Below are 57,671 nucleotides of genomic sequence, written 5' to 3' on the forward strand. Positions count from 1 at the left end.
ATCGCCGCCGTCAGCGTCGTCTTGCCGTGGTCAACGTGACCGATCGTGCCGATGTTCACGTGCGGTTTGCTGCGTTCAAACTTTTCCTTTGCCATGATGGCCTCCTTGTCTTGTCGGGAGCCGGGGAAAGACCCGGCCTACGGTGGGTGGGTAGGCCGGGCATCACGCCCGGCATCCCGTTATGCGTATTTCGCCTGGATCTCGTCCGAGATGTTCTGCGGAACCGGGTTGTAATGGTCGAACTGCATCGTGAACTGCGCGCGGCCCGAGGACATCGAGCGCAGCGTGTTGATGTAGCCGAACATGTTGGCCAGCGGCACGAAGGCGTTGATCGCAACGGCGTTGCCGCGCGCTTCCTGCCCCGACACCTGCCCGCGGCGGGAGGTAAGATCGCCGATGATGTTGCCGGTATATTCCTCCGGCGTGATCACCTCGACCTTCATCATCGGCTCCAGCAGCTTTGCGCCGGCCTTTCTCAGGCCTTCACGCATGCACATGCGGGCCGCGATCTCGAAGGCCAGAACGCTGGAGTCGACATCGTGGAACTTACCGTCGATCAGCGCGACCTTGAAGTCGATCACGGGGAAGCCCGCAAGCGGACCGCTGTCCATCACCGACTGGATGCCCTTTTCGACGCCCGGGATGTATTCCTTGGGCACGGCACCGCCGACGATGCGCGACTCGAAGGAATAGCCTTCGCCCGGCTCGGTCGGGGTGATGACCAGCTTGACCTCGGCGTACTGACCCGAACCACCCGACTGTTTCTTGTGGGTGTAGGTGTGCTCGATCTCGTGGCCGATGGTTTCACGATAGGCCACCTGCGGCGCACCGATATTCGCCTCGACCTTGAACTCGCGCTTCAGGCGGTCCACCAGGATGTCGAGGTGCAGTTCGCCCATACCCTTCATGATCGTCTGGCCGGACTCGAGGTCGGTTTCGACGCGGAAGGACGGGTCTTCGGCCGCCAGGCGGGCCAGACCGGCCGACATCTTTTCCTGGTCGCCCTTGGTCTTGGGCTCGACCGCGATCTCGATCACCGGATCGGGGAAGGTCATGGTTTCCAGGACCACCGGTTTCGCCGGATCGCACAGCGTGTCGCCCGTCGTGGTGTCTTTCAGGCCGGCCAGCGCGATGATGTCGCCGGCGAACGCCTCTTCGATCTCCTGACGTTCGATCGCGTGCATCAGCATCATCCGGCCGACACGCTCGCGCTTGCCCTTGGTCGAGTTCAGCATGCTGTCGCCCTTCTTGATCACGCCGGAATAGATCCGGGTGAAGGTCAGGGAGCCGACGAACGGGTCGTTCATGATCTTGAAGGCCAGCGCCGAGAAGGGTTCCTCGTCGGCGGCCTTGCGCGGGATGTTACGCTCTTCGTTCTCGTCGTCCGGCGAGAAGCCCATCAGCGTCGGAACGTCGAGCGGGCTCGGCAGGAAGTCGACCACGGCGTTCAGCAGCGGCTGCACACCCTTGTTCTTGAACGCGGACCCGGCCAGCATCGGGAAGAAGGACAGCGACAGCGTGCCCTTGCGGATCAGCTTGCGCAGCGTCGCCTCGTCGGGCTCTTCGCCTTCCAGGTACGCTTCCATCGCGTCGTCGTCCATTTCGACGGCAAGCTCGATCATCTTGTCACGCCATTCCTGCGCCAGATCCTGCAGGTCGTCGCGGACCGGGCGGCGCTCCCAGGATGCGCCGAGGTCTTCACCGACCCAGACCCATTCTTCCATCTTGATCAGGTCGACGATGCCTTCCAGCGTGTCCTCGGCCCCGATCGGCAGCGCGATCGGCATCGGGGTGCCGCCGGTGCGGTCCTTGACCATGCGCACGCAGTTGAAGAAATCGGCGCCGATCTTGTCCATCTTGTTGACGAAGACGAGGCGCGGAACCTGGTAGCGGTCGGCCTGGCGCCAGACGGTTTCGGTCTGCGGCTCCACGCCGGCATTCCCGTCGAGCAGCGCCACCGCACCGTCGAGCACGGCCAGCGAACGCTCCACCTCGATGGTGAAGTCGACGTGTCCGGGGGTGTCGATGATGTTGAACCGGGTCTTGGTGTCGGACGTGCCCTCGGGCGTCGGATCTTCCTGGCGCTGCCAGAAGGTCGTGGTCGCGGCCGAGGTGATGGTGATTCCACGTTCGGCTTCCTGCTCCATCCAGTCCATGGTGGAGGCGCCGTCATGGGTTTCGCCGATCTTGTGGTTCTTACCCGTGTAGAACAGAATCCGTTCGGTCATCGTCGTCTTGCCGGCGTCGATATGCGCCATGATGCCGAAGTTGCGGTAGCGTTCGAGGGGATATTCGCGTGCCATTTGGCCTGATCCTTACGGTCTGAATTACCAGCGGTAGTGGCTGAACGCCTTGTTGGCGTCGGCCATCTTGTGCGTGTCTTCGCGCTTTTTCACGGCAGACCCGCGCGACTGAACCGCGTCGAGCAGCTCGCCGGCAAGGCGTTCTTCCATCGTGTTTTCGTTGCGCGAGCGCGACGCCGAGATCAGCCAGCGGATGGCCAGGGCCTCGCGGCGTTCGGGGCGAACCTCGACCGGCACCTGGTAGGTGGCACCACCAACCCGGCGCGAGCGGACCTCGACCGACGGCTTGATGTTGTCGAGCGCCTCGTGGAACACCTCGACGGGGGCGCGCTTGATCTTTTGCTCGACGCGGTCGAGGGCACCGTAGACGATACGCTCGGCGACGGATTTCTTACCGTCGAGCATCAGGTTGTTCATGAACTTGGTCAGCACCCGGTCGCCATACTTGGCGTCGGGCAGGATTTCGCGTTTTTCAGCGGCGTGACGACGGGACATTCTGTAATCCTCTTACTTCGGACGCTTGGCGCCGTATTTCGAGCGGCGCTGCTTACGATCCTTGACGCCCTGGGTATCCAGAACACCGCGCAGGATGTGATAGCGCACACCGGGAAGGTCTTTCACACGGCCGCCACGGATCAGGACCACCGAGTGCTCCTGAAGGTTGTGGCTTTCGCCGGGGATGTAGCTGATGACCTCGTAGCCGTTGGTCAGGCGCACCTTGGCCACCTTCCGCATGGCCGAGTTCGGCTTTTTCGGCGTCGTGGTGTAGACGCGCGTGCAGACGCCGCGTTTCTGCGGGCACTGCTCAAGGTGCATCGACTTCGAACGTTTGACTTTGGGCTGCCGCGGCTTGCGGATCAGCTGCTGGATCGTTGGCATTGGGTCTCTTTCCCCGTCTATCAACACATGTGTCTGCGCGGGCATCCCCGCACGGTTTCCGTTTCAAACCGCCTTGTGCGTCCACAAAGCGAAAAAACCGCCATCGTTCCCATTCCGAGGTGAACGACGCGGTGGGTTTCCAGAGGATCGGAGCAGCATTAGCCCGGATCGTGTCCACTACAGTTCTGATATCGGCATAGGGGGCGACCCCGCACCGGATGACGGGCGTATAGGGGGAGTCGCAGGGGTTGTCAACAACACCCGGCGGCACATTGCCGGATCAGTCGCCGTGCAGCAATTTCAGCCACGCGGCGTTCAGCGTGTCATGCCCGATGCCGAACCGGTCGTGCAGGGTATCGGCCAGCGTGTCGGCCCGCTGCCAGGCCTCCTCGGCGTTGTGGGGGTTCGCCGATACGCTGCTGTCATTGCCGCCATGGGCGCCCCGCAAATACATCGGCACCTTGGGAAAGGTGATCGTCGGAATCCGCTTCCACAGCTGGGCATGGTTGAAATCCAGCAGGCTCCGGTCGCTTTGCGGACGCTGGTACAGCACCAGCCCCGGCGTCCAGTAACGCGTGGTCACCGGCTGGAACTGCACGCCTTCGGGCTCGGCCCGCAGGATGAAGCCGCGGTTGAAATCCAGCGCCAGCTTTCCGCCCGACCGGAACAGCGCCTTGGTGCGGGTAAAGACGTCGCGCGTGCGCGCCACGATATCCACCGCGGCGGCATCGTCGTCGTCGAACCGGATCTCCGCCACCGCCCGGACCGAGGGATCGCGGTGGGCCAGCATCACCTCGCGGCATATCTCCTGGTGGGGGCGGCCCTCGGGGGCGTAGACCGGCACGATCTGCGGTATGTCGGCGATCAGCGCCTCGATCCGGGCGCGCACCTCGCCGGGCAGTTGGTCCCCCATCAGCATCACGACGGTAAAATCCGGGTCGGTCTGCGCGCGCAGCGGCGGCAGCACCACATGTTCCAGGAAGAACAGCCGCAGCGCCATGCGCATCGGGTCGTAGAGCGCGGCGCGGATCGCGTCGGGCCCGCCCATGCTCTCGCGCCGGAACGCGCCGGGGGCCGAGGGGTAGCTCCACCGGCACAACCCCAGAACCTGCACCGGAACGCTCATGCGCCGACCGTCTTGCCGCCGCGGGAAAGCTGGCGTTCGCGGTAAAGCATGAAGATGCCGCTGCCCACTACGATCGCCGCGCCCATCATCGTGACCGGCGCGGGCCAGTCGCCGAAAACCGCCCAGCCCAGCACCAGCGCCCAGATCAGCCCGGTGTATCGGAACGGCGTCACAAAGGATATCTCGCCCACCCGCATCACCATGATCGAGAACAGATAGCCGCCGAACACCATCACCGAGGCCCCGACGATCTTGAGCGCCGCGCCGCCGTCCAGCGGCACCCAGCTGTCCACCACGCTGCCAAGGCCAAAGAACACCATGACCGCACCCGAGGTCAGGAACGTCACCAGCATCGAGGGCGTTTCGGGGCTGAGCCGGCGGGTGCACAGATCACGCATCGTCACGAAACCGACCGCGATCAGCGCGTAAACGGAATAGAGCGTGAACCCCTCGGTGCCCGGCCGCACGATCAGCAGGACACCGCACAGCCCGATCAGGATCGCGCTCAGCCGGCGCCAGCCCAGCGGTTCGGAAAACAGCAGTGCCGCGCTCAGCGTCACCACCAGCGGCAGCGATTGCAGGATCGCCGTCACATTGGCCAGCGGCATGTTGAACAACGCGGTCAGAAAGAAATAGGCCGCGCCGATTTCCGCCACCAGCCGCAGCCCGACCAGTTGCCAGTCGCGGCGCGGGATGCGGCGCGACAACGCCCCCAGCCGCCAGGCCAGCAGCCCCACAAGGGCCGTCGTCAGGATGCCCCGCAGGAACAGAAGCTGGAACAGCGGCAGCTCGCCCGAAAGCGCCTTGACGAACGTGTCGTTCAGGGTGAAGGCGGCCATGCTCGCCATCATCAGAAGCGCACCCTTGAAATTGTCGGTAAATGCGGCGGCGGTCATCCGTCCTGTCCCATGGATCGCGTTGCCCCGACGAAACACCGGATCGCCGCGAAAGGAAAGCCTGCCCGCCAAGGAAAAGGCCCCGCACGATGGCGGGGCCTTTCCGTATCATATGCCGTCAGGCGATCACTCGCGGCTTTCGGGCGTTTCGATCAGCGTATCGAAATCGTCGCCCCCCACCATGTCGTCGGCCTCGGGCGCGGCCAGGGCGGCAGCGGCTTCGGCCTCTTCGCGGCGGGCGTCGATCACCTTGTTGTCGCGGGTCTGCGCGATCTGGCGCACGCGCTGGGTTGCCCCGCCGGTGCCCGCCGGGATCAGCCGGCCCACGATCACGTTCTCTTTCAGGCCCACCAGCTTGTCCACCTTGCCCTGAACCGAGGCTTCGGTCAGCACGCGGGTGGTTTCCTGGAACGATGCCGCCGAGATGAAGCTGCGGGTCTGCAGCGACGCCTTGGTGATACCCAGCAGGATCGGTTCGCCCGATGCCGGGCGGCCGCCCTTGGCCTCGGCCTTGGCATTGGCCGCGTCCAGTTCCTGCTTGTCGACATGTTCGCCCTTCAGCAGCGTGGTATCGCCGCTGTCCGAGATTTCCCACTTCTGCAGCATCTGGCGCACGATCACCTCGACATGCTTGTCGTTGATCTTCACGCCCTGCAGGCGATAGACGTCCTGGACCTCGTCGATCATGTAGTTGGCCAGCGCCTCGACACCCATGATGGACAGGATGTCATGCGGCGCGGGGTTGCCGTCCATGATATAGTCGCCCTTCTGGACATAGTCGCCTTCCTGAACCGGAATGTGCTTGCCCTTGGGCACCATGTATTCGACCGGCGCCAGGCTGTCGTCGGCGGGTTCGATGGTGATGCGGCGCTTGTTCTTGTAGTCCTTGCCAAAGCGCACGTACCCGTCGATTTCCGCGATGATCGCGTGATCCTTCGGACGACGGGCCTCGAACAGTTCCGCCACGCGGGGAAGACCCCCGGTGATGTCCTTGGTCTTGGCGCCTTCGCGCGGGATACGCGCCACCACGTCGCCGGCCTGCACCTTCTGACCGTCCTCGACCGACAGGATCGCATCCACCGACATCGGGTAGGTCACCGGGTTGCCGGCCTCGTTGCGCACGGGCTCGCCATCTTCACCCACAAGGATGATTTCCGGCTTCAGCTCGTTGCCCTTGGGCGCCGCGCGCCAGTCCATGACGATCTTCTGCGTCATGCCGGTGGCGTCGTCGGTGTCCTCGCGCACGGCAATGCCGCTGACAAGGTCGACGAACCGGGCCGTGCCGGCCTTTTCGGCAAGGATCGGCAGGGTGTAGGGGTCCCATTCGAACAGCTTGGCGCCGCGGGCGATCTTTTCACCCTCCTTGACGAACAGCTTGGAGCCATAGCCGACCTTGTGGCTGGCGCGTTCCTGGCCGTTTTCGTCCTTGATGACCAGCTTCATGTTGCGGCCCATCACCAGGATCTCGCCCGAGGCGTTTTCCAGGGTCTGCGCGTTCTCGTATTCGATCACACCCTCCTGGCTTGCCTCGAGGAACGACTGCTGGCCACCCTGCGCCACGCCGCCGATGTGGAAGGTCCGCATCGTCAGCTGAGTGCCGGGTTCGCCGATCGACTGCGCCGCGATGATGCCCACGGCCTCGCCGGTGTTCACCATCGTGCCGCGTGCCAGGTCACGGCCATAGCACATGGCGCAGACGCCATCCTCGCTTTCGCAGGTCAGCGGCGACCGGATGCGCACCGACGGCAGCGCAGCCTCTTCCACCGCGTCGGCCAGACGTTCGTCGATCAGCGTGCCGACGGGCACGATCACCTCGTTGGTGCCGGGGTGCACGATATCCTCGGCCGCGACACGGCCCAGGATACGCTCGCCCAGCGACGCCACAACCTCACCGTCGTTGATCGCCGGCTCTGCCGTGATCGAATTGTCGGTGCCGCAGTCATGCTCGCGCACGATGCAATCCTGCGCAACGTCGACCAGACGACGGGTCAGGTAACCCGAGTTCGCGGTCTTGAGAGCGGTGTCCGACAGACCCTTTCGGGCCCCGTGGGTGGAGTTGAAATACTCCAGCACGGTCAGGCCTTCCTTGAAGTTCGAGATGATCGGCGTCTCGATGATGTCGCCGTTGGGCTTGGCCATCAGGCCGCGCATACCGCCCAGCTGCTTCATCTGCGTGACCGAGCCCCGCGCGCCCGAGTGGGCCATCATGTAGACCGAGTTCGGCTCCTGCACGGCGCCGTTTTCGTCGCGCTGCTCGGACGAGATGGTCGACATCATCGCATCGGTGACCTTGTCGTTGCATTTCGACCAGGCGTCCACGACCTTGTTGTACTTTTCGCCCTGGGTGATCAGGCCGTCCATGTACTGCTGTTCAAAGTCCTTCACCTGCTCGCGGGTCTCGTCCACGATGCTCCACTTGTTGTCGGGGATCACCATGTCGTCCTTGCCGAACGAGATGCCGGCGCGGAACGCCTCGCGGAAACCCATCCCCATGATCTGGTCGCAGAAGATGACCGACTCCTTCTGCCCGCAATAGCGGTAGACGGTGTCGATGGTCTGCTGCACCTCTTTCTTGCGCAGCAGGCGGTTCACCAGTTCGAACGGCGCCTTGGCGTTCAGCGGCAGAAGCGCGCCCAGCCGCACGCGGCCCGGCGTGGTTTCGTACCGTTTCCAGACCTCGTTGCCTTCCTCGTCGATCTGCTTGATCCGGCACTGGATCCTGGCGTGCAACTGCACCTCGCCCGCGTTCAGCGCATGTTCGACCTCTTCGATCGAGGCAAAGGTCATGCCCTCGCCCTTCATGCCCTCGCGTTCGATGGTGGTGTAGTAGAGACCAAGGATCATGTCCTGCGACGGCACGATGATCGGCGCGCCGTTGGCGGGCGACAGCACGTTGTTCGTGGACATCATCAGAACGCGCGCCTCAAGCTGCGCTTCCAGCGAAAGCGGCACGTGCACGGCCATCTGGTCGCCGTCGAAGTCGGCGTTGAAGGCCGAACAGACCAGCGGGTGAAGCTGGATCGCCTTGCCTTCGATCAGCGTAGGCTCGAACGCCTGGATGCCCAGGCGGTGCAGCGTCGGCGCACGGTTCAGAAGAACCGGATGCTCGCGGATCACCTCGTCCAGGATATCCCAGACCTCGGGGCGCTCTTTCTCGACCAGTTTCTTGGCCTGCTTGACGGTGCTCGACAGGCCCTTGGCTTCAAGCCGCGAGTAGATGAACGGCTTGAACAGTTCCAGCGCCATCTTCTTGGGCAACCCGCACTGGTGCAGCTTCAGCTCCGGGCCGGTCACGATGACCGAACGGCCGGAAAAGTCGACGCGCTTGCCCAGCAGGTTCTGGCGGAACCGGCCCTGCTTGCCTTTCAGCATGTCCGACAGCGATTTCAGCGGGCGCTTGTTGGCGCCGGTGATCACGCGGCCGCGGCGGCCGTTGTCGAACAGCGCATCGACCGCTTCCTGCAGCATCCGCTTTTCGTTGCGCACGATGATATCGGGCGCGCGCAGCTCGATCAGGCGCTTCAGGCGGTTGTTCCGGTTGATCACCCGGCGATACAGGTCGTTCAGGTCCGAGGTCGCAAAGCGGCCACCGTCCAGCGGCACCAGCGGGCGCAGTTCGGGCGGAATGACCGGGATCACGGTCATGATCATCCATTCCGGGCGATTGCCGGATTCCAGGAAGCTTTCCACGACCTTCAGGCGCTTGATGATCTTCTTGGGCTTCAGCTCGCCGGTGGCTTCGGCCAGGTCCGCGCGCAGCTGCTCGGCCTCGGCTTCGAGGTCGATATTGGCCAGCATCTCGCGGATCGCCTCGGCGCCGATATTGGCGGTGAAGGCGTCCATGCCATAGGCGTCCTGCGCGTCGAGGAATTCCTCTTCGGTCATCAGCTGACCGTATTGCAGGTCGGTCAGGCCGGGTTCGATCACCACGTAGTTTTCGAAATACAGGATACGCTCAAGATCGCGCAGCGTCATGTCCAGCATCAGGCCGATGCGGCTGGGCAGCGACTTGAGGAACCAGATATGCGCCACCGGCGCGGCCAGTTCGATATGGCCCATACGCTCGCGGCGGACCTTTTGCAGCGTCACCTCGACGCCGCATTTCTCGCAGACGACGCCGCGATATTTCATGCGCTTGTATTTGCCGCACAGGCATTCGTAATCCTTGATCGGGCCAAAGATACGCGCGCAGAACAGGCCGTCACGCTCGGGCTTGAACGTGCGGTAGTTGATGGTTTCCGGCTTCTTGATCTCGCCATAGGACCACGACAGGATACGCTCGGGCGATGCCAGCGAAACGCGGATCTCGTCGAACACCTTGGGCGGGGTCAGCGGGTTGAACGGGTTGTTCGTCAGTTCCTGGTTCATTTTCAATTCCTTGACAGAGGGCGAAGGGGGATGAGGACGGGGCGTTGCCCCGTCACTCGTCTTCCTCCGCATCCAGGAGTTCCATGTTCAGGCCGAGGCCGCGAACTTCCTTGACGAGCACGTTAAAGCTCTCGGGAACGCCCGCTTCGAAATTGTCCTCGCCCTTGACGATGCTTTCATAGACCTTGGTCCGGCCTGCCACGTCGTCCGACTTGACCGTCAGCATTTCCTGCAGCGTGTAGGCGGCGCCGTATGCCTCAAGCGCCCAGACCTCCATCTCACCGAAACGCTGGCCACCGAACTGCGCCTTACCGCCCAGCGGCTGCTGGGTCACAAGGCTGTACGGGCCGGTAGACCGCGCGTGGATCTTGTCGTCCACCAGGTGATGCAGTTTCAGCAGGTACTTGACGCCGACGGTGACCGGGCGGGCGAACTGCTCGCCGGTGCGGCCGTCGAACAGGACCGACTGGCCGCTTTCGTCGAAACCGGCACGGCGCAGCGCGTCGTTCACGTCGCCTTCCTTGGCGCCGTCGAAGACGGGCGTGGCGATCGGCACGCCGCGGGTCACGTTGGTGGCCGCCTCGATCAGCATCCCCTCGTCCATGTCGCTGATGCCCTCTTCATAGACATCCTCGCCATAGGCCAGGCGCATCGCCTCGCGCACCGGGGTCAGGTCGCCGGAGCGGCGATAATCCTGCAGTGCGTCGTCGATCCTGATCCCCAGGCCGCGCGCGGCCCAGCCCATGTGGGTTTCCAGGATCTGGCCGACGTTCATCCGGCTGGGCACGCCCAGCGGGTTGAGGCAGATATCGACCGGGGTGCCGTCCGACAGGAAGGGCATGTCCTCGATCGGGACGACCTTGGACACCACACCCTTGTTGCCGTGACGGCCGGCCATCTTGTCGCCCGGCTGCAGCTTGCGCTTCACCGCGACGAAGACTTTGACCATCTTCATCACGCCCGGCGGCAGGTCGTCGCCACGACGGACCTTTTCGACCTTGTCCTCGAACCGAGCATCGAGCGCGCGTTTCTGCGCCTCGTACTGCTCGTGCAGGGCTTCGACGATCTGCGCGTCGGCCTCTTCCTTGAGCGCCAGCTGCCACCACTGGCCGCGGGTCAGGCTGTCCAGCAGCTCCTCGGTGATGTCCGAGTTCGCCTTGACGCCCTTCGGCCCCTTCACGGCGACCTTGCCCAGGATCATCGACTTCAGGCGCGCATAGATGTTGCGATCCAGGATCGCCATCTCGTCGTCGCGGTCACGGGCCAGGCGTTCGACTTCCTCACGCTCGATCTGCAGCGCGCGTTCGTCCTTTTCCACGCCGTGGCGGTTGAAGACACGAACCTCGACCACGGTGCCGTAATCGCCCGGCTTCACCCGCAGCGAGGTGTCGCGCACGTCGCTTGCCTTTTCGCCGAAGATGGCGCGCAGCAGCTTTTCTTCCGGCGTCATCGGGCTTTCGCCCTTGGGCGTGATCTTGCCCACCAGGATGTCGCCCGGCTCTACGTCGGCACCGATATAGACGATGCCGGCCTCGTCGAGGTTGCGCAGCGCTTCTTCGCCCACGTTGGGGATGTCGCGGGTGATCTCTTCCGGGCCCAGCTTGGTGTCGCGGGCGGCGACCTCGAATTCCTCGATATGGATCGAGGTGAACACGTCGTCACGGACGATGCGCTCCGAGATCAGGATCGAGTCCTCGTAGTTGTAGCCGTTCCACGGCATGAATGCGACAACCACGTTCTTGCCGAGCGCCAGTTCGCCCAGGTCGGTCGACGGACCGTCGGCGATCACCTCGCCCTTCTGGACCGTGTCGCCCACCTTCACCAGCGGACGCTGGTTGATACAGGTGTTCTGGTTCGACCGCTGGAACTTGCGCATACGGTAGATGTCGACGCCCGCATCGCCCAGTTCCAGGTCTTCGGTCGCCCGGATCACGATCCGGCTGGCATCGACCTGGTCGACGATCCCGGTACGGCGCGCCTGGTGCGCGGCGCCCGAGTCGACGGCCACCTTGGCCTCGATGCCGGTGCCGACCAGCGGCGCCTCGGCCCGCAAAAGCGGAACCGCCTGACGCTGCATGTTCGACCCCATCAGCGCGCGGTTGGCGTCGTCGTTTTCCAGGAACGGAATAAGCGAGGCCGCAACCGACACCAGCTGCTTGGGCGACACGTCGATCAGATCGACGCTTTCGTTCGGCGCAAGCGTGTAGTCGCCCGACTGGCGGGTGTTGACCATCTCGTTGACGAACTTGCCCTTGTTATCGAGCGTGGCGTTCGCCTGCGCGATGGTGTGGCGCATTTCCTCGGTGGCGGACATGTAATGCACTTCATCCGTCACCTGCCCTTCCTTGACGACGCGGTAGGGCGTTTCGATAAAGCCGTACTTGTTCACCCGCGCAAAGGTCGCAAGGCTGTTGATCAGGCCGATATTCGGGCCTTCCGGCGTTTCGATCGGGCACATCCGGCCATAGTGGGTCGGGTGCACGTCGCGCACCTCGAAGCCCGCGCGCTCACGCGTCAGGCCGCCCGGGCCAAGCGCCGACAGGCGGCGTTTGTGCGTCACTTCCGACAGCGGGTTGGTCTGGTCCATGAACTGCGACAGCTGCGACGAGCCGAAGAATTCGCGCACCGCGGCCGCGGCCGGTTTCGCGTTGATCAGGTCCTGCGGCATCACCGTGTCGATCTCGACCGAGGACATGCGTTCCTTGATCGCGCGCTCCATGCGCAGAAGGCCGACGCGATACTGGTTCTCCATCAGCTCGCCGACCGAGCGCACCCGGCGGTTGCCCAGATGGTCGATATCGTCGATCTCGCCCTTGCCGTCGCGCAGTTCCACCAGCGCCTTGATGCAGGCCACGATATCCTCGCGGTCCAGCGTGCGCTGGGTGTCGGGTTTGTCCAGCGCAAGGCGCATGTTCATCTTCACCCGGCCCACGGCAGACAGGTCATACCGCTCGCCGTCGAAGAACAGCGTGTCGAACAGCGCCTCGGCGGCCTCGACGGTCGGCGGCTCGCCCGGACGCATGACGCGATAGATATCCATGAGTGCGCTTTCGCGGTTCATGTTCTTGTCCTGCGCCATGGTGTTGCGCATGTACGGGCCGACATTGACGTTGTCGATGTCGAGCACCGGAACCTCGGTGACCCCGGCGTCGATCAGTTCCTTGACCGAACCGCCGATCATCGCGCCGTCCTTGTCGTATTCGACGGTCAGCTCGTCACCGGCCTCGACATAGATCGCGCCGGTGTCCTCATTGATGATGTCGCGGGCCACGAACTTGCCGACGATATGCTCGAACGGCACCAGAAGGTCGGTAACCTTGCCGTCATCCTTGATCTGCTTGACCGCGCGCGGGGTGATCTTCTTGCCGGCCTCGGCGATCACCTCGCCGGTGGCGGCATCCACCAGGTCGAACGGCGGGCGCGTGCCGCGCACGCGGTCGGGGAAGAACTTGGTGGCCCAGCCCTTGCCCTTCTCCAGCGTATAGGTGACCTCGTCGTAATAGGCCTGCATGATGTCTTCCTGGTCCAGCCCGAGGGCATAGAGCAGGGTCGTCACCGGCAGCTTGCGGCGGCGGTCGATGCGGGAAAAGACGATATCCTTGGCGTCGAATTCGAAATCCAGCCACGAGCCGCGATAGGGAATGATGCGGCAGGCGAACAGCAGCTTGCCCGAGCTGTGGGTCTTGCCCTTATCATGGTCGAAGAACACGCCCGGCGAGCGGTGCATCTGGGAAACGATCACCCGCTCGGTGCCGTTGACGATGAAGGTGCCGTTGGGCGTCATCAGGGGCATGTCGCCCATGAACACGTCCTGTTCCTTGATGTCCTTCACCGACTTGGCGCCGGTGTCCTCGTCCACGTCGAACACGATCAGGCGCAGCGTCACCTTGAGCGGTGCGGAATAGGTCATGTCGCGCTGCTGGCATTCCTCGACGTCGTATTTCGGCTTTTCCAGCTCGTACTTCACGAATTCGAGCACGCTGGTTTCGTTGAAGTCCTTGATCGGAAAGACCGACTGGAACACGCCCATCAGACCCTCGCCATCGGTGGGCTGGGGCTGGTCGCCGGAATTCAGGAAAAGATCATACGAGGATTTCTGAACCTCGATAAGGTTCGGCATCTCCAGCACTTCGCGGATTTTGCCGAAATACTTGCGCAAACGTTTCTGGCCAAGGAAGGTCTGAGCCATATGTCTGGTCACCTTTCGTTTCTCATCAGACGACACGGCCGTCGGGCTCCGGCCATGCGCCCATCCGAAACAGGGGGTTCTGGATCAATTCCCGGGCGTTGTCCCACCAACGCCCTCCCGATCCGGCGAACCGCACCTTGGAAAACACCCCCGTTCCGGGGGCCCTTGCCAAGACAGGTTCGGCTGGGCCCGGGATTTGCCCGGACCCAGCCCATTCAAAAGTCTCCGGGTCGCCCCGGCGCTGATTACTTCAGCTCGACTTCGGCGCCAGCTGCTTCCAGCTTGGCTTTGATGTCTTCGGCTTCGGCCTTGTCGACGCCTTCCTTGACGGCTTTGCCGCCGGCTTCGACCAGGTCCTTGGCTTCTTTCAGGCCCAGGCCGGTGATGCCGCGCACTTCCTTGATCACGTTGATCTTGGATGCGCCTGCCGACTTCAGGATGACGTCGAACTCGGTCTGCTCTTCGGCAGCCGCGCCTGCGTCACCGCCAGCCGCCGGGCCAGCCATCATCACGGCGCCGCCAGCGGCGGGCTCGATGCCGTATTCATCCTTGAGGATGGTTTTCAGTTCCTGTGCTTCGAGAAGCGTCAGACCAACGATCTCTTCTGCGAGTTTTTTCAGATCAGCCATTTTACTGTTTCCGTCTATCTAGATGTGTTCCAACGTCAGGCAATCGCCACGACGCGGGGTTCTGGGTTGCTCAAGCCGCCTCGGCCTTCTCTTCGATGGTCGAGAGGATGCTTGCGATGTTCGAAGCAGGTGCGCCAATGGCCCCGGCAATGTTCGAAGCGGGTGCGCCGATGCAGCCGACGATCGAAGCGATAAGCTCCTCGCGCGACGGCATTTTCGACACGGCTTCGACACCGGCCCGGTCCAGAGCGTTCTCGCCCATTGCACCGCCAAGGATTTCGAACTTCTTGTTCTCCTTGGCGAATTCCTCGGCCACCTTGGCTGCTGCCACGGGGTCCTCGGAATAGGCTAGAACGGTCATGCCCGACAGAAAGTCCGCAATGCTTGCGCATGGCTTCCCCTCAAGGGCGATCTTGGCGAGCCTGTTCTTGGCAACGCGCACGGACCCGCCCGCATCACGCATACGCGCGCGCAGGTCCTGCATCTCGGCAACCGTGATCCCCGCGTAGTGTGCTACCACCACGACGCCAGAGCTTTCGAAGATCTGGCCGAGTTCGTCGACCACTTTCTCTTTCTGGGCTCTATCCACAGTTTCACTCCAAGTTTGGGGGTTGCCCCCCGGCTCATATTTGGCGGGTCGCCCCGCCGTTCGGGTCCAGTTTCAGGGTCCCGAGGCCAGATCGCCCGAGGGGCTCACACCCGACGGTCAATTGTCTCGATCCCCATCTCAGGAAGGAATTACAGGGCTCGCGCCCAACCCTCCGTCTCGGACAGGACAGGGCCGTTTCCGGCCCCGCCATTCAGCGGGTCGCCCCGCGGAATTCTTACTCGGTCGTGGCGTTGGCCACGTCGATCGACACGCCCGGCCCCATCGTGGAGCTGAGCGACACCTTCTTCATATAGGTGCCCTTGGCGCCGGCGGGCTTCGCACGGGCCACGGCCGCCACGAAGGCGCGGACGTTCTCGACCAGCTTGCCCTCGTCGAACGAGGCCTTGCCGACACCGGCATGCACGACACCGGCCTTTTCCACCTTGAACTGGACTTCGCCGCCCTTGGCGGCCTTGACCGCGTCGGCCACGTCCATGGTCACGGTGCCGACCTTGGGGTTCGGCATCAGGTTGCGCGGGCCCAGAACCTTGCCCAGGCGGCCGACGATCGGCATCATGTCCGGCGTGGCGATGCAGCGATCGAACTCGATCGTGCCGCCCTGGATGGTTTCCATCAGGTCCTCGGCGCCGACGATATCCGCGCCGGCTTCCTTGGCTTCATCCGCCTTGGGACCACGGGCGAAGACGGCGACGCGCACGTCCTTGCCGGTGCCGTTCGGCAGGCCGACCACACCCCGGACCATCTGGTCGGCGTGGCGCGGGTCGACGCCCAGGTTCACGGCGATCTCGATGGTCTCGTCGAATTTCGCGGTTGCGTTGCCCTTGATCAGGGCGACGGCATCCTCGACCGACAGGTTTTCCTTGCCGACAAAGGCTTCGCGGGCTGCACGGGTGCGTTTTCCGATTTTTGCCATCTTACTTCACCTCGATGCCCATGGACCGCGCCGAACCCAGAATGATCTGCATCGCGGCGTCGATATCGTTGGCGTTGAGGTCCTTCATCTTGGCCTCGGCGATTTCGCGCACCTGCGCGACGGTCACGCTGCCCACGGTTTCGCGGCCGGGGGTCTTGCCGCCGGATTTCAGCTTGGCGGCCTTCTTCAGGTAATACGACGCCGGCGGCGTCTTGATGTCCATCGTGAAGGACTTGTCCTGATAATACTGGATCACCGTCGGGCACGGGGCGCCCGGCTCCATATCCGCCGTCTTGGCGTTGAAGGCCTTGGTGAATTCCATGATGTTGATGCCGCGCTGACCCAGTGCAGGGCCCACGGGCGGCGAGGGGTTCGCCTGACCGGCGGGCACCTGAAGCTTCAGCGTGCCGACGAGTTTCTTGGCCATCTGGCCTCTCCTTCTTTCCAACAGCCCGCCGACGCGTCAGCCGGGCCTTTTCGTTGTCGTGGTCCGGTCCGGGCATCGCGATGCCCTCGCCTCCCACGGCTCGCCACTCAGATCACGACTGTTTCGTGACCTGCGTGAATTCCAGTTCGACCGGGGTTTCCCGGCCAAAAATCGACACCGACACCTTCAGGCGCTGGTTGTCTTCGTCCACTTCCTCGATCATGCCGTCGAAATCCTCGAACGGCCCGTCGTTGACCTTGACCTTCTCGCCCACCTCGAACCGGATGAGCGTGCGCGGCGCCTCTTCGCCTTCCGCCACGCGGCCCAGGATCGCCTCGACCTCGGCGTCGCGCATCGGCATCGGGCGGCCCTGCGGGCCAAGGAAGCCGGTCACGCGGTTGATCGAGTTGATCAGGTGATAGCCGCGGTCCGACATTTCCATCCGCACCAGGACATAGCCCGGCATGAAGCGGCGTTCGGTCGTGACCTTCTTGCCGCGGCGCACCTCGATCACTTCTTCGGTGGGCACAAGGACCTCTTCGATCTGGTCCTCCAGACCGTTCTCCGCGACGGCCTGCCTGATCTGCTCGGCGATCTTCTTTTCGAAATTCGAGAGCACGCTCACCGAATACCAACGCTTCGCCATCTTGACCTCAGCCCTTGTCCCTTCGGCCCGCTGACCGAAAAACTGTTTGATTTCCTACGCTTGCGCGCACATCCCGAAACAAAAAATCGGCGTGCAACACGAATCGCCGCACGCCATTTTCGGATCAGACCTGCCTGTTACAAAGAATGTTCAGGCTTGGCAACCCTGACGGGCGGAATTTCGCGGGTTCCGGCGATCAGCCGAAGACGGTCAGGACCGCCTGCAAACCCGAACGGATCAGCAAATCCGCAAGCCCGAAGAACACCGCCGTCAGCGCCGCCATGATGAACACCATGACCGTGGTCAGCACCACCTCGCGGCGGGTGGGCCAGACCACCTTGGACACTTCCGCCCGGGTCTGCTGAATGAACTGGAGGGGGTTCGCGCGCGCCATGCCTGCACCTTTTCGATCGGATCAGCCGCTCACATACTTGGCCGGGGCGGCGAATTCAAGGGCGCGCTGCCTGTTGCGCCCGCGCCTCGTCCTGCAGCTTGTCGAAACGCTCGGCCAGCGCCTGCCGGTGGCGCTCCTCCTGGTCCTGCAGCGAATTCAGGTCGGGCAGGTAAAGCGCATCGACCGTCCCCTCGGGAAAACGGTCGAGAAACGCATCCCAGCGCAGCGCGATCCCATCGGCCCGGCGCCGCAGCCTTTCGGCCTTTTCGGGGTTGCGAGCGTGAAACCGGTTGTAAAGCCGCAAGACCCCCGCCCAGAACCGGTCGTGACCGACCGACAGGAAGATGCCCGCGACGATCAGGGCCGGCAGCAGGACGACCGTGACCAGCAGCCAGGGCCGCAGCACCACCAGCAGCACCAGCGCGGCAAGGGCGACATGCCGCAGCGTGGGCCGATAGGCACACAGCCACGCGATCCTGTCCTGCACCGGCGCGGGCAGGCGCGGCCGCCTTGCCCCGGCCGTATCGGCAGCCCGTTCGGCAGCGCGTATCCGGTCGCTCAGACCCGCGTCGCCGGGGTCTTTCGCCGTGTCGCGGGACGCGGCGGGCGTCTTGGGCGGGATGGCCGTCACCGGCCTTGCCCGAACGGCAGGCGGTTCCGCGCCCTCGTCGTTCAACAGCGCGCGGATCGCAAGGATATCCGCATCCGGCTCCACCCCGTTCTTTTGCTCGCTCATATCCACCTCTCAACGCATCACACCCGCCCTGCGCGCAGGGCGGGGCGGTTCGCCCGGCAATGTCCCGGCAAAATCGGGCATTCCCGCGTCATCCTTGCGGCAAAACCGTGGCCACCACCCCCTCCCCCGGGACGTGAGGTAAAATCCATGCCGTCCAAGGGCTTGCCCTTTTCACCCCCGCGCCGCGCCGTTTTGAAATTGAGTATGCGCCGCCCGCTTCGTAACGTCGCCGCGTGCCTGTCGCAAAAGGAGGAGTGCGATGTGGACCGGACCGCAACTGGGCCCCGATACGCCGGGCTATGACGACAACCGCGCCGCGATGCTGGACGCCATAGCAGAGTTGCGGGCGCTGGAGTCGCGCGCCGCCCGCAAATCCGAGGAACGCCGCGCGCGGTTTCACGAACGCGGCCAGATCACCCCGCGCGAACGGCTGGCGCGGCTTCTCGATCCCGCCATGCCGTTCCTGCGGCTGCACAGCCTCGCGGGTTATCTCGCCGACAGCGACGACCCGGAAAAATCCATCCCCGGCAGCACCTTCCTTGCCGGGATCGGCTTTGTCTCGGGCGTGCGCGCGGCCATCGTGGTGGATGACAGCGGGATCAACGCGGGCGCGCTCAGCCCGATGGCGCTGCAGGCTATGCTGTCGGTGCAGGACATCGCGCTGCGGCAGAAGCTGCCCTTCATCCACCTGGTCGAAAGCGCGGGCGCCAACCTGATGAACTACCGGGTCGAGGATTGGGCCCATGGCGGCGCGGTGTTCCGCAACCTCGCGCGGCTTTCGGCGGCGGGCCTGCCCACCATTGCCGTGCTGCATGGCCCGTCCACGGCGGGCGGCGCTTACATGCCGGGCCTGTCGGATTACGTGATCGCGGTGCGCCCGAACGGGATGGCGGCGCTTGCTGGCGCGGCGCTGGTCCATGCGGCGACCGGCGAAAAGACCACCGACAAGGAGGTCGGCGGCGCCGAAATGCACGCCAGCGTTTCCGGCCTTGTCGAATACCTGGCCGAGAGTGACGCACATGCCATCGAAATGGCCCGCCGGGTCGTGGCACGGCTGGACTGGAACCGCGATGTAACGCCCCCGAAACCGCGCGGTTTCGCCCCGCCATCGCGCGATCTGGACGAGCTGGCCGGGATCGTGCCCGCAGATCCCAAGACCCCCTGTGACATGCGCGAGGTGGCGGCGCGGCTGGTCGACGGCTCCGCGTTCGACGAATTCAAACCCGGCTTCGGCCCCGGCACCCTGTGCCTGCAGGCGCAGATTCACGGCATCACCGTGGGCATCCTTGCCAACAACGCCCCCATCGACCCGGCAGGCGCCAACAAGGCCACGCATTTCATACAGGCCTGCGATCAGGCCGGAACGCCGCTGGTATTCCTCAACAACACCACCGGATACATGGTCGGCACCGAGTATGAACGCGCCGGCATGATCAAGCACGGATCGAAGATGATCCAGGCCGTGTCGAACGCGCGCGTGCCCAAGATCACGCTCTATTGCGGATCGAGCTTCGGCGCAGGCAATTACGGCATGTGCGGCATCGCCTACGAGCCCGATTTCCTGTTCGCCTGGCCCAATTCGCGTTCGGGCGTGATGGGCGGCAAACAGGCGGCCCGCACCATGAGCATGGTGGCCCGCGCCGGTGCCGCACGGCGCGGCGCCGATATCGACGAAACCCGGCTGGCCCGGCAAGAGGCCGCCATCGAGGCGCTGTTCGACCGGCAATCCAGCCCGTTCTACACCTCGGGCCGGGTGCTCGACCACGGGGTGATCGACCCGCGCGACAGCCGCAAGGTGCTGGCCTTCTGCCTGCTGACCTGCCTTGAGGCGCGGCGGCGTGGCCTGCGGCCCAATTCCTTTGGCGTGGCGAGGATGTGAACATGGCATTCGACACGATCCTTGTCGCCAATCGCGGCGAAATCGCCTGCCGCATCCTGCACACCGCGCGTGCCATGGGGCTGCGCACGGTTGCGGTCTGGTCCGATGCCGACGCCGATGCGCCGCATGTGACGCTGGCCGATGATGCGGTGCGGATCGGGCCGGCCCCGGCCTTGGAAAGCTATCTGGATACGGATGCGATCCTTGCGGCGGCGCGTGACAGCGGCGCACAGGCCATCCACCCGGGATACGGCTTTCTGTCGGAGAACGCGGATTTCGCCCGCGCGGTCGCGGACGCGGGCCTGACATTCATCGGCCCCGACGCCCATGCCATCGAGGTGATGGGCGACAAGGCCGCCGCCAAGCGCGCGATGATCGCCGCCGGGGTGCCCTGCGTGCCGGGCTATCAGGGCGCGGACCAGTCCGACGCCACCCTGCTGACCGAGGCGGACAGGATCGGCTTTCCCCTGATGGTCAAGGCCGCGGCCGGGGGTGGCGGGCGCGGGATGCGGCTGGTTGCCGATGCCGCCGGCCTGCCCGACGCGATTGCCCGCGCGCGTCACGAGGCGCAGGCCGGCTTCGGCTCGGACGTGCTGATCCTCGAACGCGCGGTGCAGCGCCCGCGCCACGTGGAGATCCAGGTCTTTGCCGATGCGCATGGCAACGTGATCCACCTGGGCGAACGCGACTGTTCGGTGCAGCGCCGCCACCAGAAGGTTGTGGAAGAGGCCCCTTGCCCCGTCATGACGCCCGACCTGCGCGCCGCGATGGGCCGCGCCGCGACGGATGCCGCGCGGGCGGTGGAGTATCGCGGCGCGGGCACGGTCGAATTCCTGCTGGATGGCTCCGGCAACTTCTATTTCCTGGAGATGAACACGCGGCTTCAGGTGGAGCATCCGGTGACGGAAATGATCACCGGACTGGACCTTGTCGCACTGCAGATCGCGGTGGCGCAGGGCGCACCCCTGCCCGTCACGCAGGACCAGGTGACGCTGAGCGGCCACGCCATCGAACTGCGCCTTTACGCCGAAGACCCGGCGCGCGATTTCCTGCCCGTCACCGGCCGGATCGCGCGGTTCGCACCGGCCACGGGCGATGGCATCCGCGTCGATGCGGGCATTGCCACCGGGCAGGTCGTGTCCCCCCATTACGACCCGATGCTGGCCAAGCTGATCGCCCACGGCCCCACGCGCGAGGTGGCGCGGCACCGCCTGCTGGCCGCGCTGGACCGGACCGTTCTGCTGGGGCTGACCACGAATGCCGGGCACCTGGCCGATATCCTGCGCCAGCCCGCCTTTGTCGCGGGCGAGGCGACGACCGCCTTTATCGGCGACACCTATGACGGCATCGCCGCGCCCACGCCCGACACGCGCGAACTGGCCTGCGCGGCAGTGCTCTTGCTGCAGACCGGGGCGATGGCGGCGCGCGCGGCCTCTACCCTGCCCGATGACAGCCTGCTGGGCTTTGCCTCGGATGGCGGGCTGCCGGTGCCCGTCGATCTGGCGCATGGTGACACCGTTCACCACCTGTCGGCGCAGGCCGATGGCGCGCGGCAATGGGTGGTCGGCGGCCCGGACTGGACGCATCGGGTGACGATCCGCGCGATGGCCGACCCGCGCGCGCAGCTTGTGGTGGACGGGCGGGGCATGGCGGTCGGCTTTGCCCCCGACGATGCCGGGGGCCTTTACCTGCAATCCGGCGCGCAGGCGTTCCACCTGACGCGCCATCGCCCCTGGGCCGATGCGGCCGATGCAGCCGGCAGCGGCACGATCACCGCACCGATGCCGGGGCTGGTGATCTCTGTCGACGTGGCGCCCGGCGCGCGCGTGCAGAAGGGGCAGGTTCTGGCGGTGCTGGAGGCGATGAAGATGCAGCACCAGATGCGCGCGGCCACCGACGGGACGGTTACCGATGTAGCAATCGCCCCCGGCCGGCAGATCGAAACCGGCGCCGTGATCGTGACCATCGAGGAGGACACCGAATGACCCTGAGCGAAGCACAGGATTTCCTGACCGAAACCGAGGTTCTGCACAGCGCTATCGCCGATTTGCCGCAAGACGCCTTCGACACACCGACCCAGTTCAAGGGCTGGACCATCAACGATGTGCTGGTGCACCTGCATTTCTGGAACCGCGCGGCCGACATGTCGGCCAGCGATGAGGCCGCGTTTCACGACATGATCGCCCCCGTCGTCGCCTCTTTCCAGAAGGGAGAGGGGATGCGCGCGCCCGAGAACGCCGCGATCCCCGAACGCGGGCCTGCGCTGCGCAAGGCATGGATCGACCATGCCCGCGACATGGCCGCGCGCTGGCAGCAGATGGACCCAAAGGCGCGGCTGCCCTGGGCGGGGCCGTCGATGTCGGCGCGCTCGTCGATCACCGCGCGGCAGATGGAGACATGGGCGCATGGGTTCGAACTGTTCGACGTGCTGGGGCAGACCCGCGAGGAAGGCGACCGGCTGCGCAATATCGTGGTGCTGGGCGTCAATACCTTCGGCTGGTCGCACAAGGTGCACGGGCTGGACGTGCCCGACACGATGCCCGGGCTGGAACTGACCGCGCCCTCGGGCGCGATCTGGGAATTCGGGGACGACAGCGCCGGGCGCATCAGCGGCCCCGCCCGCGATTTCGCCGCCGTTGTCACGCAGACCCGCGCGCTGGACGATACCGCGCTGCGCGTCGAAGGCCCGGTCGCGCGGACATGGATGGCGCACGCGCAATGCTTTGCCGGCCCGCCGGAAACGCCCCCAGCCCCCGGCAGCCGGCACAAAAAGGACAGTTGAGATGGACAAAGCGATCCTGACCTGCGCGCTGAACGGCGTGCTGACCGACCCCACCCAGCACCCGGTGCCCGTAACGCCCGAGCAATGCGCCGCCTCGGCGCGCGAGGCGATGGATGCGGGCGCGTCGGTGATCCACATCCATTACCGCCGGCAGGAACCGGGCAAGGGCCACCTGCCAAGCTGGGATACCGCGGTGGCACGGGATATCGTCGATGCGATCCGCGACGCCTGCCCCGGCATCGTCATCAACTCGACCACCGGGGTCGTGGGGCCGGAATACCAGGGGCCGCTCGACGTGCTGCGCGCGCTGCGCCCCGAGATCGGGGCCTGCAACGCGGGATCGCTCAACTACCTCAAGCTGCGGGCCAGTGGCGACTGGGCCTGGCCTCCGATGCTGTTCGACAACACGCCACAGAAGGTGGGCGATTTCCTTGACGTGATGGCGGAAACCGGCACGCGGCCCGAGTTCGAATGCTTCGACACCGGCATCGTGCGGTCGGTGGCGATGTATGTGCAAAACGGCATGACCGACAGCGCGCAATACAACCTTGTCATGGGCGTTGCCTCGGGGATGCCGGTGGACGCGGCGCTGCTGGACTGGCTGATGGGATACCTGATCCCCGGTGCACCCTGGCAGGCCACGCTGATCGGCCGCGAGGAAATCTGGCCGGTGCACCAGAAGGCGGCCGAACTGGGCGGCATGCTGCGCACCGGGGTCGAGGATACGTTCTACCTGCCCGATGGGTCGAAAACCCGGTCGAACGGGCAGCTGATCGAGGCGCTGGCGCGCTGTGCGCAGAACGCGGGCCGCGCCGTGGCCAGCCCGGACGAGGCGCGCGCGATACTGGGGCTGCGCGCCTAACGCACCACGTAGACCGAACAGGTCGAATGCCGCACCACCCGCGCGGCGTTCGGACCCAGCAGGTAATCGCGCAGATCGGGCCGGTGCGCACCCAGAACGATCAGGTCGGCACCGCCCTGTTCGGCTGTTTCGATGATCTCGTGATAGGCGGTGCCTACACCCACCACGTGCCGCACCTTGGCGTTGGCATCGGCCCCGATGGCATCCGTCACCAGATCGTTCAGGATTTCCTTCGCATGGGCCACGGCCTTTTTCGTGTGGTCATCGCTGAAGAACCCGCCGACCACGCTCATCCCGTAATCGGGGATCACGGTGATCACGTCCAGCTGCGCGCCCTCCAGTTCGGCCAGGCGATGCGCGGTCTGCAGCACCCTGGCCTCGGCCTCGGGGCGGTTCACGTCAACGGCACAGAGAACGGTCTGGATCATGCCGGTACTCCCTCGATTGGTCTGGCGCGGCGGGATTGCATCAGGGCGATCAGGCCCATCAGCAGCAGCGCGGGGATGAAGATCAGTTCCTTCGGCAACTGGTCGTTGGGCGCGCGGACGGCGGTGATCTGCACCGGGTCGTCGCCGTAGAAATCGAAACTCGACAGCGTATCGGACAGCGGCGTGCCGAACATCGGTTCCTCAAGGATCATCCGGTCGCCCTCGGGCGCCAGAAGCAGCCCCAGCGCATCCAGCCGCTCGGCGGCATCCGCGCCCTCGGGCACGTTCAGGACCACCGTCAGATCCTTCATTTCCAGCGTGTCGAAATCCGGCCCCGATACCACCGTGCGCAGGCTCGATCCCGCCGGCGCGTTTGCCAGCGCCTCTTCGAACTGGGCGGGTGGCACGTCGGCATAGGGCGGCTGGATCATGTCCATGAAGAAGCCCGGCCGGAACAGCGCGAAGGCGATCACCAGCATGGCCACCGTTTCCCAGATCCGGTTGCGGGTCAGGAACCAGCCCATCGTCGCGGCGGTAAAGATCAGGATGCCGATCGTGGCCACGACGAAGACGATGATGCCCTGCACCCATGTCACGTCGATCAGCAGCAGGTCGGTGTTGAAGATGAAGACGAAGGGCAGCGCCACGGTGCGCAGGCTGTAGAAGAAGGCGGTGAACCCGGTGCGGATCGCATCGCCCCCCGACACGGCGGCGGCGGCGAAACTGGCCAGCCCCACCGGCGGGGTCACATCCGCCATGATGCCGAAGTAGAAGACGAACAGGTGCACCGCGATCAGCGGCACCACCAGCCCCGACTGCGCGCCCAGCTCGACCACCACGGCCACCATGAGCGAGGAAACGACGATGTAATTCGCCGTGGTCGGCAGCCCCATGCCCAGGATCAGCGACAGGATCGCCACAAAGATCAGCATCAGGATCAGGTTGCCGCCCGACAGGAACTCGACGAAATCGGCCATCACCTGCCCGATCCCGGTCAGCGACACGGTGCCCACGATGATCCCGGCGGTGGCCGTGGCAAGGCCGATGCCGATCATGTTGCGTGCCCCGTCGATCATGCCCACGATCAGGTCGGCCAGGCCGTCTTTCAGGCGGCCCGGCGCACCCGCCTCGCCACGGAAAAACGCCTTGAGCGATTTTTGCGTCAGCAGGATGAAGAACAAAAGGAACGTCGCCCAGAAGGCCGAGAGGCCCGGCGACTTGCGTTCGATCATCAGGAAATAGACCAGCACGACGATGGGCAGCAGGTAGTAAAGCCCGGTCTTGTAGATCTGCGCGATGTCGGGCAGTTCCACCACCTCGGCATTGGGATCGTCGGCTTCAAGGTCGGGCGCCTGCGCCGCCAGCCAGACCAGCGCGACATAGACCACGCCCAATGCCGCCGACAGCACCCAGCCCGATCCCTCGGGCACCAGCGCCACGATCCAGCCGACGGGATATTGCGTGACGTAACACAGCCCCGCGAACCCGGCGAAGAACAGGATCATGCCGCCGATGGTGCGCCCCATCGACACGACCTTGTTGCCAAGCGTCGGCATGTTGTTCTTCACCGCCTCGAGATGGACGATATAGACAAGCGCGATGTAGGAAATGACCGCCGGCAGGAAGGCGTGGGTGATCACCTCGAGATAGGAAATACCCACGTATTCCACCATCAGGAAGGCGGCGGCGCCCATCACCGGCGGCATGATCTGCCCGTTGACCGAGCTTGCAACCTCGACCGAGCCGGCCTTTTCCGCGGAAAAGCCCACCCGCTTCATCAGCGGGATGGTGAAGGTGCCGGTGGTCACCACGTTGGCGATGGACGAGCCGGAAATCAGGCCGGTGGCGGCCGAGCCGACCACCGCCGCCTTGGCCGGGCCGCCGCGCAGGTGGCCCAGCGCGCCGAAGGCCATCTTGATAAAGTAATTGCCCGCGCCCGCCTTATCCAGCAGCGCGCCGAACAGCACGAACAGGAACACGAACCTGGTCGACACCCCCAGCGCGATGCCGAACACGCCCTCGGAGGTGATCCACATATGGCTCATCGCCTTGCGCAGCGAGGCGCCCGCCCAGCGGATCTGATCGGGCACGGCCTCGGCCGCGCCGAAAAAGACGTAAGCCAGGAAGATCAGTGCCAGTATCACCATCACCGGGCCAAGCGTGCGGTAGGCGGCGATGAACAGGAAGGCCAGCCCGGCCAGCGAAAACAGCGCATCGCTGTCATCGGCAAGCCCGCCGTTCTGGACGATCTTGTCGTAAAAGAAATAGCCGTAAAGCGCGAGATAGGCGCCGCCGACCGCCAGCACCCAGTCATACCAGGGCACCGATGTCTTGGGGGCCGAGCGGAACAGCGGATAGGCCATCGCCGACAGGAAGATCGCAAAGGCCAGGTGGATCTGGCGCGCGTTGTTGATCAGGTCGCCGGGCAGCACATAGGGCGCCACGGGCGAGGCCAGCACCACCTGGAACACCGACCAGATCAGCGCCACCGCCGCGATGAACAGGCCAAGATTGCCGGGAACGTTGCGCGCGCCGCTGTCGCTGGCGGCGACGAGTTCCTGCAGCTCGTCTTCGTTCAGTGCGGATTTCTCTCTGTCGGACATGGGCCCCTCCGTCCCGGCGCGCTGGCCGAAAATCATTTGTTATTATGACGAAAGTCGCCGGGGGGCGGATACCGCCCCCCGGGGTGGTCTGGATCAGGTTACTCCATCCAGCCCTTTTCCTTGTAATATTTCTCGGCACCGGCATGCAGCGGGGCCGACAGGCCGGCCGAGATCATTTCCTCGGGCTTGAGGTTGGCGAAGGCCGGATGCAGGCTCTTGAAGTCCTCGAAATTCTCGAAGACCGAGGAGACGACCGCATAAACCGCGTCTTCGGACACCGCCGCCGAGGTCACGAAGGTCGCGCCGACACCGAAGGTGGTCGCGTCATCGGCGTTGCCGCGATACATGCCGCCCGGGATCGTCGCGGTCCGGTAATAGGGGTTTTCCTCGATCAGCTTGTCGATCGCCGGGCCCTGCACGTCCACCAGCACGGAATCACAGGCGGTGGTGGCCTCCTGGATCGTGCCCGAGGGGTGGCCCACCGTGAAGACGATCGCATCCACCTGGTTGTCGCACAGCGCCGCCGACTGTTCCGCCGGCTTCAGCTCGGCCGCCAGGGCGAAATCGTCCGTGGTCCAGCCAAGCTCGTCCATCACGATCTCGAAGGTGCCGCGCGCGCCCGAGCCGGGATTGCCCAGGTTGACGCGCTTGCCCTTGAGGTCGTCGAAGGTTTCGATCCCGGAATCGGCACGGGCAACGACGGTAAAGGGCTCGGGGTGGATCGAGAAGACCGCGCGCAGATCCTCGAACGGGCCATCGGATTCGAAGTTGTCCGAGCTGCCGTTATAGGCGTGGAACTGCCAGTCCGACTGGGCCACCCCGAATTCCAGCTCGCCCTCGCGGATGGTCTTGATGTTGTAGACCGACCCGCCGGTGGACTCGACCGAACAGCGAATGCCATGCTCCTTGCGGCCCTTGTTCACCAGCCGGCAGATCGCGCCGCCGGTCGGGTAATAGACACCGGTCACACCGCCGGTGCCGATGGTGATGAACTCTTCGGCGGTGGCCGGCACCGCCAGCATCGCCGAGGCGGCAACCGCCGCGAATCCAAGCTTGATCTGTTTCATAAGGTGTATCTCCCTTTTTTCGGTTGATGGTTGCGTTGTCGCCGGGCACCGAACGGCCCTGCAATTCAGATGTCGATAACCTCTTGCAATGCGCGGCTGCGCCGTTCGATTTCGCCGATCCGCCCGGCCGTGTCCGGGCCAGCCTTGCTGGCCAGCATCGCCATCAGCGTTTCCAGCAGGAACAGCGTGGCGACATAGGAGGTAAAGAAATTCGACCCCTCTGTCGGAACGATGAAGCCGCTTTGCGCGATTCGCAACGCCGGGCAGGCATGGCTGTCGGTGATGACCACCAGGTAAACGCCTTGCGCATGGGCCATTTCCGCCGCCCGCATCGACACCCGCGCATAAGGCGGCTTGGTGATCACAAGCAGCGCGTCGCGTTCGTCCATATCCGCCAGCGCCGCCCCGACCGAGGCGCCCATGCGCCCCAGCTGCGTCCAGTTCGGCCCCAGGAAATTGGCCATGTAACCCAGGTATTCCGCGATCCCGGTCGACCCCAGCGCACCCAGCAGCGCCACCTTGCGCGCACCGTGCAGGCGCGTCACCGCGGCCTCGAACCGGTCTGGATCGACCTGGGTCAGCAGCTTGTCGATATTGCCCACCGCCGCGTCGCGCGCCCGGTCCAGGTGGCCGCGCGCGCCGTCCCCGCCGGTTTTGCGCAACCCCTCGGCGCGCGAGGCGAAACTGGCGACCTGCCGCCCGATCTGGACGCGCAGGGCATCGCGGAGATCCTCGAAACTGTCATAGGACAGCGCGCGCGCCAGCCGGCTGAAGGTGGCGGGCGCAAGGCCGCTTTCGTCCGATACGCTGCGCAGGGACCGGGTGGCGGTGTCCAGCGGGTTGGCCACCAGATAGTCACCGGCTTCGCGCAGGCGCGGGCTCAGTCGGCCATAGTTCTGGGCCAGCCTTTGCTGGAAACTCGTGTTCAAGAATGCCCCCGTCGGCGTAGCGCGATTTTTATCTCATTCTGCGCGATTCGTAGTGTTTCAAGTGTTTCATTTATTGTCAACGCTCGGCCCATCTGTTTCATATTTCAACGATCCGCATATCCGCGCGACTCAGGAACCCGGAGGCACAGATGCCCAGCGCCAGCCATGTCTTTCACCGCAGCTCCCGTGCCACGCCGCCCCGCGCGGTGTCGGGCCAGGGCGTTTATCTGATCGACGAGACCGGCAAGCGATACCTGGACGGGTCGGGCGGCGCGGCGGTGTCCTGCCTCGGCCATTCCGATGCCGACGTGATCGCCGCGATCCGGGACCAGACCGAAACGCTGGCATTCGCGCATACCGGTTTCTTCACCTCGGAACCGGCCGAACGGCTGGCCGACCGGCTGATCGCCCACGCGCCCGAAGGTATCGAAAAGGTCTATTTCGTTTCGGGCGGGTCCGAAGCGGTGGAAACCGCGCTCAAGATGGCCCGGCAGTATTTCATCGAGATCGGCCAGCCCGGACGCACCCGCTTCATCGCGCGGCGGCAAAGCTATCACGGCAACACGCTGGGCGCGCTGTCGGCGGGCGGCAATGCGTGGCGCAAGGCCCCCTTCGCGCCGCTGATGGCCGAAAGCCACCACATCGCCCCCTGCTATGCCTATCGCGGCCAGGAACCGGGCGAGAGCCTTGAGGAATATGGCCTGCGCGTCGCAAACGAGCTTGAGGCCGAGCTGCTGCGCCTTGGCCCGGACACCGTGATCGGGTTCATCGCCGAGACGGTGGCGGGCGCCACACTGGGCGCGGTGCCCGCGGTGCCCGGCTATTTCAAACGCATCCGCGAGATCTGCGACCGCTACGGCATCCTGCTGATCCTGGACGAGGTGATGTGCGGCATGGGCCGCACCGGCACGCTGTTCGCCTGCGAACAGGATGGCGTCAGCCCGGATATCGTGACCATCGCCAAGGGGTTGGGCGCGGGCTATCAGCCGATCGGCGCGACGCTGTGTTCCGGCGCAATCCACGACGCCTTTGCCGAAGGCTCGGGCTTTTTCCAGCACGGACACACCTATATCGGCCACGCCACCGCCTGCGCGGCGGCGGATGTGGTGGTGGGCAAGCTGACCGATGGCGGCCTGACCGCCCGCGCGGCCGAGATGGGCGCGAAACTGGACGCCGCCCTGCGCGACCGCTTTGGTCAGCACCCCCATATCGGCGACATTCGCGGGCGCGGCATGTTCCGCGGGCTGGAAATCGTCGCGGATCGCGACACCAGGCGCCCCTTCGCCCCGGAAAAAGGGGTGAACAAGGCGATCAAGGCCGCCGCGTTCGAGGCCGGGCTGATCTGTTACCCGATGGGCGGCACCATCGACGGGCGCGAGGGCGACCATGTGCTGCTGGCCCCGCCCTTCATCCTGACCGACGATGAACTGGGCGAGTTGGTCGACAAGCTGGACACGGCATTCGCGCAGGTGATCTGATGCAGGCCCTTCGCGGCCGGTGATCCTGCCGGGAGCGTGGAGGGCGCCCGCAACTGCACGGACCGCACGCGCGCTCAGGCGGCCTGTGCCCTCGCCGCCGGGTCCAGCCTGCCCGCCATCGCCGCGCTCAGCCCCACCATCACGGCGGCGGTGCCCAGAGTCAGGGCCAGCCCGCCCAGTTGATAGGTCAGCCCCGACAGCACAGTGCCCAGCAGCCGCCCGCCCGCATTGGCCATGTAGTAGAACCCCACATCCATCGTCACGCGCTCGGCCCGGGTGAAGGCAAGGATCAGGTAGGAATGCAGCGAGGAGTTGATTGCGAAAATCCCGCCAAAGACCAGCAGCCCCGCCACCAGCGTCGCGGTCAGCCAGGGTGCGGGCCCGCCCGGCAGCGCGACGGCGGCGGTCAGCAGCGCGGGCACCACGGCCAGCGCCAGCGCCCAGCCGCGCGCGGCCCGGATCAGCGCGCCCTCACCGCGCGATTTCGCGCGCAAAACGCGCGGTGCGGCGGCCTGCACCGCGCCGTAAAGGATGATCCAGCCGGCCATGAAGCTGCCGATCAGGAAGAACGCCGCGCGGTTGCCCGCCTCGGTTCCGTCCGACAGCACGGCATAGAAATAGACCGGGATGCCCACGACGAACCACACATCACGCGCACCGAACAGGAACACGCGCGCCGCGCTCAGCCAGTTCACATTGGCGGATTTCGAAAAGACCTCGGAAAACTTCGCGCCCTTGCGCCCGCGCGGCAGGCCGGCGGGCATGAAGGCCACCACCGCCGCCAGGATCGCGGCCAGCACCACGGCCATCGCAACGACCGAAGCGGTGAAGCCAGGACCGGCAAGCAGGGCCGCGCCCAGCAGGAAGCCCAGCCCCTTGACCGCGTTCTTCGACCCGGTCAGCAGCGCGACCCAGCGGAACAGCCCGTCGCCCTGCGCCGGGGCCAGCAGCTTGACCGCGGATTTCGACGACATCTTGGCCAGGTCCTTGGCCACGCCCGACGCGCCCTGCACCGCCATCACATAGGCCACCGAAGCACCCACCGCCCAGCCGGGATCGAGCTGTGCCAGCGCGATCAGCGCGACGACCTGGATGCCCAGCCCGGCATAAAGCGTCGCCGCCAGCCCGAACCGCGCCGCGATCCAGCCGGCGGAGAGGTTCGTCACCATGCCCGCGATCTCGTACAGAACGAAAAGATAGGCCAGCTGCACCGGGCTGAACCCCAGTGTGTGGAAATGCAAAAGCACCAGCATCCGCAACGCGCCGTCGGTCAGCATGAAGGCCCAGTAGGCCGCGGTGACGGCGATATAGGCAGACAGGCCCTCGGGGCGGTCGGTCACAGGCTGGCCCCCACCATCAGCGCCACGTCGACCAGCCGGTGGGCATAGCCCGTCTCGTTATCGTACCAGGCGTAGATCTTTACCTGCGTGCCGTTCACCACCATCGTCGACGGGCCGTCCACGATGGTCGACCGGGTGTCGTTCACGTAATCGGCCGATACCAGCGGACGGGGTTCATAGCCAAGGATGCCTTGCAGCGCGCCTTGGGACGCGTCCCGGAACAGCGCGTTGACCTCCTCCGCCGTGGTTTCGCGCCCGACCTCGAACACGCAATCGGTGATCGACGCGTTCAGCAGCGGCACCCGCACGGCATGGCCGTTCAGCCGGCCGTTGAGTTCGGGATAGATCAGCGTGATCGCCGTGGCGCTGCCCGTGGTCGTGGGGATCAGCGAATTCAGCGCCGAGCGCGCGCGGCGCAGATCCTTGGCGGGTCGGTCGACGATCGTCTGGGTGTTGGTCACATCGTGGATCGTGGTGATCGAGCCGTGCCGGATACCGATGTTTTCATGGATCACCTTGACCACCGGGGCCAGGCAATTGGTGGTGCAGCTTGCCGCCGTGACGATGCGATGCTGCGCCGGGTCATAGGTGTCTTCGTTCACGCCACAGACGATATTGGCGGTCGGGCCGTCCTTGACCGGGGCCGAAACGACCACCTTTTTCGCGCCCGCATCGAAATAGGGCGCGAGTTTCGCCTCGGTCTTGAAGGCGCCGGTGCAGTCGATCACCACGTCCACGCCATCCAGCGGCAGGTCGCCCAGGCTGCGCGTGCCGATGAACGGCAACCGGGTGCCGTCGATGGTGACGCCGGTTTCGTCATGCGAAAACGCGGCGGGCCAGCGCCCGTGCACGGTGTCGAATTCCAGCAGATGCGCGTGCATTTCGGCATCGCCCACCGCATCGTTGATCCAGGCGATATCCGCCCCCCGTTCCAGCAGCGGGCGCAGCGCCAGCTTTCCCATCCGGCCAAGGCCGTTCACGGCATAGGTGGTCATGCGCTTTCCTCCGAGCCGGAACGGGCGATATCGTCCACCGCCTGTTGCAGCGATATCCGGTCGAGCGTGTCCAGCGGCAACGCGGCGAAGGCCCGGATGCGATTGGCCAGCGCGCCATAGGCCTGCTGGAAGGCCAGCGATTTCTGCGCGTCGGTGCCGGTGGCCTTGACCGGGTCTGGCACGCCCCAGTGGCCGGTGATGGGCTGGCCTTCCCATGCGGGGCAATCCTCGTTCGCGGCGCGGTCGCAGACGGTGAACACGAAATCCAGCCGCGGCGCGTCCGGGCCCTGGAATTCCGACACGTTCTTGGCCCGCAGCGGCGTCAGGTCATGGCCCTTTGCCCGCAACACGTCCAGCGCGAAGGGATCAAGCTCGGAATAGGGCCGGGTGCCCGCGGAATAGACGTTGAACCGGTCGCCCGCCTGCGCACGAAGCGCGGCCTCGGCAAAGATCGAGCGGGCGGAATTTCCGGTACATATGAACAGCACGTTGTACTTGCCCCGTGTCATGGGCAGCTCCTTTTCGCTGGAGGGGAACGGCGCGCACAGATCGGCGCGGCCGCGGCAACAATCGGTGGTCAGGAAACCGAGCATCTGTCGCATCCCCGTCATCTCGACGCTGTAAAGCAGCGATGTGCCCGCCCGCGCCTGCGTGACCAGCCCGGCCTGCGCGAGCGTCGCCAGGTAGGCCGACAGGGTGCTGGGCCGCAGCGCCAGAACCTGCGCGATCTCGCCCGCAGGCAGCCGGTCGGGATAGCGGCGCATGAGCAGCCGGAAGATCGCCAGCCGTTGGGGATGCGCCAGTGCCGAGAGGCGGGATATGATTTCTTTTTCCATATTTCACGAATATTCGAAATAAAGGGAGGCAGGCAAGTGAAGTTTTTGTAACGCCCCCTGTCGCACACCCCGCTTCCCGGCTAATGTCGCGCCATGACACGGACTGACGCCCCCGGCCTGAGCAATTCCGATATCGTCGCCCTGACCGAATGGCGGCGGATGCTGCACCGCCATCCCGAACTGTCGGGGCACGAGGCCGAAACCGCCGCGCGCGTGGTCGGGATGCTGCAGGACACCCGCCCAGACGGGATCGTGACCGGCCTTGGCGGGCATGGCGTCGCCGCGACGTTCGACAGCGGCACACCCGGCCCCCATGTCATGCTGCGCTGCGAGCTGGACGCCCTCCCGATCGAGGAACTGGGCGATGTGCCCCACAAATCCACGGTGCCCGGCGTTGCCCATCTGTGCGGCCATGACGGGCATATGACCCTGCTGGCCGGCATGGCGCGGCTGCTGGGCCGGCAACGCCCGGCGCGCGGGATGGTGACGCTGATGTTTCAGCCCGCCGAAGAGGACGGCGCCGGGGCGGCCCGCGTCGTCGCGGACCCGCGTTTTGCCGGGCTGAAACCCACCCATGCCTTCGCCATCCACAACATGCCCGGCTTTCCGCTGGGCCATGTCACGCTTGGCGACGGGCCGGTCATGTGTGCCTCGCGCGGGATGCGGGTGGTGCTGACGGGCAGGACCGCACATGCCTCGGAGCCGGAAAAGGGCACCTCGCCCATGCAGGCGCTGGCGGCGCTGATGCCGGGGCTGGCCGCGCTTGGCCAGGGGCGGCCGGAAACCGACCCCGATTTCGCGCTGGCCACGATCTGCCATGCGCGGCTGGGCGATCCGGCCTTCGGCGTCGCGCCCGGACTGGCAGACCTGTTCGTCACCCTGCGCAGCCTGCGCGACGACCGGATGCAACGGCTGATCGCAGACGCCGAGGCGATGGTGCAGGCGGCGGCCCGCGAAAACGGGCTGGCGGCCACGATCACCTATGAGGACGTGTTTGTGACGACCGAAAACACCGCCGGCGCCGTGAAACTGGCGCGCGCCGCGCTGGACCGGATCGGCATATCCCATGACGATACCGGCCTGCCGCTGCGCGCCTCGGAAGATTTCGGGCGGTTCGGCGGGGATTGCGAGCTGGCGATGCTGTTCCTCGGTTCGGGCACAGATCACCCGGCGGTGCATAACCCCGATTTCGACTTTCCCGACGACCTGATCCCCATCGGCACGCGGATCTTCGCGGCAATCGTGGACGAGGTGATACGCGACGACGGCTGACAGCCACGCGCCGGATCGCTATCAATAAGGCAGGTAGCGATAGGGTTTTTCGATGATACGACAGTTGGAAATGCTGCTGGCGCTGGCCAAGGAACAGCATTTCGGCCATGCCGCCGAAAGGCTGGGCGTCACCCAGCCCACCCTGTCCAGCGGGATCAAACAGCTTGAGGAGCAACTGGGCGTCAAGCTGGTGCAGCGCGGATCGCGCTATGGCGGGCTGACCCCCGAAGGACAGCGCGCGCTCACATGGGCGCGGCAGATCGTCGGCGACACAAGACGCCTGCGCGACGAGATGCGCGCGGTGCGCGAGGGGTTGTCGGGCCACCTGCGGCTGGCCGTGATCCCCACGGCGCTGACCTGGGCCGCGCGGCTGACCACCGGCTTTGCCGAGGCGCATCCGAACGTGTCCTTTACCGTGCTGTCGCGGTCCTCGGTCGAAATCCTCGACATGCTGGAAAACCTCGATGCGGATGCGGGCATCTCGTATCTCGACAACGAACCGCTGGGCCGGGTGACTCAGGCGCCGCTTTACCGCGAGCATTACGCCCTTGTCTGCCGCCCCGATCACCCGCTGGCGGAGCGCGGTCACGTGGCATGGTCCGACATGGGCGAAACCGGGCTGTGCCTGCTGACCCCCGACATGCAGAACCGCCGGATCATCAACCGCAACTTCATGGAGGCCGGCGTGACCCCGCGGGCGCGGATCGAAAGCACCTCGACCATCGTGCTGACGGCCGCGGTGATCAATGGCGGGCAGGCGACGATTCTCCCCTCCGAACACGCGGCGTTCCTGGCGCAGGGCCACGACCTGACCGTGGTGCCCATCGACGAGACCCGCGGCGCCCCCGCCGTGGGCCTGCTTGCCCCCTACCAGGAGCCGCAGACCCCGGTTCTGGCGGCACTTTTCCGTGCGGCGGGCCGGATTGCGACAGGTGAGAGTCTGCAGGCGACATGATAGATAAAATCTATCAATCGACGGAACAACGATATTGAATGCCATATAGAGGAGGCGCAAAAGAGGCCCGTTGAGCAAGGGAGAAGCCAATGCGCCAGACGGCCGCCGCCACCGTTCCCCAGCCCGCGCTGGAAGACAGCGCCACACGCATCCTGTCCAGCCTTGGCGGGCTTGAAGGTCCGTTGCTGCCGATCCTGCACGCGCTGCAGGCAGAGTTCGGTTTCGTGCCGCAACAGGCGGTGCCGCTGATCGCGGATCACCTGAACATCAGCCGGGCCGAGGTGGCGGGCGTGATCTCGTTCTACCACGACTTCCGCGCCGCCCCGGCGGGCCGCCATGTCGTCCGGGTCTGCCGGGCCGAGGCGTGCCAGTCGATGGGCGCCAACGACCTGGCCGCGCGGCTGCAGGAAAAACTGGGCATCGGCTGGGGCGAAACCACCCCTGACGGCGCGGTCACGCTGGAGCCGGTCTATTGCCTGGGCCTGTGCGCCTGCGGGCCCGCGGTGCAGGTCGACGGCGCGCTGATGGGCCGGGCCGACATCGCGCGGATCGAGGACATCCTGTCGGAGGCTGCGGAATGAAGATCTACCTGCCCCGCGACGCCGCCGCCCGGGCCCTGGGCGCCGACCGCATCGCCACCGCGATCCGGGCCGAGGCCGAGGCGCGCGGCATCGACATCACCCTGATCCGCACCGGCACGCGCGGCATGATCTGGCTGGAACCGCTGGTCGAGGTCGAGATCGACGGCCAGCGCCACGGGTTCGGCCCGATGCTGGCCAGCGACGTGCCCGCGCTGTTCGACGATCCCGCCACGCATCCCCGCGCACTTGGCCCGGTGGACGATCTGGACTGGATGAAGCGCCAGACGCGGCTGACCTTTGCCCGATGCGGCGTGATCGACCCGCTGTCGCTGCAGGATTACGAGGCGCATGGCGGGCTGGCCGGCCTGCGCCGCGCCATCGCCATGACCGGGCAGGAGATCGTGGACGAGGTGAAAACCAGCGGGCTGCGCGGCCGCGGCGGCGCGGGGTTCCCGACCGGCATCAAGTGGCAGACCGTGCACGATGCCAAGGCCCCGCAGAAATACATCGTCTGCAACGCCGACGAGGGCGACAGCGGCACCTTCGCCGACCGCATGATCATGGAGGGCGACCCCTTCACCCTGATCGAGGGCATGGCCATCGCGGGCCTCGGCGTGGGGGCGACGCGCGGCTATGTCTACCTGCGCAGCGAATATCCCGACGCCATCGGGGCGATGACCGGGGCGGTCGAAATCGCGCGCGCGGCGGGCATCCTGGGCGATGACGTTCTGGGCTCGGGCCGCGCCTTCGACATGGACATCCGCGTGGGCGCGGGCGCCTATGTCTGCGGCGAGGAAACCAGCCTGCTCAACAGCCTTGAAGGCAAGACCGGCGTGGTCCGCGCCAAACCGCCGCTGCCCGCGCTGGAGGGGTTCCTTGGCCGCCCGACGGTGGTGAACAACGTGATCAGCCTGGCGACCGTGCCGGTGATCTTCGAAAAGGGCGCGCAGCATTATGCCGATTTCGGGCTGGGCCGGTCGCGCGGCACCGTGACCCTGCAGATCGCGGGCAACGTCAAACGCGGCGGGCTGTTCGAAACCGCCTTCGGCATCAGCCTGGACGAGGTGGTGAACGATCTGGGCGGCGGCACCGCCAGCGGTCGCCCCGTCAAGGCGGCACAGGTCGGCGGGCCGCTGGGCGCCTACCTGCCGGTGTCGAAATTCGCCGCCCCGCTGGGATACGAGGAGCTGGACGCCGAAGGCGCGCTGCTGGGCCATGCCGGCATCGTGATTTTCGACGACGGCGCGGATATGCTACAAATGGCGCGCTTCGCTATGGAATTCTGCGCGGTGGAATCCTGCGGCAAGTGCACACCCTGCCGCATCGGCGCCGTGCGCGGCGTCGAAACCATAGACCGCATCGCGCAGGGCGATGGGGCGGCGGTCGGGTTGCTGACCGACCTTTGCGAGACGATGAAAGACGGCTCGCTCTGTGCGCTGGGGGGGTTCACGCCCTTCCCCGTCATGTCCGCCCTGACCCATTTCCCAGACGAATTCGCGCCCGCGAAGGAGGCCGCAGAATGAAGGATTTCATCATCCCCGACGACCGCGACATGGGCACGCCCGCGTCGAAATCGGATGTCATGGTCACGCTGGTGGTGGACGGTATCGAGGTCACGGTGCCCGAGGGCACGTCCGTCATGCGCGCCAGCGCCGAGGCGGGTATCCAGGTGCCGAAACTCTGCGCGACCGACAGCCTTGAGGCGTTCGGCTCGTGCCGGCTCTGCGTGGTGGAAATCGAAGGGCGGCGTGGCACGCCCGCCTCCTGCACGACGCCGGTGGCCGAGGGCATGGTGGTGCACACCCAGTCGGGCAAGGTGCGCAAGATCCGCAAGGGCGTGATGGAGCTTTACATCTCGGATCACCCGCTGGATTGCCTGACCTGCGCCGCCAACGGCGATTGCGAATTGCAGGACATGGCCGGTGCCGTCGGCCTGCGCGACGTGCGCTATGCCGCGCCCGAGGGCGGCAACCTTGCCAACCATTTCGAGGCGCGCAACACCAGCGGCGAGGCCAATCCCGAATGGCTGCCCAAGGACGACAGCAACCCCTATTTCACCTACGATCCGTCCAAATGCATCGTCTGCAACCGTTGTGTGCGCGCCTGCGAAGAGGTGCAGGGCACCTTCGCGCTGACGATCGACGGGCGCGGGTTCGACAGCCGCGTGTCGGCGGGCAGCTTCGGCGACGATTTCCTGAACTCCGACTGCGTCAGCTGCGGCGCCTGCGTGCAGGCCTGCCCCACCGCGACCCTGCAGGAGAAATCGGTGATCGAGCTTGGCACGCCCGACCGCTCGGTCATCACCACCTGCGCCTATTGCGGCGTGGGCTGTTCGTTCAAGGCCGAGATGCAGGGCGACCAGATCGTCCGCATGGTACCGTGGAAACACGGCAAGGCCAATCGCGGCCACAGCTGCGTCAAGGGCCGCTTTGCCTATGGCTATGCCAGCCACCGCGACCGCATCCTGAACCCGATGATCCGCGACAGCGTGGACGAGCCGTGGCGCGAGGTATCGTGGGACGAGGCGCTGGGTTTCGCCGCGACCCGGATGCGCGGGCTGCAACGGAAATACGGCCAGAAATCCATCGGCGTCATCACCTCGTCGCGCTGCACGAACGAGGAAACCTACCTCGTGCAGAAACTCGCCCGGGCGGTGTTCGGCAACAACAACACCGACACCTGTGCGCGGGTCTGCCATTCGCCCACCGGCTACGGGCTGGGCCAGACATTCGGCACCTCGGCCGGCACGCAGGATTTCGACAGTATCGAACAGTCGGACGTGGTGATCGTGATCGGTGCCAACCCCACCGATGCGCACCCGGTCTTTGCCAGCCGCATGAAGAAACGCCTGCGCCAGGGCGCGCAGCTGATCGTGATCGACCCGCGCCGCATCGACCTGGTGAAATCGGCCCATGTCAGGGCCGCCCACCACCTGCCGCTGCGTCCCGGCACCAACGTCGCGGTCGTCACCGCGCTGGCGCATACCATCGTCACCGAAGGGCTGTTCGACGAGACGTTCATCCGCGAACGCTGCGACTGGGATGAATTCCAGGACTATGCCGCCTTCGTCAGCGACGCCCGCCACAGCCCCGAGGCGACCGAGATGCTGACCGGCGTTCCGGCGGCAGAGCTGCGCGCGGCGGCGCGCCTGTTTGCCACCGGCGGCAACGGGGCGATCTATTACGGGCTGGGCGTGACCGAACACAGCCAGGGCTCGACCACCGTGATGGGCATCGCCAACCTTGCCATGCTGACCGGCAATATCGGCCGCCCCGGCGTGGGCGTGAACCCGCTGCGCGGCCAGAACAACGTGCAGGGAAGTTGCGACATGGGCAGTTTCCCGCATGAACTGCCCGGCTATCGCCACGTCAAGAATGCCGATGTGCGCGAAGTGTTCGAATCCCTCTGGGGTGTCGCCATCGACCCCGAACCGGGCCTGCGCATCCCCAACATGCTGGACGCCGCCGTCGACGGCACCTTCAAGGGGCTCTATTGCCAGGGCGAGGATATCCTGCAATCCGACCCCGACACAAAGCACGTGGCGGCGGGCCTTGCCGCGATGGAATGCGTCATCGTGCATGACCTGTTCCTGAACGAGACGGCGAATTACGCGCATGTCTTCCTGCCCGGTTCGACCTTCCTGGAAAAGGACGGCACCTTCACCAATGCCGAGCGTCGCATCAACCGCGTGCGCAAGGTCATGGCGCCGCGCAACGGCTATGCCGACTGGGAGGTGACGCAGCTTCTGGCCAACGCGATGGGCGCGGGCTGGAGCTATACCCACCCCAGCCAGATCATGGACGAGATCGCCGCGACCACGCCCAGCTTTGCCGGGGTGGATTACGCCCTGCTGGAAGAAAAGGGCAGCGTGCAATGGCCCTGCAACGAAAGCCACCCCGAGGGCACGCCGCTGATGCATGTCGACGGGTTCGTGCGCGGCAAGGGGCGGTTCATCGTCACCGAATACGTGGCGACGGACGAAAAGACCGGGCCGCGCTTTCCGCTGCTGCTGACGACGGGCCGCATCCTGTCGCAATACAACGTCGGCGCCCAGACCCGGCGCACCGATAACGTGGTCTGGCACGATCAGGACGTGCTTGAGATCCACCCGCATGACGCCGAAAACCGCGGTATCCGCGATGGCGACTGGGTCCGGCTGGCCAGCCGCTCGGGCGAAACCTCGCTGCGCGTGCAGATCACCGACCGGGTCAGCCCCGGCGTGGTCTACACCACCTTCCACCATCCCGACACGCAGGCCAACGTGATCACCACCGACTATTCCGACTGGGCCACGAACTGCCCCGAATACAAGGTGACGGCGGTGCAGGTCAGCCCGTCGAACGGGCCGTCCGACTGGCAGGAGGATTACGCCGCGCAGGCCGAACGCGCGCGCCGCATCCTGCCCGCGGCCGAGTGAGCGCGATGGGCAACCGCGCGCACAGATCGCTTTCCGGCCTGTCGGTGCAATCCGGCGGGCAGCGCGCGATCCGCCGTGCCCTGCCACAGGAGGTGCCCGTCGCGCTGGTCTTTGACGGTGTCACGCAGGCGGTCATGATGGCCAGCCCCGGCGACATCGCCGATTTCGCCCACGGCTTCGCGCTCAGCGAGGGGCTGATCGACGATCCCGGCCAGATCGCGGATTTCGAGGAGGTTGCGCATGACACCGGCATCGAAGCCCGGTTCTGGCTGCACGGCGATCGCGGCGCGGTGCTGAAGGACCGCCGCCGCGCAATGCTGGGGCCGGTGGGCTGCGGGCTGTGCGGGATCGACAGTATCGACGCCGCGCTGCGCCCCCTGCCCCGCCTGCCCGACGACGACCTGCGCCTGTCCCGCCCCGAGGTCGCGGGCGCCACCGACGCGTTGCGCGCCCACCAGCCCCTGCACGACCGCACCCGCGCCGTCCATGCCGCGGGCTTCCTGCGGCCCGGCCAGGGCATCGTCACCGCGCGCGAGGATGTCGGCCGGCACAACGCGCTGGACAAGCTGATCGGCGCCCTGGCGCGGCAGGGCATCGACGCGAACACCGGCGCCTTCGTCATCACCAGCCGCGTCTCGGTCGACATGGTGCAGAAGACCGTGATCGCCGGCGCGCCGGTGCTGATCGCCGTCTCCGCCCCCACCGCGCTGGCCGTGGACATGGCCGAGACCGCCGGCCTGACACTCGCCGCCTTTGCCCGGGGCGACGGGTTCGACCTTTACGCCCATCCCCACCGCATCACCGCCGGAGACACCCATGTCGCCTGAGAAACTGATCATGATGGCGAACCAGATCGCCACCTTCTTCAAATCCCAGCCCAAGGCCGACAGGGCCGAACGCATCGCCGACCATATCAACGATTTCTGGGAGCCCCGGATGCGCACGCAACTGGCCGGGCACGTGGCACAGGGCGGCGCAGGGCTCGACCCGCTGGTCCTCGCGGCGATGGATCATATCCGCGCACCGGCCTGACCCCGCGGCGCCACCCGGCCCTTCATCGTTCCGGCAATACTCCGGGGTGAATTGCCCGGAACGGGCAAGAGGGGCAGCGCCCCTGACCTCCCCCATATGCGGTGAACAAGACCACCCGAACGGCATGAAAAGGCCAGGCCCTTTCAAAAGGGCCCGGCCGGTTTTCCGGTCCGCGATGCCGCTCAGAAGTTGAGCGACAGGTCGCGGTGATCGGACTGGCAGCGCGCGAGATAGAGCGCCTGCTCGCGGCTCAGCTTGTCCTGAACCCGAACGCCCAGCGATCCGCGGATGGCGGACAGGTAGTCCTCAAGCGGCGCGCGCAGGGTCGCGGCCGCATCAGTGCGCCACTGCTCCTGCGCGGCGAAGGCGGCCAGCGCCTCCTCGTACCCGGCCATCGCCTCGTCACGCTCGCCATCACCCAGCGCCCGGCGCGCGCGCGACAGCGACCGCTTGACGTCGCGCATGCCGGCGACCTCGTCCAGGCGATCCTCGACCGCCTCGACAAGGGCCTCGCCCTCTTCGGGGGTGGCCGTTTCGATCACCTGGCGCAGCCCGTCCAGATCGGGCCTGAGCGCGGCGAACTCCTCGTTCGCGCGCAGCACCTCCAGCACCCCGGCGGCGTCTTCATAGGCGCTGTCGGCGTTGCGGCGATACCCGTTGCGCGCGGCAAGCTCGGCATTGATCAGTTCGCTGAAGGCCGCGTAATCGTCCGGCCAGCTATCGGGGATCGTGGCGCGCAGATCCTCGATCACGGCCAGGTCGGTTTCCAGCCGGGCCTCAAGCTCGGCCTTGCGTTCGGCCAGTTCGGGGTCGCGGATACGCTGGGCCATGACCCTCAGATCATCCGCCTCTTCCTCGAGCCCGCGAATGTCGCGCTCGATCCGGCGCACATTGGCCAGTTTCGGGCGGAATTCGACCGCCGCCGCCCGGACCGCGCCGTAAGTGCGCCCGATCTCGTCGAGGCTGGCCAGCGCGGTTTCGGCACTGTCGAGCGCGCCGGACAGGTCGTCGGCCATATCCTCGGGCAGCACCGCCAGGTCCAGCGCGCGCAACCGTTGCAGCGCCGCCGCCTCTTCCCCGCCGGCCACCTGCCGCGCGGCATAGTCGTCAAGGCAATACTGGAACCTGGGGTTTCGCGGTGGCGGTGCGGTTTCCGACAGCAGGCTGACCCGGTTGGGCAGGTAATTCACCAGCGGCGGCAGCGCCCCCACGATCCCCAGCGCCAGAAGCTGCAACAGGATGAAGGGGATCACACCCTTGTAGATCTGCAGCGTCCGCACCGTCGCCGGCGCGACCCCCCGCAGATAGAACAACGCGAAACCGAAAGGCGGTGTCAGGAACGAGGTCTGGATGTTCAGGCCGATCATCACGCCCAGCCAGACGGCGGTGATGTTGGCCGAAGGGTCGGCCAGCAGGATCGGCGCGACGATCGGCACCACGACCACGGCGATCTCGATGAAATCGAGGAAGAAGCCGAGGACGAAGATCACCGCCATCACTATGACGAACTTCATCCAGAACCCGCCGGGCAGCGAGTTGAGGAACTCGCGCACCAGGTCCTCGCCGCCGAAGGCGCGGAACGCCGCGGTCAGCATCGCCGCGCCCAGCAGGATGATGAACACCAGCGAGGTCGTCTTGGAGGTTTCCAGCATCACGCCCTGCAGCGTGTTGTCGATCCTCAGCGTGCGAAAGCCGCTCCAGATCAGCGCGAGGATCAGAAGGATCGCCCCCGCCGCGCCGACGGCGATGCCGGTGAAATCCTCACGGGTCGTCGCCGCCTTGATGTTCATCTCGTATTGCGACAGCGCAAAGGCGATGACCGCGATCCCGAGGATCGCCATGACCGCCGGATAATAGGTGCGCCCGTTGCCCTCATGCAGGCGATAGCCCGCCATGATCAGCGCGCCCGCCGCGCCGACGGCGCCCGCCTGGTTCACCGTGGCGATACCCGCGATGATCGAACCCAGCACCAGGAAGATCAGCGCCAGCGGCGGGATCAGCGTCAGTGCAACCCTGGCCCAGAACCGGCCATCGAACTTGCCCTCGTAATGCACCGCGGGTGCCTGGTTGGGCCGCAGCACGGCGAAGATCAGGATATAGGCCATGTAGAGCCCCACCAGCACCAGCCCCGGCACGAAGGCGCCCAGGAACATCTCGCCCGCGCTGGTCGATCCCACGTCGAATTCCGAGGGCATCGACAGCTCGCCCGTGGCGGCCTTGTGCAGCGCCTTGCGCGCGGTCGAGGCCTGGTCGGTGGCCGAGGCCAGCTGGTCGGCCAGGATGATCAGGACGATCGAGGGCGGAATGATCTGCCCCAGCGTCCCCGAGGCCGAGATCGTGCCCGTGGCCAGCGGCGCGGAATAGTTGCTGCGCAGCATCGCCGGCAGCGAGATCAGGCCCATCGCCACCACGGTGGCGCCCACGATACCCGTGGTCGCGGCCAGCAGCGCGCCGACGAACACCACCGAGATGCCCAACCCGCCCGGCACCGGGCCGAAAAGCTGCGCCATGGTGACCAGCAGGTCTTCGGCGATCTTGGAACGTTGCAGCATCAGGCCCATGAAGATGAAAAGCGGGATGGCGATCAGCGTATCCCTCTCGACCTCCCAATAGACGCCGCGCAGGTTCAGCACCCCCGCCGACAGCCATTGCGACGGCCCGCCGGTGTGGAAATAGGCGTCCGGGTTGCCCGCGAACAGGTAGCCCGCGCCGGCAGCCAGCCCGATCGACAGGATCGCCGCGCCGGGCAGCGCGAAGGCCACCGGATAGCCCGAACCAAGCGCCGTGGCCATCAGGAGGATCAGAACGATGAGGAAAAAGAGTTCCATATGTCCGGCGCCCCCTTACTGCGTCACGGCGTCGTGGTCACGATGGCCGGGTTCGTCCCGGTAATCGGCCACGGCCTCGAACAGGTAGCTGACGAACTGGATCAGCATGGTGATGGCGAAGATGCCGAGAAAGGCCGCCATCTGGTATTTCACGAACATGCCCACGCCGCCGGTCTGGGTGACCTCGAAATTGGCGACGGGGCTGTTGATGATCGACTGCCTGCCGTTGAAACCGACGCCCAGGATCACCCAGGCGGTCGTCATGCCCAGAAGGATCGAACCGATGGCGTTGACGAATCCCTTGGTGGTCCGCCCGAACCCGGCATAGAGAACGTCGACCCGCACATGGCCTTCGTCGAACAGCGTATAGGCCGAGGCGAACAGGAACAGCGCGGCATACCAATAGCGCACCAGATCGCCCATCAGCGCCTGTTCATAGGAAAACACGAAGCGCGAGATCACGATCAGCAACTCGGCCAGCACGATCAGCAGCGCCAGCCAGTGAAAGCCCAAAGTGCGCGTGAACAGCCCGATCACGAAGCCCAGCACCACCAGCGGCGTGTGGATATAGGGGCCGACATCCCGCGCCCGGCCGAAGAAGCGCGCCGTGCTGTCGTCCATGAAATAGGAAAACAACGACTCGGTCCGCATGAAGGCGATGACCGCGTCGACCACGCCGACCAGCAGGACCGCCCAGAAGATGCTGCGGATAAGGTAGCAGTTGAACCTGTGCACGCGGTCTGCATCCCAGCGCAGCGCGCGGTCGGGCGTGACCACGACGAAGGCGGCCGCGATGCCGATGGCGGCCGCGTAGATCAGCGCATGGACCCAGCCGAGGCTGCCGCCCTCTCCGGTCAGAAGCGCGTGCGTTCCGGGGAACCCGAACGCCACGACAAGCACGTTGTTGATCATGAAGGCCAGTAACGCGCCGAGCATCCCCCATCCGAACATGCGGATAACGGGGGCCGGCGCGCCGGTACGGGACAGGCCCGTCGGGTCGCTGAGGCTGGTCATTTTTCTCACCTGTTGCACCGGGTCCGTCCCCGCATGACGGGGCGGCGCCGGATTGCCGTTTTGTTGTTCATTCACGCAAAAGAGCGGGACCGCAGCCCCGCCCTTGTTATTATTGAGTAATTTCCGGCATGTATCAGCCCAGGCCAAGCACCCGGTTGCGCTGGTTCACGAAGATGCCTTCGAACAGCGCCATGGCGTTACCGACCTCTTTGAGGTTGGCCTGGAAGGCATCGTCGATCTCCGCCGCCAGCGCCGAATGATCGCGCACCTCGGCAAAGACCTCTGCCGACGCTTCGCCGAAGCCGTCCCAGACATCGTCGTTGAAGTTGCGGACCTTGACGCCCTGCTCGTCGATCAGGCGCTGCAGGTACTGACCGTTCAGGGCCGCCGCCTCGTCGAAGGAGTTGGCGTGCTCTTCGTTGCAGGCCGCGATCAGCACGTTCTTTTCCCAGTCCGACAGCTCGCCCCACCAGCTTGCGTTCATGCCGAAGGCAAGACCGCCGCCCGGTTCATGCATCCCGCCGGTATAGTAGAACTCGGCCGCTTCATAGAACTTCATGAAGTAGTCGTTATAGGGGCCGACCCATTCGGTCGCGTCGATCGAGCCGGATACGAGGTTCTCGTAGATCTGGCCGCCCGGCAGCGACACGGTCGAGGCGCCCAGCTTGGACATGACGTTGCCGCCAAGGCCGGGGATACGCATCTTGAGACCCTTGAAATCCTCGGGGCCCTCGATTTCCTTGTTGAACCAGCCACCGGCCTGCGTGCCGGTCGCACCACAGGGCAGCGACTTGATGCCGAATTCGCCCGACAGCTTGTCCCACAGCGCCTGGCCGTCCTTGTACTTGATCCAGGCGTTCCATTCCGTCGTGGTCATGCCGAAGGGCACCGAGGTGAAATAGGCAAAGCTGGGATGCTTGCCGACCCAGTAGTAATCGGCGCCGATATAGGCCTGGCTGTTGCCGGATGCGACCTCGTCGAACACGTCGAAGGCCCCGACCCGCTCACCGGCGGCGAAATACTCCACGTTGAAACGACCCTCGGAAATCTCTCCGATACGCTGGGCCAGGCGTTGCGCCGATGTCCCCAGCCCGGGGAAGTCGCGCGGCCAGGTCGACACGATGGTCAACTGGCGCGTCCCCTGCGCCACCGCGGGTGCGGCAAGCGCGACCGACCCTGCGCCGGCAAGTGCGGCCCCTTTCAGAAACTTACGTCTTTCCATCTCTTTATTCCTCCCGTTAGACAGACGTTTTTCTTGGTTATTGCAATGGCCGGGGCTCCCCACCGGCAGCGCCGGTTTGGCTGGACCATGCAGGTCTTTGGTTATTGTCTCTCTCCCCGGTCATTATGAGCCGACCGTAGCAGGATCGGTGCACGGGTAAAGAAAAAGCTGCAGCCGGCGATAAAAGTGCCGCGTTTTCAGGGGACTGAGGCGGCGGCGCGCATCTGGAAAATGGTGAAAAAACAGGCGCAGATACCGCTTTTGCGTGCATCCTGCGCCGCAAGATTGCGCAAGCCCCGTCAGGAAACCGGGAAAAACGCCTGTTTCACAAACCCTTACCTGACACGTTCGATCAGAGATTGCCATTCTCCGCCCCTGCTTTACCCTTGAGTGATGCGTGTCGCTCGTCCGCGCGCGAATCTCGGGAAACAAAACGCAGCATGTCGATCTGGAAACAACTTCTTGTCCTGGCCGCCCTGGCCGCATTGGCCTATGGCGGCTACGAGGGCTACAATCGCTACCTCGTCCCGGCCCAGAATGCGCAGACCGATCCGCAGAAAACCGATGACGGGCTTCCGCCCGTCGAGATCGCGCTGGCCGAAAAGCGCGTGATGCGCGACCTGGTCGAGGCCGTGGGCACCACGCGCGCCCTGCAATCGGTCGACATCGTCCCCGAGGCCAGCGGCCGGATCGAGGAGCTGGCCTTTTCCCCCGGCCAGACCGTCGAAAAGGGTGCGGTTCTGGTGCGGCTCGACGATGCGATCGCCCGCGCCGACGTGACCGAGGCCCGCGCCCGCCTGCTGGAACGCGAGCGCGTGCTGAACCGGGTCAACCAGCTGCGCGGTTCGAACGCGGTGGCCGAGGCCACGCTCGAAGACGCGGTGGCGCGGCTGGCCGAGACGCGGGCCGAACTGGACCGCGCCGAGCAGCGGCTGGCCGAACGGGTGATCCGCGCGCCCTTTGGCGGCACCGTCGGGCTGGCCGAGGTCGATCGCGGCGCGCGGGTGGCCGCGGGCACCTTCATCGCGCGGCTGGACGATCTGAGCGAGGTCGAAATCGAATTCGCGCTGCCCGAAACCCTGTTCGCCCGGGTCGCAACGGGCCAGTTGGTCACCGCCCGCAGCGCGGCTTTTCCCGAACGCGAATTCAGCGGCCGGATCGACGCGGTGGACAGCCGGATCGACCCGGTCGGCCGGTCGTTCCGCGCCCGCGCGGTGATCCCGAACCCCGATGGCACGCTGCCGGCGGGCATGTTCATGTCGCTGGAACTGACGCTTGCCGAAACCGAACGCACGGTGGTGCCCGAAGAGGCGATCGTCTTCCAGGCCGCGGAAACCTATGTCTTTACCGTCGCGGATGGCGTCGCCGCCCGCCTGACCGTCACCACCGGCCAGCGCCGCGAGGGCTATGTCGCCATCGTGGACGGGCTTGAACCCGGACAGCCGGTCATCGTGCACGGGCTGCACCGGGTGCGCGATGGCGGCGCGATCCGGGTGCTGAACCCCGACGAAGCCGACGGGGCGGATTCGTGACGCTCTCGGACCTGTCCGTCAGGCGTCCGGTACTGGCCGCCGTGGCGAACCTGCTGCTGATCGTCTTCGGCGTCAGCATGTTGCGCGACGTGCCGGTGCGCGAATTGCCGGATGTGGACAACGCGGTGGTGACCGTCACCACCTCCTATCGCGGCGCCGCCCCCGAGGTGATCGACACCGACATCACCGAAACCGTCGAAGGGGCGGTCGCCTCGATCTCAGGCATCCGCTCGATCAGTTCCGAAAGCCGGCAGGGCCGCTCGCGCGTGACGATCGAGTTCGACACCGGGCGCGACGTGGACGTGGCGGCGAACGATGTGCGCGACGCGGTGGGCCGCATCCTCGACAACCTGCCGGAAGAAGCCGACGCCCCCTCGGTCGAGAAAAGCGATGCCGATGCCGACCCGGTGATGCGGCTGGCCGTGGTGTCCGACCGCATGACCACCGCCGAGATTACCGATTACGTCGACCGCTTCATCGCCGACCGGCTGGCGACGCTGGACGGGGTGGCCAGCCTGAACATCTATGGAGAGCGGTCCTTTGCGGTGCGGATCTGGCTGGACCGCCGGGCGCTGGCCGCGCGCAGGCTGACCGTCGCGGATGTCGAGGCGGCGCTGCTGCGCAACAATGTCGAACTGCCCGCGGGCGAGGTCGCCTCGACCACCCGGCAACTGACCGTGCGCCTGAACAGCCGCCTGCAAAGCGTCGACGATTTCCGCGACGTGGTGCTGGACCGCGTCGCCGGCTACCCGGTGCGGCTGGGCGACGTGGCACGGGTAGAACCGGGCGTTGCCGACGATTCCACCATCGCACGCAGCGACGGGCGCGATTCGGTGGGCGTGGCAGTGCAACGCCAGAGCCAGTCGAACACGCTGCAGATCTCGAACGCGGTGCGGGCCGAGATCGACCGGATCACCCCCACCCTGCCCGAAGGCATGGAGATCACCATAGGATCGGACGACGCGCTGTTCGTCGGCGCCTCGATCCGCGAGGTGGTCAGCGCGCTGGCGGTCTCGCTTGTGCTGGTGGTGCTGGTGATCCTGCTGTTCCTGCGCTCGGCGCGGGCCACGCTGATCCCGGCGATCACCATCCCGGTGTCGCTGGTCGGGGCGTTCCTGCTGATCGGGTTGTGGGGTTTTTCGCTGAACACGCTGACCCTTCTGGCGCTGCTGCTGGCCATCGGACTGGTGGTCGACGACGCCATCGTGGTGCTGGAAAACATCCAGCGCCGGATCGAAAACGGGGAATCCCCGCTGGTCGCGGCGGTCAAGGGCGCGCGGCAGGTGACCTTCGCGGTGCTGGCCACCTCGGCCACGCTGATCGCGGTGTTCGTGCCGCTGTCGTTCATGCCCGGACAGGTCGGGCGGCTGTTCATCGAATTCGGATGGGTGATGGCGGGCACGGTGGCGATCTCGACCTTCGTGGCGCTGACCGCCTGCCCGGCGCTGGCCTCGAAGATCCTCAAACCCGCCAAGGCATCGGCCCCGGCCGAAGACGACGGCCCGCGCGGACCGGTACAGCGCGCCTATGCCCGCCTGCTGTACAAAAGCCTGCAGATGCCGCTGGTGGTGCTGGTGCTTGCCGGCATCGTCACCGGCGGCGCGGCACTGTTCTACGATGCGCTGCCGCGCGAACTGGCCCCGCGCGAGGATCGCGGCGTCGGCTTCATACCCCTGACCGCACCCGAGGGCAGCACCGTCGAATACACCGACAGCGCCGCCCGCGAGGTCGAGGCGCTGATGCAGCCGCTGCGTGATGCGGGCGTGATCGAATCCGTCTTCACCTTTACCGGCTGGGGCAACCGGGCCTGGCGGTCCTTTGTCGTGTTCCGCCTCGCCCCGTGGGAAGAGCGCGAGATGAGCGCCTCCGACGTGGCCGGCGAAATCGGGCCGAAGATGGCCGATGTGACGCGCGCACGCGGATTTCCCAGCACCCCCGCCGGGCTTGGCCTGCGCGGCAACTCCACCCCGGTGCGCGTGGTGGTCAGCGGCCCCGATTTCAACAGCGTCAAGGACTGGGCAAGCGCCCTGCTGGAACGCGCCGAGCAGATCGACGGCCTCGTCAACCCCGAGCTGAACTATGAACAGAACCTGCCCCAGCTCGAGGTGCGCATCGACCGCGAACGCGCCGACGACCTGGGGATTTCGGTCGATGCCATCGCCTCGACGATGCAGTCGATGCTGGCCTCGCGCGAGGTCACCACGTTCATCAGCCGCGGGCGGGAATACCCGGTGATCATGCAGGCCGAGGAAAGCGACCGCCGCACGCCCTCGGATATCGACAACATCTATATCCGCTCCGGCGACGGCGTAACGCTGGTGCCGCTGGGCGCGCTGGTCTCGGTGCAGGAAAACGCCGCCGCGCCGTCGCTGCGCCGGTTCGACCGGCTGCCCTCGATCCAGCTGTCGGGCGCGCTGGCCCCCGGCGCCGATCTGGGCACGGTGCTGGACCGCATCGAAGAGGCCGCGGCCGAGATCATCCCCGCCAGCGGCAAGCTGGGATTCGAGGGGCAGTCGCGCACCTTCAAGGATACCGCGGCCGGCGCAACCGCCGTGTTCGCCCTGGCCCTGCTGATCGTGTTCCTGGTGCTGGCCGCACAGTTCGAAAGCTTCATACACCCGCTCATCATCCTGCTGACCGTGCCCGCGGGCGTGGCCGGCGCGATCTATGCCATGGCGGCGGGCGGGCTGTCGCTGAACGTCTACAGCCAGATCGGGATCATCCTGCTGATCGGGCTGGTGGCCAAGAACGGGATTCTCATCGTCGAATTCGCCAACCAGCTCAGGGACGAGGGCAAATCGGTCCGCGACGCGGTGGTCCTGGCCGCGGTGCTGCGGCTGCGCCCGATCATGATGACGGTTCTGTCGACCGTCCTGGGCGCGCTGCCGCTGTTCCTGGCCACCGGCGCCGGCGCGGAAAGCCGCAACGCCATCGGCACCGTCATCATCGCGGGGCTGACGCTCTCGGCCATCCTGATGCTGGTGGTGACGCCGGTTCTCTACGACCTCTTGGCCCGCTTCACCCGCCCCCGTGGCGCGGTGGAGAAGATCCTGGAACGCGAGTTGCAGCAGACCTGACGGCCCACCGCTACAGGGGGCGCATCAACCGGTCCGGCATGGGGGCAGCAGGGCCCCGAACCACATTGGGCGCAATATGTCGGGGCGATCGTGCAGATCGGCGGGTAATGGCGGAGGGGATGGGTCTGGCGTCGAACGTTCTCCACACTCTAAGACATTGTTTTTCATTAAATATTTATTTTCGCCAATGCCGATCGATCACCCGAGAAGATTCTCGCCTCGCAATTCAGCACTGCGCGGCATCGGAGGTTGTCACGCAGTCACCTGCTATGTCCGATACTCTGGTCACGCCACACAGGGCCATCGCACTCTTGAATTCATTACGATAGGCATTGAGCAGGCCAGCCACACCGGCCTCACCCCGTGCAGCCACAGCGAAGGCCCATGACCTGCCGATCAGAACACCATTCGCACCAAGCGCCCGGGCGCGGAAGACATCGAGCCCGCTGCGCACGCCGCCATCCATCAGAACCTCGGTCTTGTCGCCCACGCGCCGGGCAACCTCGGGCAGGACTGAAATGCTAGAGGCCACCCCGTCAAGCTGTCGACCGCCATGGTTCGACACGATCACAGCATCGGCCCCGGCAGTCACGGCCGCGGTGGCATCTTCGGCCGAAAGGATGCCCTTGATGATTAGCTTGCCCTTCCAGATGCCGCGCAGCCATTCAATGTCTTTCCATGTCACCGAGGCGTCGAACTGGCTGCCGACCCATTCGCGGTACTGGGTTGGATCGGTGGCGGCAGGAACATAAGAGGCGAGATTGCCGAAAGTGTGCGGCTTGCCCTTCAGCCCAACATCCACAACCCAGGTCGGATGCGACAGATAAGAAAGCGGTCCGGCGCGCAATTTGCCCCATACGCTGGCCCCACCGGCGATCCCGTTGCGCACGTCGCGGTAACGTTCGCCGACAACGGCAAGATCGACGGTAAAGACAAGCGTGCGCACGCCGACGCCCCAGGCGCGGTCCAGGATTTCTGTCACGATGCCGCGGTCGCGCAGCATGTAAAGCTGGAACCAGAACGGCTTATCCGAGACTGCGGCGACTTCGTCGAGCGAGCAGATCGATACCGTCGATAGCGTAAAGGGTACTCCGGCTGCATCCGCGGCACGCTTGGCCAGCACCTCGGCGCGGCGGGCCAACATACCCCCCATCCCGACAGGAGCCAGCGCGAGAGGCATGGCGCTCTCCTCGCCTGCCAGCGTGGTGGCGGTCTCAATCTCAGAGACATCCCGCATTACGCGCTGCTCGGGCACGATTTTCGAGAAGTCTGCCATGTTCTTCGCCAGCGTGGTTTCGCCAAAAGCACCGCCATCGACATAGTCGAAAAGGAAGCGCGGCAGCTTGCGCTCGGCAATGCGGCGGTAATCGTCGGTCGAGACGGGAACAAGGTTCATCGTAGGCATGGGATTCCTTCAGCTTTCGTGACAACCGGTCATCCGGTTTCTACCGGGGTCAACACCGTTCCGCTTTCCAGAAATGAAACGACATTTCCGAGCACGCATTGCGCCATGTCCATCCGGCATGCTGATGTTGCGCTGCCAATATGGGGGGTCAGCAGCACGTCTTGTCGCTCCAATAGGGCGGGAAGCACCTGCGGCTCGTCGGCAAAGACATCGAGCCCGGCAGCCCCGAGATGGCCTGCCTCCAACGCATTGCAGAGGGCCTCTTCATCCACAATCCCGCCGCGCGCGGTGTTGACCAGCACGACGCCCTTACGCATCTGCCCAATCCGATCGGCATTGATCAAATTGCGCGTAGCCGGGACAAGCGCGGTATGGACCGAGACAAAATCGCTTTGGCCCAGCAGCTCTGCAAGATCGGGCACGAAAGTTGCGCCAAGGGCGGCTTCGGCCTCTTCGCGGCGGGTGCGGTTCCAATAGTGCACCTTCATGCCAAAGCCCCTGGCGCGCCGCGCAACCGCCTGTGCGATGGGGCCGAAACCCACCAACCCGAGGGCCTGGCCATGCACGCGAGTGCCAAGCGCGGGCGGGGCCTCTCCGGCTGACCATTTCCCAGCCCGCAGATAGCGTTCACCCTCCCCCACACGCCGCGCCGCGCCAAGGATCAGCGCAAAGGCAAGGTCGGCGGTGTCTTCGGTCACGACCGGGGTGTTTGACACCGCGATCCCGCGCGCTGCTGCAGCGGTCAGGTCGATATTGTCCACGCCGACGCCGATGTTTGCGATCAGGCGCTGGCCTTCCGGCATGCCAGCGATGAATTCGCCATCGACCGGATCCATCGCGGTCGAGATATGCGCCAGCGCCTCAGTCGGGATATCGGCGACGGAGGACACCCGGACAAATTCTACAGCCTCGCCGCCCGCCTCTATTCGAGGCAGGGGCAAGGGTCGTGACAGGGTGACAATCTTGGTCATGGCGTTTTATCCTTCTGCCGAGAGCCGTTCGAGGCGGGCCAGGCGCTCGGTATCGCGTGCGCCGCCCTTGTCGGCGGAGCCGGCCACCAGCCCGAACACCCGTAGTGCCGTTGAAATATCTCGCTGGCGCGTCACCGGTTTCCAGGCCTTGTCACCGCGTGCATTCATCTCGTCGCGGCGGCGGGCAAGCTCGTCATCGGACACGTCGAGATGTACGCGCCGGTTGGGGATGTCGAACTCGATCACGTCGCCGTCCTGAACAAGCGCGATTACCCCGCCCGAAGCCGCCTCGGGCGAGATATGGCCGACCGACAGGCCCGATGTGGCACCGGAGAAACGCCCGTCGGTGATCAGCGCGGCTTTGTCTCCAAGCCCCATCGCCTTCATCACACCGGTGGGGGTCAGCATCTCGCGCATGCCCGGCCCGCCGCGCGGGCCTTCATAGCGGATCACCACCACATGGCCCGCCTGCACGGTGCCATTCTGGATTTTCTCCAGCGCCTCTTCCATGCTTTCAGAAACGATGGCCGTGCCGCGGAACTGCCAAAGGTTATCCGGTACACCAGCGGATTTTATGACGCAGCTATCGGGTGCCAGATTGCCGCGCAGAACTGCAAGCCCGCCGTCTTTCGTAAAGGCATGTTCGGCACTGCGGATCACGCCGTTTTCGCGGTCTGTGTCCAGTTCCTTGAAGCGGCTTGATTGCGAAAAGGCACGGATCGACCGGATGCCGCCCGGACCGGCCGAAAACAGTTTGCGCGCGTCTTCGTTGTCTGGGTTCGTGATGTCCCAATCGACGCAATAGTCGGTGACCGATTGACCCAGAACGGTCGGCACATTGCCGTTATACTTGCCAGCCTTCAGCAATTCATGCGCCACCGCCATCACGCCACCTGCGCGGTGCATATCTTCGATGAAAACCTCGTGCGCCGAGGGTGAGACTTTGCACAGACAGGGCGTATCGCGGCTAATCCGGTCGAAATCGTCGATCGAGAAATCGGCCCCGGCTTCGCGGGCTACGGCCAGCAGGTGGAGGATTGTGTTGGTCGAGCCGCCGATCGCCATGGTCATGCGCACGGCATTTTCCAGTCCCTCGCGCGAACAGATCGAACGCGGCAGCAGGCTATCGTCGCCATCGCGGTAATGGGCTTTCGCCATGTCCACGATCCGGTGCGCCGCCTTCTTGAACAGACCCTCGCGGTCGGTATGGGTGGCCACGATGGTGCCGTTGCCCGGCAGGGCCATGCCCAATGCCTCGGTCAGGCAGTTCATCGAGTTGGCGGTGCCCATCAGCGCGCATGAACCGCAGGTCGGACATGCGGCCTCTTCCACCGCGTCGATTTCAGCCTGTGTGGCCGTCGGATCACCCGCGACATAAATCGTGTCGATTGCATCCACGCGCTTTGTCTCGCCACGAAAGTCGAACTTGCCGCTCTCCATTGGCCCGCCTGAGACAAAGATCGTCGGAATGTTGAGGCGGTTCGCGGCCATCAGCATCGCCGGGGTAATCTTGTCGCAATTGCTTAGGCAGATCATCGCGTCGATGGCGTGGGCGTTGGCCATGTATTCGCAGGCATCTGCGATCAGGTCGCGCGAGGGCAGCGAATACATCATGCCTTCGTGCCCCATGGCGATGCCGTCATCTACCGCGATCGTGTTGAATTCTTTGGGCACGCCCCCCGCGGCGCGAATTTCCCTTGCGACAAGGCGGCCAAGGGCCTGCAAGTGCACATGTCCCGGAACCATCTCGGTGAAGGAATTGGCAATTCCAATGATCGGGCGGCCAAATTCTTCGGGCCGGGTGCCTGTGGCACGCCACAATGCACGCGCGCCCGTGTTCATCGCGCCTTGTGTCACCCGGTCAGACCTCAGTTTCATCTGGCTTCTCCTATTCTGCGGCGATCGTGCTTTGATCGGTAATGGCTGCTTTGAGCATTTCGCGGCGTTTCCCGGCGGCCTCGGCGTGGCGTTCGCGCACATGGCCATAGCCCCGGATATATTCAGGCAGGTCCAGTAATTCGATCAGGGCCTCGGCCTTTCCTGCATCCCGGTGGGCCAACGCGAAATCGATATCAGCCTGGTAGTCGGCCAACAGTTTGCGGGCGAGTTTCGCCTCATCGTTATTGCGGAATGGGTCGAACATCGTGCCCCGCAGCCCGCGCAGACGGTTGAGCAGACCAAAGAACCGCATCGCCGTCTTGCCCTTCACAGCGCCCTTGACGGCCTTGCCGGTCTTGGGGTCGGTGCCACCATAGGGCCAGGCGCCGAAGTAGAAGGTGAGGTCCATGTCGCCTTCGAAGGTCTCGTTCAGCTGCTTGCGGAACGAGGGCTCGGAATAGAGCCGCGCGACCTCCCATTCGTCCTTGACCGCCATCAGCTTGTAAAGGCCCTTGGCCACGGCCATCACCGCAGCGTCGGGCAGGCCCGCCTTCTGAACCTCGGCCACGCGGTCGGAATAGGACTTGGCAAAACCCGCTTCCTTATAGTCAGTCAGGTTCTTCACCCGCAGCGCCAGCACGTCCTCCAGGCTCGTCGCACGATGCGTGTCCAGCAGGATCGGGGCCGTGTTGCCCGCCAGGGCGTGGGCTTCGTCCGGGGCCGCGATGGCCAGGCGGCCCAGGTCGAAAGCCTGCATGTTCTTTGGCACGGCCACACCGTTCAGCTCGATCGCGCGGTGGATCGCCTCGAGAGACAAGGGAATGCCGCCTTGCTGCCACGCCGCCCCCATCAGGACCATGTTGGCAAAGACCCGGTCCCCCATGACCTTTTCGGCCAGTTCCTGCGCGTCAAAGGCCACGGCAGCATCGCCCAGCACACGGGTCAGACGCTCGACCTGCTCGGCACCGGAAAGCTGCCAATCGGGGTTCTTGGAGAACTCGGAGGTCGGCACCACGGTCGTGTCTGTCACGGCGACGGATTTGCCCGGGGTGAGTTTCGACAGCGCTTCGTCGCCGGCAGCCACTACCAAGTCACAGCCGATCAGCGCATCCGCTTCACCGCTGGCAATCCGGGTGGCGCGCATATCGTCGGGGCTGCCGGCGATCTTGATATGGCTGTGCACCGCGCCGTATTTTTGCGCCAGCCCGGTGATGTCGAGGTTCGAGGAGAAGTAGCCATCCGCATGCGCCGCCACCGCGAGCGTCTGGCCCACGGTCACTACGCCCGCGCCGCCGATGCCCGAGACGAGGATCGACCACGAGCCATCGATAGGCCGCTTGGGAGGCTTGGTCAGGTGTCTGACGTCAATGCTCACATCCTTACGCTGTACCTTGCGCGGGGTGGCCCCTGTCACCGTGACGAACGAGGGGCAGAATCCTTCGACGCAGGAGAAATCCTTGTTGCAGGATGATTGGTTGATTTTACGCTTGCGGCCCAGTTCGGTCTCCAGCGGCTCGATCGCCATACAGCCCGAAATGGTGGAACAATCGCCGCAACCTTCGCAAACCTCGGGATTGATGAAAACACGCTTGTCTGGATCCACCCACTTGCCGCGCTTGCGCAGGCGGCGGCGTTCGGTGGCGCAGGGCTGGTCGTAGATGATGACGGTGACGCCGGGCTTATCGCGCAGCTCTTTCTGCACCACCTCGAGCTCGGTGCGCGGGTGCAGGCTGACCCCGCCAGTGATCAACGCCTTGCACTCGTATTTGTCGACCTCATCGGTGACCAGCGCGATCCGCTCCACCCCTTCGCCGCGCAACTGTGCGATCATCTGTTCCGGGCTGATCTCGCCATCATGCGGCTGCCCGCCCGTCATCGAGACAAAGCCGTTATGCAGCAGCTTGTAGGTGATGTTCACCCTGGCCGCAATGGCGGCGCGGATGGCCAGAAGGCCCGAATGGAAATAGGTGCCATCGCCCATATTGGCAAAGACATGCGCCTCATCGGTGAACGGGTACTGACCCAGCCACATAACACCCTCGCCGCCCATATGGCTGACCGAGTTCGTCTTGAGCGGGTCGCGCAGCATGGCCATCGTGTGGCACCCGATCCCGGCCAGCGCGCGGCTGCCGTCGATCACTTGGGTGGAGCGGCCATGCGGGCAGCCGGCAC

Annotated in this window: 43 protein-coding genes (1 of these 43 running past the window's edge); 14 read left to right on the forward strand and 29 right to left on the reverse strand. The window is 65.4% G+C overall.

Annotation, left to right across the window (positions count from 1 at the left end; translation table 11 throughout):
• The 15 genes from F3H87_RS11450 to F3H87_RS11520 form a co-directional block, all read right to left on the reverse strand.
• On the reverse strand, positions 1 to 95 hold a 95-nt coding region (locus F3H87_RS11450), incomplete at its 3' end, for a GTP-binding protein (RefSeq protein WP_002583150.1).
• Between the two features lie 84 nt (positions 96 to 179).
• Positions 180 to 2,303: an elongation factor G gene (fusA, locus tag F3H87_RS11455; protein WP_149788588.1), complete on the reverse strand. Its 2,124-nt coding sequence runs from the start codon at positions 2,301 to 2,303 to the stop codon at positions 180 to 182.
• A 24-nt stretch (positions 2,304 to 2,327) separates the two neighbouring features.
• Positions 2,328 to 2,798: a 30S ribosomal protein S7 gene (rpsG, locus tag F3H87_RS11460; protein ID WP_149788587.1), complete on the reverse strand. Its 471-nt coding sequence runs from the start codon at positions 2,796 to 2,798 to the stop codon at positions 2,328 to 2,330.
• Between the two features lie 12 nt (positions 2,799 to 2,810).
• Complete coding sequence (gene rpsL / locus F3H87_RS11465) at positions 2,811 to 3,182, reverse strand: 30S ribosomal protein S12 (RefSeq protein WP_005980675.1); 372 nt, start codon at positions 3,180 to 3,182, stop codon at positions 2,811 to 2,813.
• A gap of 280 nt (positions 3,183 to 3,462) precedes the next feature.
• Entirely contained in the window at positions 3,463 to 4,308 is an 846-nt protein-coding gene (locus tag F3H87_RS11470) for a glycosyltransferase (RefSeq protein ID WP_149788586.1), read from the reverse strand.
• Positions 4,305 to 5,204, reverse strand: a complete 900-nt coding sequence (locus F3H87_RS11475; protein ID WP_149788585.1) for a DMT family transporter — start codon at positions 5,202 to 5,204, stop codon at positions 4,305 to 4,307. Before F3H87_RS11475 ends, F3H87_RS11470 begins: the two co-directional genes overlap by 4 nt.
• Before the next feature lie 126 nt (positions 5,205 to 5,330).
• The gene (gene rpoC / locus F3H87_RS11480; RefSeq protein ID WP_149788584.1) at positions 5,331 to 9,572 is read right to left on the reverse strand and encodes a DNA-directed RNA polymerase subunit beta'; all 4,242 of its coding nucleotides are present in this window, start codon (positions 9,570 to 9,572) and stop codon (positions 5,331 to 5,333) included.
• 52 nt (positions 9,573 to 9,624) lie between these two features.
• Entirely contained in the window at positions 9,625 to 13,761 is a 4,137-nt protein-coding gene (gene rpoB, locus F3H87_RS11485; RefSeq protein WP_149788583.1) for a DNA-directed RNA polymerase subunit beta, read from the reverse strand.
• Between the two features lie 245 nt (positions 13,762 to 14,006).
• Positions 14,007 to 14,390, reverse strand: coding sequence for a 50S ribosomal protein L7/L12 (gene rplL, locus F3H87_RS11490; protein ID WP_149788582.1), 384 nt, complete (start codon positions 14,388 to 14,390; stop codon positions 14,007 to 14,009).
• Positions 14,391 to 14,460: 70 nt separating this feature from the next.
• Positions 14,461 to 14,979, reverse strand: a complete 519-nt coding sequence (gene rplJ, locus F3H87_RS11495) for a 50S ribosomal protein L10 (RefSeq protein ID WP_149788581.1) — start codon at positions 14,977 to 14,979, stop codon at positions 14,461 to 14,463.
• Between the two features lie 235 nt (positions 14,980 to 15,214).
• On the reverse strand, positions 15,215 to 15,913 hold the full coding sequence (rplA, locus tag F3H87_RS11500) for a 50S ribosomal protein L1 (RefSeq protein WP_149788580.1): 699 nt from the start codon (positions 15,911 to 15,913) through the stop codon (positions 15,215 to 15,217).
• Position 15,914: 1 nt separating this feature from the next.
• Positions 15,915 to 16,340, reverse strand: coding sequence for a 50S ribosomal protein L11 (gene rplK / locus F3H87_RS11505; RefSeq protein WP_149788579.1), 426 nt, complete (start codon positions 16,338 to 16,340; stop codon positions 15,915 to 15,917).
• 112 nt (positions 16,341 to 16,452) lie between these two features.
• Entirely contained in the window at positions 16,453 to 16,986 is a 534-nt protein-coding gene (gene nusG, locus F3H87_RS11510; RefSeq protein ID WP_149788578.1) for a transcription termination/antitermination protein NusG, read from the reverse strand.
• A 196-nt stretch (positions 16,987 to 17,182) separates the two neighbouring features.
• On the reverse strand, positions 17,183 to 17,380 hold the full coding sequence (gene secE / locus F3H87_RS11515; RefSeq protein WP_149788577.1) for a preprotein translocase subunit SecE: 198 nt from the start codon (positions 17,378 to 17,380) through the stop codon (positions 17,183 to 17,185).
• Positions 17,381 to 17,435: 55 nt separating this feature from the next.
• On the reverse strand, positions 17,436 to 18,116 hold the full coding sequence (locus F3H87_RS11520) for a hypothetical protein (protein ID WP_149788576.1): 681 nt from the start codon (positions 18,114 to 18,116) through the stop codon (positions 17,436 to 17,438).
• 259 nt (positions 18,117 to 18,375) lie between these two features.
• Here F3H87_RS11520 and F3H87_RS11525 point away from each other — a divergent pair, with 259 nt between their 5' ends.
• The 4 genes from F3H87_RS11525 to F3H87_RS11540 are packed head-to-tail and all read left to right on the forward strand — an operon-like array spanning position 18,376 to position 23,639.
• The gene (locus F3H87_RS11525; RefSeq protein ID WP_149788575.1) at positions 18,376 to 19,995 is read left to right on the forward strand and encodes an acyl-CoA carboxylase subunit beta; all 1,620 of its coding nucleotides are present in this window, start codon (positions 18,376 to 18,378) and stop codon (positions 19,993 to 19,995) included.
• Between the two features lie 2 nt (positions 19,996 to 19,997).
• On the forward strand, positions 19,998 to 21,980 hold the full coding sequence (locus tag F3H87_RS11530) for an acetyl/propionyl/methylcrotonyl-CoA carboxylase subunit alpha (RefSeq protein ID WP_149788574.1): 1,983 nt from the start codon (positions 19,998 to 20,000) through the stop codon (positions 21,978 to 21,980).
• A complete protein-coding gene (locus F3H87_RS11535) occupies positions 21,977 to 22,777 on the forward strand; it encodes a TIGR03084 family metal-binding protein (RefSeq protein WP_317511333.1) in 801 nt (266 codons plus the stop codon). Before F3H87_RS11530 ends, F3H87_RS11535 begins: the two co-directional genes overlap by 4 nt.
• A 1-nt stretch (position 22,778) precedes the next feature.
• Complete coding sequence (locus F3H87_RS11540; RefSeq protein WP_149788573.1) at positions 22,779 to 23,639, forward strand: BKACE family enzyme; 861 nt, start codon at positions 22,779 to 22,781, stop codon at positions 23,637 to 23,639.
• Here F3H87_RS11540 and F3H87_RS11545 read toward each other — a convergent pair.
• From F3H87_RS11545 to F3H87_RS11560, 4 genes are all read right to left on the reverse strand, one after another.
• On the reverse strand, positions 23,636 to 24,067 hold the full coding sequence (locus F3H87_RS11545; protein ID WP_149788572.1) for a universal stress protein: 432 nt from the start codon (positions 24,065 to 24,067) through the stop codon (positions 23,636 to 23,638). The genes F3H87_RS11540 and F3H87_RS11545 overlap by 4 nt on opposite strands.
• On the reverse strand, positions 24,064 to 26,670 hold the full coding sequence (locus tag F3H87_RS11550; RefSeq protein WP_149788571.1) for a TRAP transporter permease: 2,607 nt from the start codon (positions 26,668 to 26,670) through the stop codon (positions 24,064 to 24,066). The genes F3H87_RS11545 and F3H87_RS11550 overlap by 4 nt, the downstream gene beginning before the upstream one ends.
• Before the next feature lie 98 nt (positions 26,671 to 26,768).
• The gene (locus F3H87_RS11555; RefSeq protein ID WP_149788570.1) at positions 26,769 to 27,737 is read right to left on the reverse strand and encodes a TAXI family TRAP transporter solute-binding subunit; all 969 of its coding nucleotides are present in this window, start codon (positions 27,735 to 27,737) and stop codon (positions 26,769 to 26,771) included.
• A 65-nt stretch (positions 27,738 to 27,802) separates the two neighbouring features.
• Positions 27,803 to 28,666 (reverse strand): MurR/RpiR family transcriptional regulator, encoded by an 864-nt coding sequence (locus F3H87_RS11560; RefSeq protein WP_223228042.1) that lies wholly within the window; start codon positions 28,664 to 28,666, stop codon positions 27,803 to 27,805.
• Between the two features lie 149 nt (positions 28,667 to 28,815).
• Here F3H87_RS11560 and F3H87_RS11565 point away from each other — a divergent pair, with 149 nt between their 5' ends.
• Positions 28,816 to 30,144, forward strand: a complete 1,329-nt coding sequence (locus tag F3H87_RS11565; protein ID WP_149788569.1) for an aspartate aminotransferase family protein — start codon at positions 28,816 to 28,818, stop codon at positions 30,142 to 30,144.
• Positions 30,145 to 30,218: 74 nt separating this feature from the next.
• Here the strand turns inward: F3H87_RS11565 and arsJ are convergent, their stop codons facing one another.
• Genes arsJ through F3H87_RS11580 form a run of 3 tightly spaced genes read right to left on the reverse strand, consistent with a single transcriptional unit; the run spans position 30,219 to position 33,315 of the window.
• Positions 30,219 to 31,484, reverse strand: a complete 1,266-nt coding sequence (arsJ, locus tag F3H87_RS11570; RefSeq protein WP_149788568.1) for an organoarsenical effux MFS transporter ArsJ — start codon at positions 31,482 to 31,484, stop codon at positions 30,219 to 30,221.
• Positions 31,481 to 32,479 (reverse strand): ArsJ-associated glyceraldehyde-3-phosphate dehydrogenase, encoded by a 999-nt coding sequence (locus F3H87_RS11575; RefSeq protein WP_149788567.1) that lies wholly within the window; start codon positions 32,477 to 32,479, stop codon positions 31,481 to 31,483. Before F3H87_RS11575 ends, arsJ begins: the two co-directional genes overlap by 4 nt.
• Positions 32,476 to 33,315 carry a metalloregulator ArsR/SmtB family transcription factor gene (locus F3H87_RS11580; protein WP_149788566.1) on the reverse strand — a complete coding sequence of 280 codons (840 nt, stop codon included), beginning with the start codon at positions 33,313 to 33,315 and terminating at the stop codon, positions 32,476 to 32,478. Before F3H87_RS11580 ends, F3H87_RS11575 begins: the two co-directional genes overlap by 4 nt.
• A gap of 93 nt (positions 33,316 to 33,408) precedes the next feature.
• Here F3H87_RS11580 and F3H87_RS11585 point away from each other — a divergent pair, with 93 nt between their 5' ends.
• From F3H87_RS11585 to F3H87_RS11615, 7 genes are all read left to right on the forward strand, one after another.
• Positions 33,409 to 34,587: an amidohydrolase gene (locus tag F3H87_RS11585; RefSeq protein WP_149788565.1), complete on the forward strand. Its 1,179-nt coding sequence runs from the start codon at positions 33,409 to 33,411 to the stop codon at positions 34,585 to 34,587.
• 52 nt (positions 34,588 to 34,639) lie between these two features.
• Positions 34,640 to 35,542: a LysR family transcriptional regulator gene (locus F3H87_RS11590; protein WP_149788564.1), complete on the forward strand. Its 903-nt coding sequence runs from the start codon at positions 34,640 to 34,642 to the stop codon at positions 35,540 to 35,542.
• Positions 35,543 to 35,631: 89 nt separating this feature from the next.
• Positions 35,632 to 36,123 (forward strand): formate dehydrogenase subunit gamma, encoded by a 492-nt coding sequence (locus F3H87_RS11595; protein WP_149788563.1) that lies wholly within the window; start codon positions 35,632 to 35,634, stop codon positions 36,121 to 36,123.
• Positions 36,120 to 37,646, forward strand: a complete 1,527-nt coding sequence (locus F3H87_RS11600) for a formate dehydrogenase beta subunit (RefSeq protein ID WP_149788562.1) — start codon at positions 36,120 to 36,122, stop codon at positions 37,644 to 37,646. The genes F3H87_RS11595 and F3H87_RS11600 overlap by 4 nt, the downstream gene beginning before the upstream one ends.
• Complete coding sequence (gene fdhF, locus F3H87_RS11605; protein ID WP_149788561.1) at positions 37,643 to 40,540, forward strand: formate dehydrogenase subunit alpha; 2,898 nt, start codon at positions 37,643 to 37,645, stop codon at positions 40,538 to 40,540. Before F3H87_RS11600 ends, fdhF begins: the two co-directional genes overlap by 4 nt.
• Positions 40,541 to 40,545: 5 nt before the next feature.
• Complete coding sequence (gene fdhD / locus F3H87_RS11610; RefSeq protein ID WP_149788560.1) at positions 40,546 to 41,367, forward strand: formate dehydrogenase accessory sulfurtransferase FdhD; 822 nt, start codon at positions 40,546 to 40,548, stop codon at positions 41,365 to 41,367.
• Positions 41,357 to 41,572, forward strand: coding sequence for a formate dehydrogenase subunit delta (locus tag F3H87_RS11615; protein ID WP_149788559.1), 216 nt, complete (start codon positions 41,357 to 41,359; stop codon positions 41,570 to 41,572). Before fdhD ends, F3H87_RS11615 begins: the two co-directional genes overlap by 11 nt.
• 182 nt (positions 41,573 to 41,754) lie before the next feature.
• On the opposite strand, the gene F3H87_RS11620 is transcribed toward F3H87_RS11615, so the two are convergent.
• The 3 genes from F3H87_RS11620 to F3H87_RS11630 all read right to left on the reverse strand — a co-directional run bounded on the left by F3H87_RS11620 (position 41,755) and on the right by F3H87_RS11630 (position 46,636).
• On the reverse strand, positions 41,755 to 44,400 hold the full coding sequence (locus F3H87_RS11620) for a TRAP transporter large permease subunit (RefSeq protein WP_149788558.1): 2,646 nt from the start codon (positions 44,398 to 44,400) through the stop codon (positions 41,755 to 41,757).
• Positions 44,401 to 44,415: 15 nt separating this feature from the next.
• Positions 44,416 to 45,414, reverse strand: a complete 999-nt coding sequence (locus F3H87_RS11625; RefSeq protein ID WP_149788557.1) for a TRAP transporter small permease subunit — start codon at positions 45,412 to 45,414, stop codon at positions 44,416 to 44,418.
• Positions 45,415 to 45,547: 133 nt separating this feature from the next.
• Complete coding sequence (locus tag F3H87_RS11630; protein WP_149788556.1) at positions 45,548 to 46,636, reverse strand: TRAP transporter substrate-binding protein; 1,089 nt, start codon at positions 46,634 to 46,636, stop codon at positions 45,548 to 45,550.
• Positions 46,637 to 47,076: 440 nt separating this feature from the next.
• Here F3H87_RS11630 and F3H87_RS11635 point away from each other — a divergent pair, with 440 nt between their 5' ends.
• Both F3H87_RS11635 and F3H87_RS11640 read left to right on the forward strand, forming a co-directional pair.
• Positions 47,077 to 48,168: an efflux RND transporter periplasmic adaptor subunit gene (locus tag F3H87_RS11635; protein WP_149788555.1), complete on the forward strand. Its 1,092-nt coding sequence runs from the start codon at positions 47,077 to 47,079 to the stop codon at positions 48,166 to 48,168.
• On the forward strand, positions 48,165 to 51,245 hold the full coding sequence (locus F3H87_RS11640) for an efflux RND transporter permease subunit (protein ID WP_149788554.1): 3,081 nt from the start codon (positions 48,165 to 48,167) through the stop codon (positions 51,243 to 51,245). Before F3H87_RS11635 ends, F3H87_RS11640 begins: the two co-directional genes overlap by 4 nt.
• Before the next feature lie 226 nt (positions 51,246 to 51,471).
• On the opposite strand, the gene F3H87_RS11645 is transcribed toward F3H87_RS11640, so the two are convergent.
• The 4 genes in view from F3H87_RS11645 to F3H87_RS11660 are tightly spaced (at most 29 nt apart) and all read right to left on the reverse strand, a layout consistent with a single transcriptional unit that may run on beyond the window.
• Complete coding sequence (locus F3H87_RS11645) at positions 51,472 to 52,650, reverse strand: L-lactate dehydrogenase (protein WP_223228043.1); 1,179 nt, start codon at positions 52,648 to 52,650, stop codon at positions 51,472 to 51,474.
• Positions 52,651 to 52,679: 29 nt separating this feature from the next.
• Positions 52,680 to 53,621 (reverse strand): 2-hydroxyacid dehydrogenase, encoded by a 942-nt coding sequence (locus F3H87_RS11650; RefSeq protein ID WP_149788553.1) that lies wholly within the window; start codon positions 53,619 to 53,621, stop codon positions 52,680 to 52,682.
• A gap of 6 nt (positions 53,622 to 53,627) precedes the next feature.
• Positions 53,628 to 55,499 carry a dihydroxy-acid dehydratase gene (gene ilvD / locus F3H87_RS11655; protein WP_149788552.1) on the reverse strand — a complete coding sequence of 624 codons (1,872 nt, stop codon included), beginning with the start codon at positions 55,497 to 55,499 and terminating at the stop codon, positions 53,628 to 53,630.
• Between the two features lie 10 nt (positions 55,500 to 55,509).
• Positions 55,510 to 57,671: the 3' portion of an indolepyruvate ferredoxin oxidoreductase family protein gene (locus F3H87_RS11660; protein WP_149788551.1), read on the reverse strand. It continues 1,300 nt past the right edge of the window; 2,162 of the gene's 3,462 nt are visible here — the last part of the coding sequence; its start codon lies off the right edge, out of view; its stop codon occupies positions 55,510 to 55,512.

It is taken from the genome of Lutimaribacter pacificus, from assembly GCF_900142185.1.
GTDB lineage: Bacteria > Pseudomonadota > Alphaproteobacteria > Rhodobacterales > Rhodobacteraceae > Lutimaribacter > Lutimaribacter pacificus.

What these genes read in the sequence shown, in the direction of transcription:
- fdhF (WP_149788561.1), top strand. Translation starts at nt 37,643, where the DNA reads ATGAAGGATTTCATCATCCCCGACGACCGCGACATGGGCACGCCCGCG.
- F3H87_RS11580 (WP_149788566.1), bottom strand. Translation starts at nt 33,315, where the DNA reads ATGGAAAAAGAAATCATATCCCGCCTCTCGGCACTGGCGCATCCCCAA.
- F3H87_RS11550 (WP_149788571.1), bottom strand. Translation starts at nt 26,670, where the DNA reads ATGTCCGACAGAGAGAAATCCGCACTGAACGAAGACGAGCTGCAGGAA.
- F3H87_RS11555 (WP_149788570.1), bottom strand. Translation starts at nt 27,737, where the DNA reads ATGAAACAGATCAAGCTTGGATTCGCGGCGGTTGCCGCCTCGGCGATG.
- F3H87_RS11470 (WP_149788586.1), bottom strand. Translation starts at nt 4,308, where the DNA reads ATGAGCGTTCCGGTGCAGGTTCTGGGGTTGTGCCGGTGGAGCTACCCC.
- rplK (WP_149788579.1), bottom strand. Translation starts at nt 16,340, where the DNA reads ATGGCCAAGAAACTCGTCGGCACGCTGAAGCTTCAGGTGCCCGCCGGT.
- F3H87_RS11590 (WP_149788564.1), top strand. Translation starts at nt 34,640, where the DNA reads ATGATACGACAGTTGGAAATGCTGCTGGCGCTGGCCAAGGAACAGCAT.
- F3H87_RS11595 (WP_149788563.1), top strand. Translation starts at nt 35,632, where the DNA reads ATGCGCCAGACGGCCGCCGCCACCGTTCCCCAGCCCGCGCTGGAAGAC.
- fdhD (WP_149788560.1), top strand. Translation starts at nt 40,546, where the DNA reads ATGGGCAACCGCGCGCACAGATCGCTTTCCGGCCTGTCGGTGCAATCC.
- F3H87_RS11545 (WP_149788572.1), bottom strand. Translation starts at nt 24,067, where the DNA reads ATGATCCAGACCGTTCTCTGTGCCGTTGACGTGAACCGCCCCGAGGCC.
- rpoB (WP_149788583.1), bottom strand. Translation starts at nt 13,761, where the DNA reads ATGGCTCAGACCTTCCTTGGCCAGAAACGTTTGCGCAAGTATTTCGGC.
- F3H87_RS11540 (WP_149788573.1), top strand. Translation starts at nt 22,779, where the DNA reads ATGGACAAAGCGATCCTGACCTGCGCGCTGAACGGCGTGCTGACCGAC.
- F3H87_RS11525 (WP_149788575.1), top strand. Translation starts at nt 18,376, where the DNA reads ATGTGGACCGGACCGCAACTGGGCCCCGATACGCCGGGCTATGACGAC.
- rpoC (WP_149788584.1), bottom strand. Translation starts at nt 9,572, where the DNA reads ATGAACCAGGAACTGACGAACAACCCGTTCAACCCGCTGACCCCGCCC.
- rpsG (WP_149788587.1), bottom strand. Translation starts at nt 2,798, where the DNA reads ATGTCCCGTCGTCACGCCGCTGAAAAACGCGAAATCCTGCCCGACGCC.
- rpsL (WP_005980675.1), bottom strand. Translation starts at nt 3,182, where the DNA reads ATGCCAACGATCCAGCAGCTGATCCGCAAGCCGCGGCAGCCCAAAGTC.
- rplA (WP_149788580.1), bottom strand. Translation starts at nt 15,913, where the DNA reads ATGGCAAAAATCGGAAAACGCACCCGTGCAGCCCGCGAAGCCTTTGTC.
- F3H87_RS11530 (WP_149788574.1), top strand. Translation starts at nt 19,998, where the DNA reads ATGGCATTCGACACGATCCTTGTCGCCAATCGCGGCGAAATCGCCTGC.
- F3H87_RS11625 (WP_149788557.1), bottom strand. Translation starts at nt 45,414, where the DNA reads ATGACCAGCCTCAGCGACCCGACGGGCCTGTCCCGTACCGGCGCGCCG.
- F3H87_RS11630 (WP_149788556.1), bottom strand. Translation starts at nt 46,636, where the DNA reads ATGGAAAGACGTAAGTTTCTGAAAGGGGCCGCACTTGCCGGCGCAGGG.
- F3H87_RS11600 (WP_149788562.1), top strand. Translation starts at nt 36,120, where the DNA reads ATGAAGATCTACCTGCCCCGCGACGCCGCCGCCCGGGCCCTGGGCGCC.
- ilvD (WP_149788552.1), bottom strand. Translation starts at nt 55,499, where the DNA reads ATGAAACTGAGGTCTGACCGGGTGACACAAGGCGCGATGAACACGGGC.
- F3H87_RS11575 (WP_149788567.1), bottom strand. Translation starts at nt 32,479, where the DNA reads ATGACCACCTATGCCGTGAACGGCCTTGGCCGGATGGGAAAGCTGGCG.
- F3H87_RS11645 (WP_223228043.1), bottom strand. Translation starts at nt 52,650, where the DNA reads ATGCCTACGATGAACCTTGTTCCCGTCTCGACCGACGATTACCGCCGC.
- secE (WP_149788577.1), bottom strand. Translation starts at nt 17,380, where the DNA reads ATGGCGCGCGCGAACCCCCTCCAGTTCATTCAGCAGACCCGGGCGGAA.
- fusA (WP_149788588.1), bottom strand. Translation starts at nt 2,303, where the DNA reads ATGGCACGCGAATATCCCCTCGAACGCTACCGCAACTTCGGCATCATG.
- F3H87_RS11475 (WP_149788585.1), bottom strand. Translation starts at nt 5,204, where the DNA reads ATGACCGCCGCCGCATTTACCGACAATTTCAAGGGTGCGCTTCTGATG.
- F3H87_RS11620 (WP_149788558.1), bottom strand. Translation starts at nt 44,400, where the DNA reads ATGGAACTCTTTTTCCTCATCGTTCTGATCCTCCTGATGGCCACGGCG.
- nusG (WP_149788578.1), bottom strand. Translation starts at nt 16,986, where the DNA reads ATGGCGAAGCGTTGGTATTCGGTGAGCGTGCTCTCGAATTTCGAAAAG.
- F3H87_RS11650 (WP_149788553.1), bottom strand. Translation starts at nt 53,621, where the DNA reads ATGACCAAGATTGTCACCCTGTCACGACCCTTGCCCCTGCCTCGAATA.
- F3H87_RS11635 (WP_149788555.1), top strand. Translation starts at nt 47,077, where the DNA reads ATGTCGATCTGGAAACAACTTCTTGTCCTGGCCGCCCTGGCCGCATTG.
- F3H87_RS11565 (WP_149788569.1), top strand. Translation starts at nt 28,816, where the DNA reads ATGCCCAGCGCCAGCCATGTCTTTCACCGCAGCTCCCGTGCCACGCCG.
- F3H87_RS11535 (WP_317511333.1), top strand. Translation starts at nt 21,977, where the DNA reads ATGACCCTGAGCGAAGCACAGGATTTCCTGACCGAAACCGAGGTTCTG.
- F3H87_RS11615 (WP_149788559.1), top strand. Translation starts at nt 41,357, where the DNA reads ATGTCGCCTGAGAAACTGATCATGATGGCGAACCAGATCGCCACCTTC.
- F3H87_RS11585 (WP_149788565.1), top strand. Translation starts at nt 33,409, where the DNA reads ATGACACGGACTGACGCCCCCGGCCTGAGCAATTCCGATATCGTCGCC.
- rplL (WP_149788582.1), bottom strand. Translation starts at nt 14,390, where the DNA reads ATGGCTGATCTGAAAAAACTCGCAGAAGAGATCGTTGGTCTGACGCTT.
- F3H87_RS11520 (WP_149788576.1), bottom strand. Translation starts at nt 18,116, where the DNA reads ATGAGCGAGCAAAAGAACGGGGTGGAGCCGGATGCGGATATCCTTGCG.